Below are 48,652 nucleotides of genomic sequence, written 5' to 3'. Positions count from 1 at the left end.
CAATGGATGGGGGCTGGGCCGATGCCCATCCGAGGGCACCGAATGCCCAAAGTCCGATGCAAGCGCGCAGGGGCGCGGAGGGCGAAATTCGCCTCAAGAAGGTCATGGAAATCTCCTGAAAACACAAACCAGCGCCCGCAGCGCGCCCTCATGGGGCGGTGGCGGACGCACCTCGGGTGTGTGCGTTCAGGAAATGGGTGGCTTGATGCCCTGGTGCGGCTCGGCGCTGGCGAAGCGCTCGGCCGAGGGCGTGAGCCTGCCGGGCGTTGGCATCAGGCTGGGCAGGGCGGGCACGGCGAAGGGCATGGCGGGGCCGTTGCAGACCTCACAGCTCTTGTGCGTGTGCTCGCCGCCACCGCTTGGCATGGCGTTGTCGTGCATGTCGCCCTGTTGCGGCTCGGCCATGGCCTCGTGCTGGGCATGGTCCGCGTGAGGGGATGGCTCGGCGTTTGCAACGTGCGCCATGCCGTGCGCCGGGGTCGGCAGCATCGCCACCGCCATGGCGTCGCCCATCCAGCTGCGGATGGGCAGCAGGGCGATCATGAGGGCGAGGATCCAATGGCGCATGGCGCTGGAATGATACGGGGTGCGGCCGAATAGTTCCCGCACCTGCGATCGAAGCGGTCCGGGTCACTCCGGCGCAACGCCGAATTGCGGCACCTGTGGCGCGGGGGCGGGGGCCGCGGCCTTGGCGACGGGCGCGGCCACTTGCGGCGGCAGGCCCATGCCGCGGCGCTGCATCACCGTGCGCAGTTGATCCGGGCGGTCGGTGATGATGCCGTCCACGCCCCAGTCGATCAGGCGCGCCATGTCCTGCATGTCGTTCACGGTCCAGGGGATCACGCGCAGGCCGAGCGCGCGCGCATGTTGCAGCACGCGCTGGTCGAGGTCGCTGAAGTGGGGCGACCAGAGCTTGCCGCCGGCGGCGGCCACCATGGCCGGTGCGTCCTCGAAGTCGGTCAGGCGCAGGCCGTTGGTCCATTCGCCGCCGCGCAGCGTGTTGAAGTTCGGCTGCTGGGCCGACAGGTAGGACAGCGGCAGGTCGGGCGCGAGCTGGCTCGCTGCCTTCTGGATGCGCCAGTCGAAACTCTGCAGGCTCACGCGCGTGGCCATGCCGTGGGACTGGATGACGTCGAGCACGGCGCGCACGAAGGCGTCGGGCGAGGGCGAATCGTCGGGCCGCCTGGGGTGGATCTTGAGTTCGATGTTGAACCGCACATGCTGCGCGCGGAGCTGGCGCACCTGGTCGAACAGGGCAGCGAGCGTGGGGATGTGCTGGCCGTCGCTGGCGACCTGTTCGCTGAAGGTGCGCGCGTAGCCGCTGGCCGGGTTGATGCGGCCCACGTCCCAGGCGGCGATTTCGGGCAGCGTGAGGCGGTTGAAGGGTTTGCCACGCGTCTGCAGCCAGCGCCCGCTGGCGTCGCGCGTGATGTCGGGGTTGGGTGCGAAGTCGTGCGAGATCACCGGCACGCCCTCGGCGCTGAGCACCACGTCGAGTTCGAGCGTGGTGACACCGATGGCCAGCGCGCGTTCGAAGCCCGCCAGCGTGTTTTCCGGCGCCAGGCCGCGCGCGCCGCGGTGGCCTTGCACATCGAACGCGAGCGCTGCGCCCGCGCACCACAGCGAGAGGCCCAGGGCGGTGGTGCAGCTCCAGCGGATCCAGGTCAGGCGTTGCACGCCTTGCGAGGTGTGTTCGGTCATGGGGCGCAGTCTGACAGCGTCGAATGACCGGATCAAGTCAACCCTACGGGGTGGTCGGGCGCTTTACAAGCCGCGTCTCACGTGCGACAAACTGGCTGCGACAGAAATCGCGCCGACCCGTATGCTTGTTTGCAAATAGCCAAGCATGGAGACAAGCGATGAGCAGCCTCACCGAGGGCGGGCGCATGCCCGACCCGCACGCGCATTTCCGCTTCTGGCCCGCGCGCCTGCCCCGGCGCATCACGCCGCCGGCCACGTCGCTGTGGCGCAACCTGGAGGTGAGCGCGCTGCGCTACCCCGACAAGCCCGCGCTGGTGTTCTTCGACCAGGTGCTCACCTACCGCGAGTTGCTGGCGCAGGCCGAGCGCCTCGCGGCGCACCTGCGCGAGCAGGGCGTGCAGGATGGCGACCGCGTGATCCTGCTGATGCAGAACTGCCCGCAATGGGTGGTGGCGCACTTTGCCATCCTGCGTGCCAATGCGGTGGTGGTGCCGGTCAACCCCATGAACCGGGCCGAGGAACTCAAACATTACATCGTCGACCCGGACGCGCGCGTGGCGATCGCCGCGGCCGATCTGGCGGGCGAGCTGCTCAAGGCCAATGCCACGGTGCGCGAGGGCGATCGGCTGCGCCATCTCGTGGTGTCGCACTACAGCGACCAGATGGGTCCGCAGGCCGAGGTGCCGCCCGCCTGGGCCGGGTGGCTGGGCGCGCGCCACGCCACGCCCGAACTGCCCGGTGGCACGGTGAGCGACTGGGCCGACGCGCTGGCCTGCGGCAGCACCGCGCCCGCGCACAACCGCGGCCCGGACGACCTGGCCGTGCTGCCCTACACCAGCGGCACCACCGGCCTGCCCAAGGGCTGCATGCACCCGCACCGCACGCTCATGCACAACGCGGTGGCGGCGGCCCTGTGGATCCACAGCACGTCGGAGAACGTGGGTTTGCTGGTGGTGCCCATGTTCCACATCACCGGCATGGTGGCCGGCATGCACGCGGCGGTGTACCTGGGCGCGACCATGGTCGTCATGCCGCGCTGGGACCGCGAACTCGCGGGCCGGCTTATTTCGCGCTGGCGCGTCACGCACTGGACCAACATCCCGACCATGGTGATCGACCTGTTGAGCAGCCCGCTCTTCGACCAGTACGACCTCTCCAGCCTGGAGCACATCGGCGGTGGTGGCGCGGCCATGCCGCAGGCGGTGGCGCAGCGGCTGTTCGAGTTGTATGGCCTGCGTTATTCGGAGGGCTATGGCCTCACCGAAACCGCCGCGCCTTCGCACAACAATCCGTGCGAGCACCCCAAGCAGCAGTGCCTGGGCATTCCCTTCATGGGGACGGAGGCGCGCGTGGTGGACCCGATCACGTTGCAGGAAATGCCGCAGGGCGAGGCCGGTGAAATCATCGTCCACGGCCCCGAGGTGTTCGACGGCTACTGGAAGCGCCCGGAGGCCACCGAAGCCGCCTTCATCACGTTCGAGGGCCAGCGCTTCTTCCGCTCCGGCGACCTGGGTCGGGTGGACGAGGACGGCTACTACTTCATCACCGATCGCCTCAAACGCATGATCAACGCCAGCGGCTTCAAGGTCTGGCCGGCGGAGGTGGAGGCGCTGATGTTCAAGCACCCCGCGATCGCCGAGGCCTGCGTGATCGCCACGCAGGACGCGTACCGCGGTGAAAGCGTCAAGGCCGTGGTGGTGCTGCGCGAGTCGGCGCGCGGCAGCACGAGCGAGCAGGACATCATCGACTGGTGCCGCGACACCATGGCCGCCTACAAGTGCCCGCGCGAGGTGGCGTTCGTCACCAGCTTGCCCAAGAGCGGCAGCGGCAAGGTGATGTGGCGCTTGCTGCAGGAGCAGGAAGCGAAGGGCTGATCGCAGCCCACGGTGGGATATCCTCCGCACCGCATGCAGGAGGCATTGAACATGCGGATATTGCTCGCCGAAGACGATGCCGATCTGGGCAACTGGCTCACCAAGGCGTTGGGGCAGAACGACTTTCAGGTCGATTGGGTGAACGACGGGCGCATGGTCCGGCGCAGCTTGAAGACCACCCGATACGACGCGCTCATCCTCGATCTCGGACTGCCGGGCGTCGAGGGCCACGACGTGCTGGCCGACCTGCGGGAGGCCGATCAGCGCCTTCCCGTGCTGATCCTCACGGCCCGCGATTCGCTGATGGAGCGGGTGAGTTGTCTGCATGGCGGCGCCGACGATTTTCTTGCCAAGCCCTTTGAGCTGGCGGAACTCGAAGCCCGCCTGACCGCGCTGATCCGGCGTTCGCACGGAGTGGATCATGCCCGTTTCGCATGTGGTCCCTTGAGCTACGACAGCGCCAGCCGGCAATTCAAGTTGCAGCAGGAACTGCTGACGTTCACACCCCGCGAGCACGCGGTGATGCGGGCGCTGATTCAGCACAGCGGCGAGCCGCTGTCCAAGCGGGAGCTGGTGGAACGGGTGTTCTCCGACGAGAGCGATGTGCACCCCGAAGCCATTGAAGTGTTGGTGCATCGGCTGCGCAAGCGGCTGGAAGCCTCGCCGGTGCGCATCACCACCTTGCGTGGCATGGGCTACCTGCTGGAATGCCCACCATGACCCCCCTGCGCTGGTTGCGCTCGAGCATCCGGCGCGCGCTGCTCGCCGTGCTGATCCCGGGCATGCTGCTGGTGTTCTCGGCCGAGCTCTGGCTGGCCTGGCGCACCGCCAGCGACGCTGCCGATGCGGCCTACGACCGTTCCTTGCTGGGCGCCGTCAAGTCGATCGACTCGAGCATTTCGACCGCCAGTGGCGGGCTGGGGGTGGAGCTGCCCTACCGCATGCTGGAGTTCTTCGAGCTCACGGCCAACGGCAAGGTCTATTACCGGGTCGCCACGGAAGATGGTCTGGTGGAAATCGGCAGCCCGGGGCTGCCTTTGCCGCCCGAGTCCCTGAAGACCGGTGTGCCGCAGTTCTACGATGGAGCGTACTTCGGCGAGGCCGTGCGCGTGGGCAGTTATGCGCGCGAGCTGTCCCCGCCACTGGCCGGCGCTCCAGGCTCGCAGCGCGTGGTGATCCAGGTGGCCGAAACGCTGGAAGCGCGCAACGACTTTCGACAAAGCCTGGTGCTGCAATCGGGCGCGCGCGACTTCTTCCTGGTGGTGGTCGCGAGCGCGTTGTTCGGCCTGACCATTGCCTGGGCGATGCGGCCGCTGGCGAGGCTGCGGCAGGATGTGGAGTCGCGTTCGCCGCAAGACCTCACACCGATTGCGAGCGACGATGTGCCCGCCGAACTGCTGCCGCTGGTGGGGGCGATCAACCACCACGTAGCGCGCAATCGGGCGCAAAGCGAACAGCAGCGGCGTTTTGTCGACGACGCGTCGCACCAGTTGCGCACGCCGCTGACCACGTTGGCGACGCAGGTCGCCTATGCGCTGCGCGAGGACGATCCGACCGCGCTGCGCACGGTGATGGAAGACATTCGTTATCAACTGGACGAGACCATTCGCCAGACCAACCAGATGCTGGCCATGGCCAAGGCCGACAGCGCGCCGCCGACACCCGAGGCGCTGGACGCTGTGGTGATGGCGGAAGGTCTGATGCGCCGCTGGTGGCCCGTCGCACGGCAGCAGGGTGTGGATCTGGGACTGCATGCGCCCATGGCCCGGCTGCCGTTCCATGGCGAGTCCGCGCTGTTGAACGAGGCCTTGTCCAACCTGCTGCACAACGCCATTCACCATGGTGGAAAGGGCGGCCACGTCACACTGGCCCTCGCTAGCGGGGGCGGGCACGTGCGCTTCAGCGTGACAGACGGTGGGCCGGGTATGCCGCTGGAGGAATTGCAACGGGCAGGCGAGCGTTTTTTTCGCGGCAGCGCAAGGCAGGTGCCCGGCTCCGGGCTCGGCCTGTCGATTGCGCGTTCCGTGGCACTGCGGCATGGCGGCAGCTTGCGGGTGGACACCGGACCGCAGGGCCGGGGCCTGGTCGTCGTGATGGATCTGTCTGCCGGTGTTGAGGGTTAACCCGCGCATATTCCCCGCCGCGTTGAAAGCGTTTTGACAGTGCGCTTTTTCTACAGTGGCCTGCCACGCCGAACCTGCGCGGGCATTCCGCAGCCACAAAGAGGAGACACCGTCATGAAATTCGTACCCGGCCTTCTGGCCATCGTGTTGTCCACCGGCGCACTCGCGGTGCACGCCGCCGGCCCCCTGGAAAAAACCGAATGCATCGCGCCCGCCAAACCCGGCGGCGGCTTTGACCTCACCTGCAAGCTGGTGCAAAGCGCCCTGACAGACGGCAAGTTCATCGCCGACCCCATGCGCGTGACCTACATGCCCGGCGGTATTGGCGCCGTGGCCTACAACACGGTGATTGCGCAACGCCCTGACAGTGCCAACGCCATCATTGCGTTCTCCGGCGGCTCGCTGCTGAACCTGGCCCAGGGCAAGTTCGGCCGCTACACCGAGAACGACGTGCGCTGGCTCTCCGCCATCGGCACCGACTACGGCGCGGTGGTGGTGGCCGAGAACTCGCCTTTCAAATCCCTCAAGGATGTCATGGCCGCCATGAAGGCCGATCCCACCAAGGTGGTGCTGGGCGCGGGTGGCACGGTGGGGAGCCAGGACTGGATGAAAGCCGCGTTGACCGCGCGCGCCGGTGGCGTCAACCCCAAGTCCATGCGTTACGTTGCATTCGAAGGCGGCGGTGAAGCACTCACCGCGCTGCAAGGCGGGCACATCCACGTGTTCACCGGTGACGCGGCCGAGGCCCAGCAGCAGATCAAGGCCGGCGCCAAGGTGCGCCTGCTCGCCGTGATGCACAGCAAGCGCCTGACGGGCGACATGGCCGGCATTCCCACCGCGGCCGAGCAAGGCTTCGATGTGGAGTGGCCGATCATCCGCGGCTTCTACCTCGGCCCAAAGGTCAGCGAGGCGGACTACAAGGTCTGGGCCGACACCTTTAACAGGATGATGGCCACGCCCGCCTTCAACGCGCTGCGCACCGAGCGTGGCCTGTTCCCGCTCGCCATGACAGGCGCCGAACTGGACGCTTACGTGAAGAAGCAGGTGGCTGGCTACCGCAAGCTCGCCGACGAGTTCGGGCTGGCCACCACGCCCGCCAAGTAAGGCCCCGCCGCCTTTCCTTCGCCCCACGACCGCTACGCGCTGGTGGTCCCCTTTTTTTGTCTGGAGCCTGCCATGAGCGACCGCGCACTCGGCGCGGCGTGTGTGGTTGCGTCCGTTGCCATGGCGGCAGTGGCGCGCAACTACACCGCCGCCTTTTCCTACGAACCCCTGGGCCCACGCGCCTTCCCCTTGTTGCTGGCCGTGGGGCTGGGCTTGTCGGGCTTGTGGTTGGTGTTGCGCCCCACACTGGGTGCGCAGACGTTCAATGGCGTGCCCTGGATGCCCACCTTGTGGTGCGCGGGCGCGATCATGGCCTACGCCGCGCTTTTTCAGGCGGTGGGTTTCGTGCTGGCCACGGCGCTGATGACCGTGCCCGTGGGCATGGCGTTTGGCGGCACTTGGCGCAAGACCTTGGCGGGCGGTGCGGCGCTGGGGCTGGTGCTGTTCCTGTTGTTCGACAAGGTGCTCGACGTGGTGCTGCCCGTCGGGCCGCTGGCCGCATGGCTCGGAGGCTTTTGACATGGACGTTCTCAAACACCTGATGGACGGGTTCGGCGTTGCGCTCAGCCCGGTCAACCTGGTCATCGCCGCGCTGGGCTCGTTCATTGGAACCATCGTCGGGCTCTTGCCCGGCCTCGGGCCCATCAACGGTGTGGCCATCCTCATGCCATTGGCGTTTGCCATGAAGCTGCCGCCAGAGACCTCGCTGATCCTGCTGGCTGCGGTCTACATCGGCTGCGAATACGGTGGGCGCATTTCGTCGATCCTGCTCAACGTGCCGGGTGACGCTGGCGCCATCATGACGGCGCTCGACGGCTACCCGATGGCGCGCCAGGGCATGGGTGGCGTGGCCTTGTCGATCTCGGCCTGGAGTTCGTTCGTGGGCTCGCTGGTCGCCACGCTGGGCATCGTCCTGCTGGCGCCGCTGCTGGCCCGATGGGCGCTGTCGTTCGGCCCCGCCGAGTACTTCGCGCTGATGTGTTTTGCATTTGCCTGCATCGCCGGCCTGATGGGGGATGCGCCGGTCAAGGCCGGTGTGGCCGCCATGATCGGTCTGGCCATGTCCTGCGTCGGGCTCGATTCGAATTCCGGCGTGTACCGCTTCACGGGGGGGGACATCCACCTGTCCGACGGCGTTCAGTTTGTCGTCGTCGTGATCGGTGTGTTCTCCATCAGCGAGATCCTGCTCATGCTGCAGGAGTACCACAGCAACACCGGCGCCATCACCCGGACTGGCCGCATGCTGTTCAACGTGCGCGAGATGGCCGCCACCTGGTGGGGCACGTTGCGCTCGAGCGTGCTGGGCTTCGTGGTGGGCGTGCTGCCGGGTGCCGGTGCCACCATCGCGAGCGCCATGGCCTACTCGATGGAGAAGCGCCTGACCGACAGGGACGGCACCTTCGGCAAGGGCGACATTCGTGGCGTGGCGGCGCCCGAGGCGGCCAACAATTCGGCGGCCACGGGCTCTTTCGTGCCCATGCTCACGCTCGGCATTCCGGGATCGGGCACCACGGCGGTGATGGTGGGCGCGCTCTCGCTCTACAACATCACACCAGGCCCGGCGCTGTTCACCCAGCAGCCCACGCTGGTGTGGGGGCTGATCGCCTCGCTGTTTCTGGCCAACGCCATGCTGCTCGTGATGAACATCCCTATGGTCGGACTCTTCACGCGCATCCTTCGCGTGCCCAACTGGTTCCTCGTGCCGGCCATCCTCGCGGTCAGCGCCGTGGGGGTGTACGCGGTGCATGCCACCACGTTCGACCTGATGCTCATGGTCGCGCTCGGCTTTGCGGCCTACCTGCTGCGCAAGCAGGGTGTGCCGATGGCGCCGCTGATCCTTGGCTTTGTCCTCGGCGATTTGATGGAGCAGAACCTGCGGCGGGCACTGTCGATCAGCAACGGCGACGCGGGCATTCTGGTCGGCAGTCCCATATCGATCGGGCTCTGGCTCAGCGCCGGGTTGATGCTGTTCCTGCCGGTTCTCATGCGCTTGATGTCGCGGCGCAAAGACAGCGCCCGCATCGCGCCGGCACAATAGCGAGATGTATTCCTTCACCGAGGTTTTTCGCCGCCTGTGGCAGCCACGCCGCAGCCTGTTCTGGCTCATGGTCGCGCTGCAGCTGCTCTCATCGGGCATCGTGCTGTTCATGCAGATCACCGATCCGCCCGGTGGCCTGCGGCTTGTGTTGAGCCTGATGGCGCTCGTTGATTCGCTGCTCGCCTGGTGGCTCACGGTGCGCTTGTGGCGCGAATCGGCGCCGCCAACACCCGGCTGACCTGGCTGGTTTTTCCTGGCCCTGGCGTTCCGTAGGCCCGATGCGCGCCGCTACACTGACCGCCCATGACCAGCGAATTCCAGCCCCCCTACGTACCGCTGTCCGCCGTGAACAGCACCCTGCAATCCCAAGGCTTTGCCCTGCTGAGCGCGGCCTCCGTGGCCGAGTGGCTGGCCGCATCGCCGGCCGAACTGGCCGCCCTGCACGCAGGCTGGAACCAGTTGCCCGCGGACGGTTACCTCAAGGACGGCGGGCGCTACCGCAGCCGGCGCCACAGCTGCTTTGTCGTGGACGGACCAAAGGTGGAGCAGGTGCCGCACCGCGCGCACTGGCAGCCGCTCGAATACAACGCACTGCACGGCGGCATGCAGCGCTGGTTCGAACCTATGGAGCCCGAGGTGGTGGCGCAGCCGGCCTGGGGCCGCCTGCTCGCGCGCCTGGGTGACGCGGCCAGCGCCCTGCGGGGCGCGCAGCCCTGGTTCGTGGAAGCGCACCCGTTTCGCATCGACACCACCGACGGCATTGGCCGGCCCACGCCCGAAGGCGCACACCGCGACGGTGTGGACCTCGTGGCCGTGTTCATGGTGGCGCGCCATGCCATCAAGGGCGGAGAGAGCCGTGTGTTCGAAGCCAATGGCCCCAGTGGTCAGCGCTTCACCTTGCGCGAACCGTGGTCGTTGCTGCTGCTCGATGACGCGCGCGTGATCCACGAGAGCACACCGATCCAGCCGATGGTCGCCGATGCCCTGGGTTGGCGCGACACGCTGGTGGTGACGTACCGCAAGGGCGGCTTTCAGGGCGGCTAGATCCGTGAAGGACGAGCGCCTGCTGCTGGTGTGCGTGATGGCCGATGGGCAGGCCCTGCAACTGGTCCGCCATGCCAGCAAGCTCCGACGCATCGACCAGCGCCCGTGGCGGGTGCTGCACCTGGACACCGTGTCGGCGCGCTACGCCAGCCAGGCGGTGCGGGACGATCTTGAACAGGCGCTGAAGCTGGCCAGCGGCGAGGGCGCGGAAATCGTGCATGCCAGCCTGAACATCCACGTGGGCGGCCACCTGATGACGCTGATCGCGCAACAGGCGCAAAACGGCGTGGTGGGCGATGTGGTGCTGGGCGATCAGGCCACCAGCCGGGTCTATTGGCCGGGCTTTGGCGAACAACTGAGCGATTTCACCGAGGTGCTGAGCGCCAGCGTGCCCAATGTGCAAGTGCACATCCTGGTGGCGCAACGCCAGCGGCGCAGCGCACAGGTGTCGGTCAGCGCGCTGGCCGCACAGCATCCGCCGCGCTGGTCGTGGCGCCACTGGCGCCTGCCGCTGGGTGTGCTGCTGGCTTGCACCCTGTTGTGCATGCTGATCGTGAGCTACCTGCATCCGTTCAACCTGATCCTGATCTACCTCGTGGGCGTGCTGTACGTGGCGCTCAAACGCGATCTGGTGGCTTCGGTGGTCACAGTGCTGGGAGCCATCCTGATCTTTGACTGGGCTTTCATCGCGCCGCGCTGGTCGCTCAAACCCGCCAACCCGGAGTACTTCTTCACCTTCGTCGTCACCTTGTGCGTGGGCCTGGCGGTGAGCCGCCTGGCGCTGCGCGCGCGCACCGCGGCGCTCAAGGCGCTGTCGCTGGCGGACCGTGCCCAGTCGTTGGGCTTGTTGGCGCAAAGTTTGTTGAACGCGCGCGCGCCGGAAGAAATCGGGCGTCTGCTGGTGCTGGCGGTGGAGCGTGGCGTGGGCGCGCAGGGACAGATCCGGCTGGGTGACACGCTGGCACCGGATGCACCCGTGCATCCCGTGGTGCCATCGCCCGACGGGGTGTACCGCTTTGGTTTGAGCACGGCCAACGGGCCGATGGGCGTGCTGGAGGTGTTCGAGCTGCCCACCGCGCGCCAGACCGGTGAAGACATGCACCTGCTGCAGGCCTTGGCCAACCAGGCGGCGCTGGCGCTGGACCGTTACCACGCCGATCTGCGCAGCCAGCAAACGGCGGTGCAGGCCGAAGCCGAGCGCGTGCGCAACACCTTGCTGACGGGCATCTCGCACGATTTCCGAACCCCCCTCACCGCCATCATCGGTGCGGCCACCACCGTGCTCACACAGGGACAACAGATCACGGCCGAGCAGCACGACGCCCTGTTGTTCAACCTGCTGGACCAGGCGCGCCGCTTGCAATCCCTCACCAGCGATCTGCTGGACCTGGCGCGCATGCAGGACGGCGCGGTGCGGCCGGAACACGAATGGTGCCCGGTGGGCGAGTTGGTGCGCGATGCGCTGGCCGTGACCCGAGGCGTCATCGGTGCGCGCCCGGTGGAACTGCAAGCCCTGGAGGACGACATCGTGTGGTGCGATGCGCGTCTGGTCACCCAGGCGATGACGAACCTGCTGCTCAACGCCGCGCAGCATTCGCCACCCGATGGGACCATCATGGTCGCTGTGCGGCTGGACCCCCAAGGCTGGACGCTGTCGGTGCGCGACCAGGGGCCCGGGCTCACGCCCCGACAGACCACCGAGGTGTTCAACAAGTTCTACCGCGACCCCGCCGTTGGCGCGCCGGCCGGCACCGGCCTGGGCCTGGCCATCTGCGAGGTGGTGGCGCGGCTGCACGGTGGCAGCATCAGCGCGCGCAGCGACGGCGGCGCCGTGTTCGAGATGCGCTTTCCCTGGTCGAACGCCACGACATCACGCCCTCTGGAGTTGCCCGAATGAGTTCGCCCGCCCCATTGCAGGTGTTGATCGTCGACGACGAACCCGCCATTCGCGACCTGCTGCGCACCACGCTCACCGCGGAAGGCTATGGCGTGATCGAGGCCGCCAGCGCGCGCGACGGTGCGACCCTGGCGGGCAACCGCCGCGTCGACCTGTTCCTGATCGACCTGAGCCTGCCCGACGGCGATGGCGTGGCGCTCATCCGCGAGATTCGCGGCTGGACCCAGCGGCCCATCCTGGTGCTCTCGGCCCGTACCCAGGAAACGCAGAAAGTGGAAGCGCTCGATGCCGGGGCCGATGACTTCGTGAGCAAACCCTTCGGTGTGGCGGAACTGCATGCGCGCATGCGTGTGGCCTTGCGCAATGCGTCCCGGTCGCAGGCCAGCGGCTCTGTCATTCAACTGGGTGAGGTCTGCATCCACTTGCTGGACCGCAGCGTCACGCGGGCCGGACAACCCGTTCATCTGACGGCGACCCAGTGGCGGCTGCTGGAGGTCCTGGCCCGCCACCAGGGGCGCGTGGTGAGCGGCGCGCAACTGCTGCGCGAGGTATGGGGACCGGGTCATTCGGAGCAAGGCCACTACCTGCGCATCTACGTACGCCAGCTGCGTCAAAAACTGGAAGCCGACCCGACAGAGCCCCGTTTTTTGCTGACCGAGATGGGCGTCGGTTACCGACTGCTGCCGACCAGCGGGATGGTCTGACATCGGGCTGACGCCTCCCCCGACGGCAGCCCCCATTTTTACGCGGCGTTTACAAGCCCGGCCGTACGCTGCGCAGCGTTGCGGCGGGCCCCTGGTCAAGCTCCGTTGGAATGCATCGCCGCGCGCCACACCCTACGAGGAGACATCTGAATGAAAAGCCTGCTGGCACTTGCCCGGCTGATCGACGCGCTCACCGACCGCTTTGCGGTGGTGGCGCGCTGGGCCATCCTGATCGCGTGCGCGATCAGCACCTCCAATGCGGTGGTGCGCTATTCCATGGACTACAGCTCCAACGCCTTTCTGGAAATCCAGTGGTACCTGTTCGCGATCTGCGTCATGTTCGGCGCGTCGCAGGTGTTGCGCATCAACGAACACGTGCGCGTGGACATCTTCTACAGCATGTACCCCACGCGCACCAAGGTCGTGATCGACCTGCTCGGCCTGATCTTCTTCCTGCTGCCCCTGACGCTGTTCATCGCCTACCTGTCGATGCCGATCTTCATCAAGATGTACGTCAGCGGCGAAATGTCGAGCAACTCCGGTGGACTCATCCGCTGGCCCGCGATGCTCACCATTCCCCTGGGCATGTTCCTGGTGGCGTTGCAAGGCGTCTCCGAAATCATCAAGCGCGTGGGCTGGTTGATGCATGTCCATGAAATGGACACCCACTACGAGAGGCCTCTGCAATGATCACCATGGAGACCTTTGCCCCGATGATGTTCGGGGGGCTGATCCTTGTCATGCTGATCGGGTTTCCGGTGGCGTTCTCGCTGGGTGCCCTGGGCCTGGCCTGCGGCTTCTTCGCCATCCACATGGGGTGGTTCCCGGCCTCGTTCATGGGCAATCTGCCGCTGAACCTGTTCGGCATCCTGTCGAACGACTTGCTGCTGGCGATTCCCTTCTTCACCTTGATGGGTGCCATTCTCGAGAAGTGCGGCCTGGCCGAGGACCTGCTGGAATCGATGAGCCAGCTGTTCGGCCCGAAGCGCGGCGGCCTGGGCTACTCGGTCATCGTGGTGGGCTTCATCCTGGGCGCCATCACCGGCACCGTGGCCGGCCAGGTGATCGCCATGTCCATGATCGCGCTGCCGATCATGATGCGCCACGGCTACGACATGCGTTATGCCACCGGCGTTCTTGCGGCCTCGGGCACCATCACGCAGCTCGTGCCGCCTTCGCTGGTGCTGGTGGTCATGGCCGACCAGCTGGGCCGCTCGGTGGGCGACATGTACAAGGGCGCGTGGGGCCCGTCGGTGCTGCAGGTGCTGATCTTCCTGGTCTACACCTTCATCCTGACCCGCCTGCGTCCCAACGCGCTGCCCGGCATCCCGCTGGAAGCGCGCACCGCCAGTGGCTGGGCGCTGTGGAAGCAGTGCCTGCGCGGCATCATCCCCTCGGCCATCCTGATCTTCGCGGTGCTGGGCAGCATGGGCGGTTTGCCCGGCATCACCACGGCGATCTGCACGCCCACCGAAGCCGGCGCGATGGGCGCGGCGGGCGCGTTCATCCTGGCGGCCATCCACCGCCGCCTGACCTGGCCGCTGGTGCGCGAAGCCATCACCGGCACCATGCGCATCACCGCCATGGTGGTGTTCATCCTGATCGGCGCGCGCGTGTTCTCGCTCGTGTTCCAGGGTGTGGACGGTGGCATCTGGATCGAGCACATGCTGAGCAGCCTGCCCGGTGGCCAGACCGGCTTCCTGCTGGTGGTCAATGCCTTCATCTTCTTCCTGGCGTTCTTCCTCGACTTCTTCGAGATCGCCTTCATCATCCTGCCGCTGCTGGGCCCGGTGGCCGACAAGATGGGCATCGACCTGATCTGGTTCGGCGTGCTGCTGTGCGTGAACATGCAGACCAGCTTCATGCACCCCCCGTTCGGCTTCGCGCTGTTCTACCTGCGCGGCATCTCGGATTCTCTGTTCAAGAACGGTGCCTTGCCGGCCAAGGTGCAGTCGCGCGACATCTACATGGGCGCGATCCCGTTCGTGATCCTGCAGATCCTGCTGGTGCTGGTGGTGATCTTCGTGCCGCAGACGGTCACGGTGTTCCTCGACGAAAAGATCGTCTACGACCTGGACAAGGTCGAGATGCCTGCGGTGGAAGAGTCGAGCGACGCGGAAGGCAGCGACATGGAACACCTGCTGGAGGGCATGGAGCCGAAAGCAGCCGAGCCCGCCAAGCAATGATCCAGGCCGAGCTGACGCCGGTGGAAGGGCGGTCTTTCCCGCGGGCCATTCAGGTGCTGGCCACGCTGGCCATCCTGGGCCTGCTGGCGAGCGCCTGGAAGGCGCGCGTCGCGCTGGCCAGCATGACGCTGCCGTCCGAACTCCTGCTGCTCGCGGGACTGGCCGCGGTGGTGGTGCTCTGGAGCTACCTCAACATCCTCTTCAGCACCACCCGTGTGTCCAACGAGGCCATTTCTCAAGGGTGGTTGTGGCGCACCAGCGTGCAACTGCGCGACATCGCCCAGGTGAAGCTGCTGCGCTTCAAGCCCCTGGACTTCCTGGTGGCGCCGCGCCTGGTGGTGCGTGCCGGCGCGCTGGGCAACACCACGTTCCACGTGGCCGACCCGGCCGTGCTGGCGGTGGTGGATCTGCTGGTGCACGGGCAGGTCGAACCGGCCGAAGCCGCTTCGACCTGATGCATCGCCGTTCGGGCAGGGCCGGAACGGATGCCGCTCTTTACACCCGTTCGAAAATCGCGGCGATGCCCTGGCCGCCGCCGATGCACATCGTCACCAGCGCGTAGCGGCCCTGGATGCGCTGCAGCTCGTGCAGGGCCTTCACGGTGATCAGCGCGCCGGTCGCGCCGATGGGGTGACCGAGCGAAATGCCCGAGCCGTTGGGGTTCACCTTGGCCGGGTCCAGACCCAGGTCGCGCGTGACCGCGCAGGCCTGGGCGGCGAAGGCCTCGTTGGCCTCGATCACGTCCAGGTCGTTCACCGTCAAGCCGGCCTTTTTCAAGGCCGCCTGCGTCGCGGGCACCGGGCCGATGCCCATGTACTTCGGGTCCACGCCGGCGTGCGCGTAGGCCACCAGGCGCGCCAGCGGCTTGGCGCCACGCGCCTTGACCGCGTCGCCATCCATCAGCACCACGGCGGCGGCGGCATCGTTGATGCCCGAGGCGTTGCCCGCGGTCACCGTGCCGTTTTCCTTCAGGAACACCGGCTTGAGCTTGGCCATGTCGTCCAGCGTGGCGTTGGTGCGGAAGTGCTCGTCGGTGGCGTAGACCACATCGCCCTTCTTGCTCTTGAGCGTCACCGGCACGATCTGGTCCTTGAAGTAGCCGGCCTCGGTCGCGCGTTGTGCGCGGTTGTGGCTTTCCACGGCCAGCTTGTCCTGGTCTTCACGCGTGATGCCCCACTTGGCGGCGATGTTCTCGGCCGTCACACCCATGTGGATGGTGTGGAAGGGGTCGTGCAATGCGCCCATCATCATGTCCACCATTTTGGTGTCGCCCATGCGCGCGCCCCAGCGCATGTTGAGGCTGGCAAACGGTGCGCGGCTCATGACTTCGGCGCCAGCGCCGATGGCCACGTCGGTGTCGCCCAGCAGGATGCCCTGCGCGGCCGAGACGATGGCCTGCAGGCCCGAGCCGCAGAGGCGGTTGACGTTGAACGCGGGCGTGCCTTCGGCGCAGCCGCCGTTGATGGCGGCGACACGCGAGAGGTACATGTCCTTGGGTTCGGTGTTGACCACGTGGCCGAACACGACGTGGCCCACGTCCTTGCCGTCCACGCCAGCGCGTGCGAGCGATTCGCGCACGACGAGCGCGCCGAGTTCGGTGGGCGGTTGATCTTTGAGGCTGCCACCAAAAGTGCCAATGGCGGTGCGAACGGCGCTGACAACGAAAACTTCTTTGTTACTCACAAGATTCTCCTGATGACGGGGGTTAGCGCTCAATCGTAGCCCGCTCGGCGCGGGCTTGTCACGCCGCTCGAAAAGTCTGGCGCGCGACGATTTGCAGCGGGGTGCTGCTGCCTTCCCTGGCCGGGCGCGTCAGCAGGATGTCGCCCATGGCGGGGCTCACACCGGTGAGCGCCTTGATGTTCATGTCGTGCGTCACCAGCGCCAGGTTGCGCGGCGCTTGCACGCCTTGCGCGGTCTCCAGCACGTCTTGCGTCTGCATGTCCTGTTCGTCCGCACCAAAGAAAGCATTGAGCGCAGGCCATACGGTGTTCTGCTTGAAGGCCAGCAGGGCGGTGTCCTGGCAGCGGCACCAGGCGCTGGAACGCACCTGGTGGACCTTGATGTGCTCGCGCAGGAAGGCCGCGCCCATGCGCCGCGCCTGCTCGCGTCCGGCTTCGCTCAGGTTGCGCTGGGTGCGGCAGTCTCCGAGCGCGAAGCCGGGCGGGTCGCCGGCGCCGGGCTCGGTTTGCGCGTGCCGCATCAGCAGCACGCAGCCGCCTTCGCGCAGCAGGGTCCAGAACCCGGGTGTTTGCGGCAGGGCCAGGGCTGGAAAGCCCATCAACCCCAGGGCGGTGGTCTGGGCAAAGCGACGGCGGTTCAACAACGGTGCGCGCATCGATGCTCCCGGCGGTTCAGTCGCGGACATCGGCCACCGGTTTCGTGCCGAAGTCGGGGCGCTCCAGGTAGGCCAGGACGCGCGCGGCGGCGTCGGCGGGCGAGGTGAGCTGGCCTTGGCGCTTGAGTCCCACGAAGCGCTCCAGATCCGGGAAGGCGGCGGGGTCGCCCGCGCGCAATTGCACCTGCATGTCGGTGTCGATCACGCCGGGTGCCAGCGACACCAGACGCGCGCCGTGTTCGCGCGACGTTTCGTCGAGCGCACTGCAGCGCGTGAAGTGGTCCATGCCGGCCTTGGCGGCGCAATAGGGCGCTTGTGCGGCCATGGCGTTGCGGCCCATGCCCGACGAGATGTTGAGCACCTTGCGTGGGCCACGCCAGCCCGCGTTCACCCACGCGCCGGTGGCGCGCAGGAAGGCGGCGGTGAGTTGCATCGGCGCTTCCAGGCCCACGCGCAGCGCGTTGGCGAGCTGGTCGGGCGGGCAATCGTCGAGCGGGCCGATCCGAGGGACCACGCCAGCGTTGTTGATCAGCGTGGCGCTGGCGAATTCGCTGGCCTTGAGATCGCCCAGCCAGCCTTGCAACCGGTTGGCCGCGCCGGTGGTGTCGGCCAGGTCCTGCGCCCATTGCGTGAGGGGTGCTTCCACCCGTTGTGCGGCTTCGGCCAGTTCGGTGTTGATGTGACGCGAGATGCACAGAAGGTGGCGCTCGGCGCTGAGCAACTGCATGGCCATGGCCAGGCCCATGCCGCGCGAGGCGCCGGTGAGGATGGTGAGGTGGTGCTGTGGCATGCGGTTCTTTCAAAAAGGGCAGGGGCTGTGAAAGCGCATCGTCGCACCGTGCAAGGGATGCGGCAATTGCAAGGCGTGCGCGTGCAGCAGCAGCCGGGGCGCGAGCGCTTGTTGTTGGGGCGAGGCGTAGAGTGCATCGCCCAGGATGGGGTGGCCAATGGCTTGCAGGTGCACGCGCAACTGGTGCGTGCGCCCGGTCACGGGTTCGAGTTCGAGCCGTGTCGTGTCGTTCTCGGGTGGCGCGGCGTGTCGCCAGCGCGTGACGCTGGGTTTGCCGAGTTCGGCGCTCACGATGCTGCGCGGGCGGTTGGGCCAGTCGATGGTGAGCGGCAGGTCGATGGTGTTCCAGCCGTTGTCGGGCAAAGGGTTGATGAGCGTGCCGGCCACCACGGCGGTGTAGCGCTTGTGCACCTCGCGTTGTTCGAAGGCGCGGCTGAGCGCGCGCTGCGCGTCCAGGCCGCGTGCCATCACCACGATGCCGGAGGTGGACATGTCGAGCCGGTGCACCACGAGGGCGTCGGGCCAGCGGGCTTGGGCGCGGGCGCTCAGACAGTCCTGCTTGTCGGGGCCGCGTCCCGGGACGGCGAGCAGGCCTGCGGGTTTGTCGAGGACGATCATGTGGTCGTCTTCGTGGATCACCTTGAGTTCGCTCATCGGGTTTTCGTGCGCTGCACGTCGCGGGCGCGTGGACGGGTGGCGCTCTGCTCCGCGGGTGTCCCCCGACGGCTGGTGCCGGCTCCTCCTTTACCCCGCTGCGCAGAACGCCACCCGCCTACGCGCCAGAGGCAGCAGTGGCGCACCCACTGCGCGAGCCCCAACGAGGTCATCGGTGGCCATGGGGTGCGGCGCAGCGGCGTCAAGGAGGAGAGGCGGCGAAGCCGCCTCGGGGGACAGCCGCGGAGCCGCGCCCCGTGGTCGCCGATGACCGCCGCAACCGGAGAAAGAAAGCCAGACATAACCGCCGATTGTCCCGGCAAAGGACAATACCCCCATGCTGTTGCTCGCCCCCATGGAAGGTCTGTTGGACGCCACCCTGCGCGATGTCCTCACACGCACAGGTGGCATTGACCGCTGCGTGAGCGAATTCATCCGCGTCACCAACACGGTGTTGCCCGAGCGCGCCTTCTATCGCGTGGTGCCCGAGCTGCGCAACGGCGGCTACACCCGCGCGGGCGTGCCGGTGCGCGCGCAATTGCTCGGCTCCGACCCGATCCTGCTCGCGGAAAACGCCGAGCGCCTCGCTGGCCTGGGGCCGCACGGCATCGACCTGAATTTCGGCTGCCCGGCCAAGACCGTGAACCAGAGCCGCGGTGGCGCGGTGTTGCTCGACGAACCCGAACTGATTGGCCGCATCGTGGCGGCGGTGCGCCGCGCCGTGCCGGCCCACATGCCGGTGTCGGCCAAGATGCGGCTGGGTTTCAACGACGACGATCGTGCCGAAGAATGCGCCCACGCGATCGCGGAGGCGGGCGCGGACGAACTTGTCATCCACGCCCGCACCAAGGCCCACGGCTACCGGCCGCCCGCGTACTGGGACAGGCTGGCCGAGGTGCGCGCCTCCTTGCCGGCGCACCTGCGCCTGCCGGTGATCGCCAACGGCGAAATCTGGACGGTCGCCGACGCCATGCGCTGCCGTGAGGTGACCGGTTGCGAACACCTCATGATCGGCCGCGGCATGGTGACCGACCCCGGGCTGGCGCTGGCCATCAAAGGGCAGGGCGGCGTGCCCTGGCACGTGCTGCCGCCCCTGCTCGACGCCTTCTGGCAGCAGGTGAGCGTGCGCGTGGAACGCCGCCACCGCGCCGGGCGGCTCAAGCAATGGCTCAACTACCTGCGCAAGCGCTACCCCGAAGCGCAGACCGCGTTCGACGAGCTGCGCCTGCTGCACGAACCCGCCGACATCGAGGCCTGGTTGCGGCAGGCCCAGACCCCTGAAATTCCTACCACAGCGGCGATCTTCTGGCCGGCAGCAGAAATAGCCCCGGCGTGTTAACTTCCGGCCCCGGACCCGAATCACGACGCCTGTATGACATCTCCAGAACAACGGTTGGCTGCCCTGCAGGGGGACCGCCTGCGCGGCATGCGGCGCGGCATTGAAAAAGAAAGCCTGCGCGCGCAACCCGATGGCAGGCTGGCCGCCACACCGCACCCGGCCGCGCTGGGCAGCGCGCTCACGCACCCGCACATCACCACCGACTACAGCGAGTCGCAACTCGAACTCATCACCGGCGTGCACGACAGCGTCGAAGGCTGTCTGGCCGAGCTGACCGAGGTTCACCAGTACACCGTCAACAGCCTGCGCGCGAAGGGCGATGAAATGATGTGGGCATCGAGCATGCCCTGTGGCCTGCCGCCCGACGAAACCATTCCCATCGGTCGCTACGGCTCGTCCAACGTCGGGCGCGCCAAGAGCGTGTACCGCATGGGCCTGGCCCACCGCTATGGCCGCCGCATGCAGACGATCTCGGGCATTCACTACAACTGGTCGCTGCCCGGCGTCGACAACGAAGGCTACTTCGCGCTCATCCGCAATTTCCGCCGCCACGCCTTCCTGCTGCTCACGCTGTTCGGCGCGTCGCCCGCGCTGTGTTCCACCTTCGTCGAAGGCCGCCAGCACGAGCTGCAGAAACTCGGCGACACCGGCACGCTGTACATGCCGCACGGCACCTCGCTGCGCATGGGCCGCCTGGGCTACCAGAGCGAAGCCCAGGCCACGCTGGCGGTGAGCTACAACGACCTCGAAGGGTATGCCGCTTCGCTGCACGACGCGCTCACGCGGCCCTGGCCGGCGTACGAGGCGGTCGGCATTCGCAACCCCGGTGGCGACTACAACCAGCTCGCCACCACGTTGCTGCAGATCGAGAACGAGTTCTACGGCACCATCCGCCCCAAGCGCGTGATCAAGCCCGGCGAACGCCCACTGCATGCCCTGCGCGAACGCGGCGTCGAGTACATCGAAGTGCGCCTGATGGACCTCAACCCCTTCGAGACCATCGGCATCAGCGCGTCCACGCTGCGCTTTCTGGACGTGTTCCTGATGCACTGCCTGTTGTCGGACAGCCCGCCCGACACGCCGGCCGAAATCCGCGAGCTCGCACACAACCAGCACCTCACCGCCGCGCGCGGCCGCGAGCCCGGCCTGAACCTGCTGCGCAACGGCGAGAGCGTGCCGCTGATGCAATGGGGTGCCGAACTCATCGAGCAACTCGTCCCGATCGCCGCGACGCTGGACGCCGCGCACGGCGGCGACGAGCACGCCCGGGCCGTGGCGCTGGCCAAGGGCCAGCTCAAAGACCCGGACACGCTGCCCTCGGCGCGCGTGCTGCAGGCCATGCACAAACACCATGGCGATTCCTTCGTCGCCTTTGCGCGCGCGCAATCGCGGTTGACACACCAGCACCTCGCGGGCCTGCCCTGGACCGGCGAGCAGCAGGCGCGTTTCGAAGCCATGGCCGCCAAGTCGGTGGAGGACCAGCGCGCCATCGAGGCGGCCGACTCCATGCCGTTCGAAATCTACCGGCAGGAATACGTCTCGCCCGCCCGGTTGGGCCGCCCGCGGGCGCAAACCACGTCGCTCGCGGCCTGAGCGCCTGTTCCTAGGGTTTGCACGAAGCGGGCCGAACCCGCCGCGGCCTATGCTGCGTTTTTTTGCCGGAGATCGCCATGGCCCGTCTGACCGCAGCCGATTTTGACCAGGAGCTGCTGATCCTGTTTGACGCTTACGTACACGGCGACATCGACCGGCGCGCCTTTCTCGATCGCGCGTCGAAGTTCGCGGTAGGCGGTGTGACCGCCGCCGGCCTGCTCGCCGCCCTCAGCCCGAACTTCGCTGCCGCTCAGGTAGTGCCGGCGAACGACACGCGCATCAAGACCGAGATGGTGAACGTGCCGTCACCCATGGGCTACGGCACCATCAAGGCGTACGTGGCCAAGCCGGTCGCCCCGCCAGCCAGTGGCCGCTTGCCGAGCGTGCTGGTGGTGCACGAGAACCGTGGCCTGAACCCGCACATCGAAGACATCGCGCGCCGCCTGGCGCTCGACGGCTACCTGGCCTTCGCCCCGGACGCGCTCACGCCACTGGGGGGTTACCCGGGCGACGAGGACAAGGCGCGCGCCCTGTTCGCCCAGCTCGACCAGGCCAAGACCAGGCAGGACTTTCTGGCCTCGGCCGCCACGCTCAAGGCCCGCCTCGACAGCAATGGCCGCGTGGGCGTGGTGGGTTTTTGTTATGGCGGTGGCGTCGCGCACACGCTGTCCACCGAAATCCCCGACCTGGCGGCGGCGGTGCCGTTTTACGGCAACCATCCACCCGTGGAAGCCGCGGCCAAGGTCAAGGCGCCCCTGCTGATCCATTTCGCGGGGGTCGACGAGCGCATCAACGCCGCCTGGCCGGCATACGAGGCCGCGCTCAAGGCCGCTGGCGTGCGCTACACCGCGCACCAGTACGCGGGCACGCAACACGGCTTCAACAACGACACCACGCCGCGCTTTGATGCCGCGGCCGCGAAGCTGTCCTGGGACCGCACGATGGCGTTTTTCAAGCAGCATTTGACCGGGTGAGAGACAGCGGGTGCGCGCACGCTGTGCACGTCACCGAATGAAAACACACAGCCCACTGGCTGGATGGCGCAGGGCGTTCTGCGCAGTGGGGTAAAGGGGGAGACGGCTCCAGCCGTCGGAGGACACCCGCGGAGCAGAGCGCCCTGCGCCATCGAGCCCGCGAGGTTGTGGCGTGAAAAAAGATGGAGCGCGACAGGAGGCCGGTCAGGCCTCGCCGCCAAAACGCTTGATCAGGTTGGCGATGTATTTTTCGACCAGCTTTTCGAACTCGCCCTCGACCACGGGCGCCACCACCATCTTCATCAAACCGGGCAGCGGCACCTCGATCTGGCCTTGAATGGCCAGCGTGAGGCCGGTGGACTTCTTGTTGTCCACGATCTTCCAGTTGCCGCCCACCTGCGCATTGCCCACCCCTTTGACGGGAGTCCACTTCACCGTGCCGCGCGCCTTGTCGCTCACATACTTGCTGGCGTACACCGTCTGGATGTTCACCTGCGCGGTGCCGACCTTCTCCATCTCCCACTGGTAGACGCCGTCGCCCAGATCGGTGAGTTTCTCGACCTTGGGGAAGTGGCCCACCGATTCGGGCACATTGGAGAGCACCTCGAATACCTCGGCGGCCTTGGCTTTGACGTCGAATTCGTAGCCGAGATCGATCTTGACGGTGATGCTCATGGAGGGCCCCTCGGTGTTGATTGTGGAGAGGATTGTAGGGACGGGCATGGCGCGGTACCCCGGGAATAACACCAAGGCACAATGCCTGTTCTCCGTTTTTCGATCGGCACTTTTTCCCATGAGCATCCAGTGGTTTCCCGGGCACATGCACCTCACGCGCAAGGCGATCACCGAGCGCGTGAAGGACATCGATGTCGTCATCGAAATGCTCGACGCGCGCCTGCCCGGCTCCAGCGCCAACCCGCTGCTGGCCGAACTCACGGCCGCCAAGCCCACGCTGAAAGTGGTGAACAAGCAGGACATGGCCGACCCCGAGCGCACCGCGCTCTGGCTCGCGCACTACAACGCTCAGCCCAACACCCGCGCCATTGCGCTGGACGCCAGCGTGACGGCGCCGGCGCGTGCCATCATCGCCTCGTGCCACGAGCTCGCGCCCAACCGCGGCGGCATGGTCAAGCCCATGCGCGTGCTCATCTGCGGCATTCCCAACGTCGGCAAGTCCACGCTCATCAACACCTTCATGGGCAAGCGCGCGGCCAAGACGGGCGACGAAGCCGGCATCACCCGCACCGAGCAGCGCATTGCCCTAGCCGACGACTTCTACCTGTTCGACACCCCGGGCATGCTCTGGCCGCGCATCGTGGTGCCCGAAAGCGGCTTCAACCTCGCGGCCAGCGGGGCCGTGGGCCGCAACGCCTACGACGATCAGGAGGTGGCGCTTGAGCTGCTGGCCAAACTGAAGCTCGCGTACGGGTCCCTGCTGGAGGCGCGCTACAGGCTCGGCCTGTCACCCGAGGCCATTGCCGCGCTGCCTGACGAAGAACTGCTGGAAGCGATTGGCCGCAAGCGGGGTGCGTTGGCCGGTGGCGGTGCGGTGAACTGGCAGAAGGCGGCCGAACTGGTGATCGCCGATTTCCGCAGCGGCATTCTGGGCCGCATCACGCTGGAGACGCCCGAGCAGTTCACGCAGTGGTTGCGCGCCGGGCAGAAGGCCGATGCCGATCGGCAGGGCCGCAAGAAAGAGCGCACCGCCAAGGCGCGCAAGCCCGACCGGCGCTGAGCCGGTGCTGGCCGATCAGGCCTCGGGCGAGGCGAAGACCTGCACGCCTTTCCAGAACGCCACGCGGCCCTTGATCATCTCGGCCTCAGGCTTGGGGTCCGGGTAGTACCAGGCGGCGTCGGTGTTGAGCTCACCATTGACCAGCAGCGAGTAGTAACTCGCCTGGCCTTTCCACGGGCAACTGGTGCGGTGGTTGCTGAAGGTGACGTAGTCGCGGTTGAGTGCGCTTTCCGGGAAGTAGTGGTTGCCTTCCACCACCACGGTGTCGTCGCTCTCGGCGACGGTCACACCGTTCCACACCGCCTTCATCCGGCGGGGCTCACTGCTCACTTGTTCTTCTCTTTGCCGCGTGGCATCACCGAGGTCACGGGGGGGGTGGGACGGTCCGAAGTGGCCGGGCCCTTGGGGGCGGACGTGTCCTTCTTCGGTTTTTTGCTCATCTTCTCGTTGCGTTGTTCTTTGCCCATGGTGTTCTCCATTGATCGCCGCGACGCGCGGCCCGATGCGCAGATGGTAAGCGACAAAATGCGCGTTCCACGCCTCTGGGCGAGGCCTTGAACTTACTGCCCCATGCCCAGGAAGTTCGCCAGCGCTTCGACGCTCATGGCGCCGTTCTGCGTGACCACCGCGCCGGTGCGCTGGTGCTTGGCGACGACGAAGGGCACCGACGTGGCGCCCAGGCGTTCGAGCAGGTCGGTGTTGGTCTTGATGGTCTGCATCACCTCGGGCGGGATATCGGCGGAGGCCGACATGCCACCCTGGCCGCCGAGCAATTGCTGCTCGTGCGCGTTCATGGTTTCGACCGGGTTCGCGGCGGTCATGATGGCCGCGCCCTGTGGTGCGCTCTTGGCGTTCATGATGGCCACCGGCAGCCAGACGAACTTCACCTTGCTCTGCAGCGCCAAGGACGACTGCCACAGATGGCCGCAGTGCGGGCACTGCGGATCGAACAGCACGTAGACGGTGTTGGCACTCATCAACGCGCCGGCCGTGAAGCCCTTGCCCTGCGCGGCGAGCACGTCGAACGCCTGTGCCGGTGCGATCGGGCTTTTGTCGGCAGCGGCCTGGGTGGTGCTGCCGGGCGCGCCGCTGGCTTCTTCTTTCGAGCAGGCGGCCAGTGCCAGGGACAGGGCTGCGACCAGGGGGAGGGCGATGTGTCGGATGTTCATGGAACGGTATTTTGACGCGTTTTTTTGCGCCTGCCGTGCGCCCAAAAACAAACGCCGCGCAACCGGGTGGCGGCTGCGCGGCGCTGCGGGATCCAGCCCGTCAGTTGTTGAAGATCAGGTTGGCGATCAGGCCGGTGGCGATGGCGACCAGCACATAGTCGCTGCCCACCTGCACCCACTGGTGCCCACGCGGGGGCGCATACAGGCGGTGCTGGTGCGGGTTCACGACCACGTACTGGCGGTTGCGGTATTCGTAGGGAATGTAGCCACCGCGGCGGAATTGAGGGCCGCGGGCGTTGTAGTAGTAGTGGTGGTCGTACCGTACCACGGGGCCATGGCGGAAATCGCGGCGGTCGTTGCGGAAATCCCGGCGGTCGTCGCGCCGGTCTTGGCGGTAGTCGCGCCGGTCGTCACGGCGGTCGTCGCGGTAGTCCCGACGGTCATCGCGCCGATCGTCCACGCGCTGCATGTAGCCCGGTTCGAAGCGCGCACCTTGCGCGAAAGACAGCGAGCTCACGCCCAGCGAGGCGGCGGCAAGGGCATACACAACAAGGTTTCGGGTTTTCATGGAGCTTTCTCCTTGGGTTGGTGAGACTCCATGGTGCGGGGCGCATGTGAACGCCCGGTAAATGCAAGGCGCAGCCCGCGCAAAGTTCTGTACCGGCGTGTGTGGGCCGTGGCTCAGCCTTTGCGTGCGGCCTGGGCGTGCAGCTTGGCCGCGATGTACTCGCCGTGCGTCACGTGCAGCAGCCCGGCCACCTTGCTGATCACGTGGTGTTCGTTGGCGTCCAGGTGGTGGTCGGCGAAGGCAATGTCCCACATGGCTTCGACCACGGCGATCTTCTGCGCCTGCGTGAAACGCTCGTTCATCAGACCCGTGAAGCGCTGGTAGTCGTAGGCGGTGCGGGCGGTCTCGTGCGCCAGTTCCAGCAGGCGCTGCAACTCGTCGTCGCTGAGGGCGAACTTGCGGCGCAGCGCGCTCAGCACCGCGTCGCGCTCGCTGTCCTGCAAGGTGGGTTCGGCCCGCATGACTTCCACCAGCAGCACGGCGGTGGACAGCTGCAAGGTGTGTTGCAGTTCGGCCGGCGTCTGTGCGTCGCCGGGCGCGGTCAGGCTGGCGGTGAGGCTGTCGAACAGGTCTTTGAGGTTTTTGAGCATGGGGTGAACGCGTCGGCGCTGGGGTGCAGGGATGGAGCCTCGGCGCCGACTCAAGGTTCCCGCGCCCAGACCAGCAACAGGTTGTTGGCCGGCATGGCGTGGCGCTCGTGCAGCACGAAGCCGGCGCGCCGGGCTTCCTGCTCCACGTCTTCGCGGCGGCGAATGCCCCACGCCGCGTTCTCGCGGCGCAGGCTGTCGTCAAACGCGAGGTTGCCCGGCGAGGTGGGCACGCCGTCTTCGAGGTAAGGCCCGTAGGTGATGAGCAGACCGCGCGGCGCAAGGTGGCGCGCGGCCCCCTGCATGAGCGCGCCGCAGGTGGCCCAGGGTGCGATGTGCAGCATGTTGGCGCAGTAGATCGCATCGAGGGCGCTGTCCACGGGCCAGGTCGGTGCCAGCACGTCGAGCTGCAGGGGCGGGAGTACGTTGTCCGCGCCGGTCTCGGCCACCCAGGCCCGGATGGCGGGCAGCGCGTCGGCCTGGAAGTCCGTGGGCTGCCAGCGCCAGCCGGGCATGGCAGCGGCAAACCAGGCCGCGTGCTGCCCCGTGCCGGCCGCGATTTCGAGCACACGGCCGTGCGCGGGCAAGACCCGGCGCAGCACTTCGAGAATGGGTCCCTTGTTGCGTTCGGCGGCGGGGCTCAGGCGCAGGATGTTGGCGGTCATGCGCCATTGTGCGGTGAACAGCCCCTACCATCGCCCGCATGAGCTCCCAATACGAATGCCTTCGCCCCGACACCCTGTACCGAGACGCTTTTGACGTCGACCCGCCCGGCGCCACCGCCGTTGGCCGTGACGTGTGGCCACGCCGGCCAGGGCTGTTCATCCGCAACCGGTCCGCGCTGCCGGCGGTGGAGGAGGCCACGGATACCGGCCCGGTCGAGCGCGAGCTGGTGGAGGGGCAGTTCGGGCTGGTTCCGCCGTGGGTGAAATCCGCCAGTGACGCCAAGCTGCGGTCGACCAAGCTGGTGAATGCGCGCTCGGAAACCGCGAGCACGTCCAACAACTTTCGCGGCGCCTGGCTCGGTGGGCAGCGCTGCATCGTGCCGATGTCGGCATTTCGCGAAGACGATTTCCGCAGCGGCAAAGCGGTGCCCACGCGCATCGCGCGGGTGGATGGCAAGCCCATGGGCGTGGCGGGTCTGTGGGAACGCTGGGTCGGCGCCGATGGTGAGGTCATCGTGAGTTTCTGCTTGCTGACCGTGAACGCCAACAGCCACGCGCTGATGCACCGCTACCAGCAACCCGGCAGCGAAAAACGCATGCTGGCGATCTTGAACGAAGGCTCGTACGGTGCCTGGCTGAATGCGGCCCATCCGGAGAAAGCGCGCGAATTCATGCGGGCCTACCCGGCCCAGGCGCTCACGGCCAACCCGATCGAGAAGAAACCGTCGCAGGCGTGATCAGCCCAGCGGCGCTGGCGCGGTCTCGATGCCGTGCTCGCCGTCGTTCGCCGGCGTGTCCTGCACCACCATGGCCAGGGCGCGGCGCTCGGCCTCGTGGATCGCCTGCATGGGCGTGGTGCTGGACGGATCGATCGTCACCACGCCCAGCCCCACGCGCGGGCGAAAGGGCTTGCGCTCGCGCTGATCGTCAAACACCACCATCGGGTGCGAGACCGACAAGGCCATGCGCGCGGCCGTGGTATTCAGCGGCGCCGCGCGCGCGTCGAGCGACATGACGACCACGAAGCAGCGCGGGTGGTACAGGCCTACCGTGCAGCGAAAACCCGCCGTGCGGCGGATGCGCGCGGCCATCGTCACGAGGATCTGGTGCTCCACGCCCGGCCCGACCGTTTCGGCCAGTTCGTAGAGGTTGCTCACGTAGAGACAGACCACGGAGCATTCGCTGTGCAGACGGGCCGCGCGCCAGAAGGCATGCTCCACATCGGCCAGCAGCACCGAGCCGCTGGGCAGGCCGGTGGCGGGGTCCGAGCCGTGTTCCACGCGCGACAAGCGCGCCAGCTCGCGCAGGTGCCGGTTGCGCAGCAGGCCCAGCACGGAGGACATCAGGAAGAACAACACGGTGGCCGTTGCCGTGAGCAACTGCGTGCCCAGGCCCAGTCCGGGCACGTGGAGGCCGTTCAGGTAGTGGCCCGTGGTGGTGATGGCCAGGCACACGATGGCCAGTGCCATCCAGCGCGCCAAGGGATCACCCAGGCGCGCCGCGCGCACCGAAGCCACCAGGGCCAGCAGCACCGGCACCATGTTCACCGCAGCGGCTGCCAGCAACAGCGAATGGAAATGCGCTGGATCAATCTGGCTGGCAATCGCGACGAGCACCACCGCCACCGAGACCAGCACAATGCCGCCGAACGCGGTCAGTCGGTGAACGCGGTTGTCTTCGCGCGCGCCGCCGAGCCAGGTGCCCACGAAATACAGGCCCATTGCACCCGCGAGCGGACCGAGGCCGGCTTTGAGCACCACCATCAGGCGCACCGGCAACTCGGGGAAAAAGATTTCGGGGAGGCCTGTCATCACCACGCAGCTGGCGCCGGTGATCAGCACGAACGCCAGGTTTCGCACGGAGCCCAGATTGCGGCCATCCATCACGTCGGCGAGTGCGAGCGCCGAGAGCGTCAAGAGACTGCCCAACATGGCAGACCAGACAGCGATTTCGGTGATGGGCATCGCTGGATTATCTGAGCGGGGTGTGGGACATCAGGTCGGTCACTGTCAGATCTGCCAGTGCCACGCCATGCACAAAGTCACGGATTACCGTGCCGTGCTCGAAGAGCGTGGCCGCGCGGAAAAGCGCGCCTTGTCCGAGGTCTTGTGTTTCGTGGTCAGCCGAGGCATGGGCTCCAGGAACGTGGAGTGTTGCCGCAGCAGCATTTCGGCCTCGACCTTGGCGCGGTGTTTGGCCACGACGTGGGTCACCAGCAGGCCCACGCCCAGGATCAAGCCCATCCAGGCCGGCGCGAGCAGCGCTTTGGCCGCGTAGGCGGTGCTGTCCTCGGCACCCATGACCAGCGACCCCACCCACAGCGCCGCGCCAGCAACCATCGAGCCTATGCCATTGAACAAAAGCGGTTGACTTCGCTTCTTTCGGATCGCGCGGCGGCTGCGCGAAGACTTGGGTGTGCGCTGGGCTTTCTGTGGTGTCATATGGGAATCTCGACGTGCATCATGTGTCTGGCCAAACACCCAAAGGCCGAACGCGGCGACGAACGGGACCATTTCCGGCTGACCGTGAAAACCGCCACATGGCCTGCTCGAAGAAGTAAGAAGAATCTCTCCGTGCCGTGTGCCACCATCGTTTTTCATGACATCTGTTTTCGTTTTGCCACCGGCATCCGACCCTGGCCACGCTGTTTCCCGCTTGCGCACGGCACGCCTGGCCGCCAGCGCCAAACCCTTCGTGGCGCGGGGCTCGGGCGGCGGGCGCTGCGCCACGTGCCGCGTGGTCCACAGCCATTGCGTGTGCGAGTTGCAACCGCGGGTGCCCACGCACGCTGGCGTGTGCCTGGTCATGGGCGACATCGAAGCGCTCAAGCCCAGCAACACGGGCTGGCTCGTGGCCGATGTGGTGAGCGACACCTGGGCCTTTGGTTGGTCACGCACGGCGGTGGACCCGGACTTGCTCGCGCTGCTGGCCGATCCGCAGTGGCAACCGTACGTGGTCTTTCCGGGTGAGTTCGTGCCGCCTGAGCGGGTGGTGACCGAGCTGCCCTTGTCCCTGTCGACGCCGGGTGGGCGCAGGCCCTTGTTCGTCGTGCTGGATGGCACCTGGTCCGAGGCGCGCAAGATGTTCCGCAAGAGCCCGTACCTGGACCACCTTCCCGTGCTCAGCCTGCAGCCTGAGCACGTGTCCAACTACCGTTTGCGGCGCTCCTCGCGCGAGAGCCATTTCTGTACATCGGAAGTGGCAGCGCTGTGCCTGGCGCTGGCCGGTGAAATGCGCGCCGCCGACACCTTGGCCGCATGGCTCGACGTGTTCACGCTGCACTACCTCAGCGCCAAGCGTGGCGTGCCGCTCGACCGCGCGAGCGAAGCGCACCAGCGCCTGCAGGCGCTGGGCGGAAAAGCGTGATGTTGACGAAGTGCGTTGCGGTGAATCACCGCCTGGACATCAATCGAGCTTGATGCCGCGCTCCGTGATGAGCTTCGTCCACATGGCGGACTCGCGCGCCAGGTGGGTGGCGAGGGCCTCGGGGGTGGAGCCCACCGGCTCGGCGCCGATCGTGCTCAGGCGCTCGGCCACGTCGGGTTGCTTCATGGCATCGAGCAAGGCCTTGTTGATGCGCGCGACGACAGGTTTGGGCGTGCCCGCGGGGGCGAACACCGCGAACCAGGGCGACACGTCGTAGCCCGCGACACCGGCTTCGGCCATCGTCGGCACGTTGGGCAAAGCCTTGGAGCGCTTGGCCGTGGTCACGGCCAGCGCGCGCAACTTGCCCGACTCCAGCTGCGCGCGCGCGGAGGTGATGCTGTCGAACATGTAGTTGACTTGACCGCCCAGCAGGTCGCTGACGGCGGGACCGCTGCCCTTGTAGGGCACGTGCAGCATCTGCACGCCGGTGAGCGAGGTGAACATCTCGCCGGCCAGGTGGATGGAGGTGCCATTGCCGGCCGACGCATAGGAGAGCGTGCCCGGCGCCTTGCGCGCGGCGGCGATGACATCGGCCACGGTTTTCACGTTGGGCTGCGTGTGGTTGGTCACCAGCACATTGGGCACCACGGCCAGCAGGCTCACGGGCGCGAAGTCTTTCACCGGGTCGTAGCGCAGGTTGCCGTACAGCGGCTTGTTGGTGGCCATGCCGATCGACGTGATCATGATGGTGTAGCCATCGGCCGGCGCTTTGGCCACGAGTTCCGCGCCGATGTTGCCGCCTGCGCCAGGTTTGTTCTCGACCACGAAGGGCTGGCCCAATGCGGTGCTGGCCTTTTCACCCAGGGTGCGGGCGATGGCGTCCATTGCACCGCCCGGTGGGAACGGAACGATCCAGCGCACGGGCTTCGAGGGCCAGTCCGTGGCTTGTGCGTGCGCGGCAGGCGCGAATAGGGCAAGGGGCGCGCTGCCGCAAAGCAGAGCGGCAATCAGGTGTCGGCGGGTGGGGGAGGACATCATGGTCGTGGGGCGAAAAAAAGAGGTGTGAATCAGGCGATGGCCGAGGGGTGCTGCGCCAGCGGCGTCACCGAAATCTTCATGTACGGAAAGAGCGGCAATTGGGACAGCAGCGTGTGCAGCTCGTCGTGCGAGGCCGCATCGAACACGCTGTAGTTGGCGTACTCGCCGACCACGCGCCACAGGTGGCGCCAGCGGCCGTCGCGTTGAAGGTCTTGCGAATAGGCCATCTCCCGCGCCTTGATCTCGGCGGCGGTCTCCGCGGGCATGCCCACGGGGATGTTCACATCCATACGGACGAGGTAAAGCATGCGGCTTCCTTTCAAGCGGTGAGGGTGCGTCGGCCGAGGTCGACGTGGGTGGCGGTCAGGCCTTGGCGGGCGCGGTCGAAGCGCTCCAGGCGTTCGGGGTCGATCTCGACGCCGAAGCCTGGTCCGTCCGGCAACTGCAGTTCGAAATCCACGATGGGCATGCGCTCGGTCACGATGTCATCGACCAGCAGTTGCGGGCCGAACAGTTCGCAACCCTGGTGTTGCGTGCCCAGCGTGCTGAAGACATGGGCCGAAGCGGCGCTGCCCAAGGAGGTCTCCAGCATGGTGCCGCCGTACCAGCCGATGTCGGCGGCTTCGGCGATCTCGGCGACCGCGCGCGTGCGCAGGAGCCCGCCGTGTTTGGCGACCTTGAGCGAGAACACGTGGCAGGCCTTCTCGCGCGCCAGCAGCATCGCGTCCTGCGGCGTGCACACGGTCTCGTCCGCCATGATGCTGGCGCGGTCACCGAGCGACGCGGTCAAGGTCTTGAGCGCTTCGACGTTCCACTTCGCCACCGGCTGCTCGATCAGGGTGACGCCGGCGTCGATCATGCGCGGCAGGAAGCGCCGCGCGGTGTTGCCGTCCCAGGCCTGGTTCACGTCGACGGTGAGGGTGGCGTGTCCTTCCAGGCCGCGCGCGATCTGGCTGACGTGGGCCAGATCGGCTTCGGGCGAGCGCGCGCCAATCTTCATCTTGAAGATGCGGTGGCGTTTCTGCTCCAGGCGCAGATGCGCTTCTTCCAGGTCGCGCTGCACGTCGCCGCTGGCCAGGGTCCAGGCCAGGGGCAGGCTCTGGTGGCGCTTGCCGCCGAGCAGTTGCCAGGCAGGCACGCCCAGGGTGCGGGCCAGTGCGTCGATCAAGGCCATTTCCACGGCGCTCTTGGCGAAGGCATTGCCGCGGCAGCGGGTGTCCATGAGCGCGAGCGCCTGACCCAGGCGGGTGCCGTCGGTGCCCAGCAGCGCGGGCGCCAGGTGCTCGTTGACCGCGTGCAGGATGCTTTCGGGCGATTCTTCGTTCCACGAAGGGCCGCCGATGGTGGCCGCCTCGCCAAAGCCGCTGGCACCGTTGGAGAGCCACAGCTGCACGATGACAGGGCTTTGCTGGCTGATCGCGCCGAACGACAGCTTGTGCGGCCGGATCGTCGCGATGTCGAGGATGCGTGCCTCGATGCGTTCAATGAAATGCGTGGCGGCCATGGGCTGAAGTCGGCGAAGGGGGTGAAAGTGGTGGCAGGTTAGTGTCCGCGGCGTCTTTGATCAAATGAATAATTCGAGATATAACGTTCGACATCTTCGAACGGTAGAAAGCGCCTCATGGAAATCCGGCAACTGCGCTACTTCCTCGACATTGCACGCACGGAACACCTCACGCTGTCCGCGAGCAATCTCTTCGTTACCCAGTCCACGCTCTCGCACGGGATTCGGCAACTGGAGCAGGAACTGGGCGTGTCCTTGTTCGACCGCGTGGGGCGCGGGCTGCGGCTCTCGCAGGCCGGCATGGCGTTTCGCGACCATGCGGCGCGCTCCATCAAGGAACTTGAAGCGGGGCGCATGGCGCTCTCGGAGCTCAGTGGCTTGCAGACCGGGCGCCTGACGATCGGGGTGTTTCCGACCTTTCTCAACACCTTGATGCCGGCCACGGTCGCGGCCTTTTCCGAGGCCTATCCGGGCGTGTCGGTGGAGGTGCGTGACTTGCGCGCGGGTGCGATCGAGGAACAACTGCTCAATGGCGAGCTGGACTTCGGCATTGCCTTCCATCCGGCCGCGCACGAAGGCATTGAGGCCGAGCACCTGTTCGAGGAGCGCCTGATGCTCGTCGTCGCACCCCAGCACCCGCTGGCGAATCGGCGCAGCATCGATTTCAAGCAGCTGGCCGCGCTCCCCTTGGCGCTCTTGCCCCGCAACTTCGCGACGAGACGGTTGATCGACGAGCACCTGCACGCAGCCGGCGTGAAGCCGCTGGTGAAAGTGGAGATCGAGTCGGTCGATGCGTTGATCGGAGTGTGCCGCTGGAGCTTGCTGGCCAGCATCGTGCCCGAGCGGGCGGCGCTTCAGGCACCGGATCTGAAAGCCTTGGCGCTGCGCTCGCCGCAGATCGTGCGGCAGGCCGGCATTCTGTGGCGCCGCGGCTCTTCACGCAGCGCCGCCGCGCGTGAGTTCGCAGCGCTGCTGCAGCCCACCGCGCCCAAAGTCAGCAGGAAGCCCAGAAGGCCGTGAGCAGGGCGGCGAAGGCCTCGGGCTGCTCCACCGCGCTCAGGTGGGCGGCACTCAGTTGCTGGAGCCGTGCGCCCGGGATGGATTGCACCATCGCGTCGGACATGGCCGGCGGTGTGGCTTCGTCCAGCGTGCCCGCGATCACCAACGTGGGGCAGGTAATGCGCGCATTGCCCGCCGCCAGATCGATGGCCGCGACGGCCTGACAGGCCGCGGCGTAGGCTGCGGCATCGCTGCGCACGAGCACGTCACGCAACTGCGCCACCAAGGCCTGGCCTTGGGCGGCGTCTTCGCGAAAGGCCGGAGTGAACCAGCGTTGCAGCGCGCCTTCGGCAATGGCCGGAACCCCTTGCGCCAGCACGGTGTCGACGCGGGTTTGCCACATGGCCCGCGCCTCTGGCGGGTAGTGCATGGCCGAGTTGGCGATGGCCAGGCTGCGCACCAGGTCGGGACGGCGCGCGCCCAGGGCTTGCGCGGTCATGCCGCCCATGGACAGGCCGACGAAATGCACCGGGCCTTGGCACTCGGCTTCGATCAGCCGGGCCGCGTCATCGGCCAGGTCGTCCATGGTGAAGGCGCCACCGGATGCGGGTGAGCGACCATGGCCACGGTGGTCGTAGCGCAGCACGGTGAAGTGCTCGCGCAGGGCCGCGGCGACGCCGTCCCACATGCTCAGGTCGCAACCGAGTGCGTGGCTGAGAACGACGGTGGGGCCTTGGCCTTCCTGGAGAAAATGAATGTGGGGCATGTGGAAAAGTGGTGGGTGTGCGTTCGGGCGGTATTGTGCACATCGGGAAAAAACCATGCCCAGAGAGTGTTCGTCGCTCTGCCACACAACTGTCATCCTGGTGTTCGACAATCACCCCGCACCCGCTGGTCCTGACGGGTGGAAAGTATCGGGGCGCCATATACCGAGGGTCCGCGATGCGCGGGCTCTCAGACACCGCAGGTGCTCAGGCCTGCCACACACCGAAGCCGGCCGAGCGCAGGTCGATGCCGACCTCGATCTCTTTCTCCACGGCGTCTGCGTATTTCATCGGGTTGAACGCCTCGTAGAGATCCGGCAACAAACGCAGGCCGTACTTGAACACGTAGGCATTGGCCTGAATGCCCGCCTTGTGCTTGTCGAAGCGCACGTCCGGATCGAGCCCCGTCATGCCGACGTAGACGCAAGGCTTGCCCTCGACATAGCCGGGGTTGTTCTTCCTGAACTTGCCTTCATGCAGCACGTCTTTTGACAGCTCGATCACGTAGACGTGGTGGTGGGCGCGGCGGCGGGGCATGTCCTTGGCTTCCGATGGGGCCGCTGAGTTTCTCAGGTGCTTGGGTCTTTGGTGGGCATTTTGCCGATCGGTCGTACCCAAATTGGGTCCTACAGGACCCGATTTGGGGGGTGAAGAGCGTTCGAAACGAAGGCTGCGGCGCGCATTGAGCGTTGCATAGGCCACGGTTCAATCTCGTCAATCAATCTTCACCGCGCATTGCCATTCGCGATCGGCAGCGTGGATAGCTCGCACAACCCCAGAACGCCGAACCGCCTTTGGACGGCTTGCGTTCCACCATCTTCATGCCACAACCCGCGCATGTGGGCCGCGCATAGTCACCTTCAAACGCCACTGCCAGCAAGGCCTGCTGTTGTTCTGGCGTGCGTTGTGCGATCAGCTTGAGCAACCCCGCGCCATCCAGCAAGTGAATGCCGTTGCGCTTCGCGAAATCCGTCGCATCGGCCGTGAAGGTGGACGTGGTGGCGTAGGTGCCGCGCTTCAATTGGTGCGACGCCATCACGCCGAAGAACTCGCGCACTTCCTTTACACCCACGGGCCTGGATGGCCAGTGTTTGCACTGCACCACCAATGCCGGGCCCTGCGCGTGCTTCGAATGCAGCCACACGTCCACGCCACCATCGGGCCCGTGTGATTGCGTGCGTGCTTCAAACCCGGCCTGGGCGAACAAAGCCTCGCAGACTGCTTCGAAGCGTCGCCATTCGATGGCCTTGAAAACGGCCGGGCTCCAGGTGGTGAGCGCAGATGCGGTGGTGGTATTGGCCTTTGGAGCCCCTGATGTCGGCGAGCGCCAGATCGCGTTGTCTTCGCGCTGGGTCACTGGTGTAGTGGTGCGCGGCACTGGCGCGAATCGTGGTAGCGGCTTCTCGGGAGCATCACCGGCCTTGTCCTTCAGCACATAGTGAATGCCCAGCAACAGCACCCCCACACCAATGGCAAACCAGGCCGGCGTTTGCACGGCGCGGCCAGCGGCACCCAGCAAGGGATGGCTCGACAACACGAACGCCATCAGCAGAAAACCGGCGCCCAATCCCAAGGCCATCAAGCCTTTTTCCAGTAGCGGGTGCTGGCTCTTTCGTTGGCGTGACTTGCGACGTGACGACCTTCCCATAGGAGAAACCCCTTGTTCGTTTCGAATGTTGGTGCAGGCATGATGCCGCAGATCAACAGACGGGGAGGGCTGAATGAAAACGAGCGGTTGAAGCACTCGGTTCAGCTAACCTTTTTCGAAAGCGGCTAGCTCCATCGATGCAAAAGGGATGCGAATGTCAAAAGATGCAGAACAAGGGGAGGCGATCATGGCTCAGACGCGATCTTCGCAGGAGGATGAAAAACCAATCCAGCCGATGGATCTACTCAAGCGACTTCTTCGGTATATGGGGGCGATCCCATGGGTGACATTGGGTGCGATCGGCACAGGCTGCGGCGTGGCGCTGCTGTACTTCTACTTCAGATCGATCGACTTCGTTCCTGCAGATATCTCTGCGATCTTGAGTGCCAGTCTGTTCGTGGCGTTGTTGGCCACGGCCTTTTACCTGTACACGGTCGTGTCATTGCTCTTGCCACTCTGGGCATATCGTGAAGCGGGGCTGGACGATCAAAACGAGGTTCTTCGACCATCTTCGTTGTGGGCATTGCAGGTGGCGGGCACGGGCGCGTTCCTTCTGTTTGTCGGGTACCAGATGTGGCGCGACTGCAAGCCCTCGGCGGAGTATCTTGTGATCCCCGGAACCATTCTTTTGCTGGTGGGTGGTGCGGGATGGCTGTGGTATGACCGCAAGAGAGCAGGGCATCAACATCCATGGTGGAGACGGCAGCTGTCGGCCCTGAACGTCTGCTTCTTCGGCACTTTTCCGTTCCTGGCTTTGTTCTCTTTTTTGTATCCCACGCAAGGTGCGGATTGGGGGCACTTGGGTGTCTTTGTCGCCGTGTGGCTGCTGGTGGTTCTCGGCAGCTCGACGCTGTTTCACAAGATGCCACTGTGGGGATGTGTGTTGCTGGTGATGGTCGTGACGCCGCTTTTCATGGTGTCGATACCAGGCGTGCTGGGGCGCGCCAGCCACTTGCCCGCATTCGTCGCTGAAATGGCAGGCATTCGTGCGACGCAGGTCAACGAATTGCGTGTGCCTGCAAACACTTGCGAATTGATCCAGGGCGCACTGGGCACAGCAATGTCCGTGACGCCGGTGACATGCAACGAAGGCGGTGGTTGGGGGACAGTCCATGCGCTGGTGCTCTCCAACCTCGGCGACCGCTGGCTGATCGAGTTGCCCCTCGCAGGTTCCCAGCCTCAAGGTCGCAATGGCGCCATTCGGATCACGATTCCCGATGAGGGTGTTCATACCGTGCGCCAGATCGCCGCACCTCCGGCAGAGGAGAAGGCGGCGGGTTGCCGCACCTGATGAAGCACTAACAGCCGCGGCCGCCCGCGTTCACGCGGCTACGTGCATCAACGCAGAAGCTCAGCCTTGGCCGCCGTCAATTCCTGCTGAGCCTCAGCCAGCTTGCGGCGCGCCTTGGCAATGTCTTTCGACTTTCCTTCTCGCTCTTCTTCCTTGAGTTCCGCTTCGCGTTCGCTCACCTTGTCGGTAGCACTGCGCACCTTCTTCTCGCGGTCGGCAAGCAAGACGCTGTCATCACATTTCTCTGCGGCACGCAAAGCGTCTTCCAAGCCTCTGACTTTGCGTGTCTGCCCTTTCGAGTTGGCAATGGCCAGTTCCCTCTGGATGTTCGCAACCTTGGCCGCGCACCCCTTGAGCGGTGTTGCGGGCTCATTGGCGATGGCCAGTTGTGCGCACAGGGCTGCGCCAACGGTGAGAAGGAAAAAACGCTTCATATCTATGGCTCCCTGAAAAGAAGAATGCGTCTAAGGACGCCCCGGCCGCATCAAAGCCAGACCGATCCGGGGGCCGGACTGGTGTCGATCGTGAACTCCGGCGATCCACCCAGCAGGAATGCGCCGAGCACAAAGCTCAACACTGCCATGAACAGGCTGGCCCAGAACGCGGTCCAGAAACCATTGATCTTGAAGCCGTTCACCAGCTTGGCCACCAGCAACAGCATCAGCGCGTTGATGACCAGCAGGAAAAGCCCGAAGGTGAGCACCGTCAAGGGCAGGGTCAGGAACACCAGCAAAGGCCGCACGATGGCATTGGCCAGGCCCAGCAGCAAAGCCGACACCACCAACGCCCCCGTGCTGCTGAGCTGGATGCCCTTGAAGACATGGCTCGCCACCCAGAGCGCAAAGGCGGTGATGGCCCAGTGGAGGAGGAAGGGGGTCAGGTTGGCGAGCATGCGTGGCTTTCGTTGATCACTTGCCCCAGGAGTCCTTCAACCCCGTCGCCCGGTTGAACACCGGTTTCCCCACCACGTGATCCACCCGATCCGCCACGAAGTACCCGTGCCGCTCGAACTGGAACTTCTCGTCCGGCTTCGCATTCGCCAGTGAAGGCTCCACGTAAGCCGTCACCACCTTCAGGCTGTTCGGGTTCAGCGCCTCGATGAAATCCTTGCCGCCCGCGTCGGGCTGGGCATCCAGGAACAGGCGGTCGTACAGCCGCACTTCGGCTTGCACGCCGCTGGCGACGCTCACCCAGGTGATGGCTGCTTTGGCTTTCACGCTGTCGGCGCCCGGCGTGCCGCTCTTGGTGTTGGGGATCACTTTGGCGTGCACTTCGGTCACGGCGCCATTCGCATCCCGGGCGCAACCGGTGCACTCGATCACATACCCTCCCTTCAAGCGCACCACGTTCCCAGGGAACAGGCGCTTGTAGCCCTTGGGCGGCACTTCCTCGAAGTCCTCGCGCTCGATCCACACGTCCTTGCCGATCTTGAACACGCGGTCGGGCGGCGGCGTCTGGCCTTCCGCGATCGCGCTGTGCGGCAGGGCCGGCTGGGTGCAGTCTTCGGTGTAGCCGTCAGAGCCGAACACCTCGCCCCAGTTGGTGAGCACCAGCTTGACGGGGTCCAGCACCGCCATGCCGCGGTGCGCCTTGTTCTCCAGGTCTTCGCGCAGGCAGCCTTCGAGCGTGCTGTAGTCGATCCACGAATCGCTCTTGGTCACGCCGATGCGTTCGGCGAACAGCTGGATGCTCTCGGGTGTGTAGCCGCGTCGGCGCAGGCCGACGATGGTGGGCATGCGCGGGTCGTCCCAGCCGCTCACCTTGTGGTCGTACACCAGTTGCGCGAGCTTGCGCTTGCTGGTGATGACGTAGGTGAGGTTCAGGCGCGCAAATTCGTACTGGCGTGGCGGCGGGCTTTTCAGCAGGCCGCCTTCGCACAGGCGTTCGAGCAGCCAGTCGTAGAACGGGCGCTGGTCTTCGAATTCGAGCGTGCAGATGCTGTGGGTGATCTGCTCCAGCGCGTCTTCGATCGGGTGCGCGTAGGTGTACATCGGGTAGATGCACCACTTGTCCCCGGTGTTGTGGTGCGTGGCGCGGCGGATGCGGTAGATCGCCGGGTCGCGCAGGTTGATGTTGGGGCTGGCCATGTCGATCTTGGCGCGCAGCACCATGCTGCCGTCTTCGTGCTGGCCGTCGCGCATTTCGCGCAAGCGCTTCAGGTTCTCGGCCGGCGTGCGGCTACGGAAGGGGCTGTTCACGCCGGGCTTGCCGAAGTCGCCGCGGCTCAGGCGCATCTGTTCGGCGGTCTGTTCGTCGACGTAGGCGTGGCCGTGCTCCACCAGGTATTCGGCCGCGCGGTACATGAAGTCGAAGTAGTCGCTGGCCTGGAAGAGGTGGTCGGTGCCGTTGGCTTCCCAGTCGAAGCCGAGCCACTTCACGGCGTCGATGATGCTGTTGACGTACTCGGTGTCTTCCTTTTCCGGGTTGGTGTCGTCAAAGCGCAGGTGGCAGATGCCGCCGTAGTCGCGCGCCAGGCCGAAGTTCAGGCAGATGCTTTTGGCGTGGCCGATGTGCAGGTAGCCGTTGGGCTCGGGCGGGAAGCGGGTGCGGATCTTGGCCGGGTCGGGCTGGCCGCTGGCCTGGTGCGCGGCATCGCCGGGGCTGCCGGCCCAGAGGCGGCTTTGGTACGTGCCTTTGTCCAGATCGTTTTCGATGATCTGGCGCAGGAAATTGCTGACTTTGTGTTCGCCTTCTGCGGCGGGGGTGGTGGAGCTCATGACGCATTCTATTGATGTGGCCGGGCGGGGCCCGGGCCCCGCCAGCCCGAATGGAGGGCGTGGGTTTTCCGGTATCGTGACCGCTCCCGGACGAGGAACCAAGGAAGAGGAAGCCCGAGATGAACAACGAGAATCCCGACACCATGCCCAGCGACGAGCCCACGCGCTGGGAAATCACCCAGACCGAGGACGTCTTTCTGCCCTCGGTGCGCGTGCAGATTGGCTGGAGCGATGTGGAGGCCGCCGTGGCGCGCGGCGCCATCGCGCAGGGCGAGGCGCATGCGCTGTGGGCGTCATGGGCCACGCCGGGCAGCCCGCTGCGCGTGGCGCTGGGAGGCGCTTCCGCGGTGCCCACGGCGGCCCAACTCGCGCACGAGGACACTGTCGCCGCAGCCAACACCCTGCGGACGATGCCCGGGCACGCACCGCTGGACCGTGGGCCCGCCTTCAGTTTCACCAACACGCTCTATTACTTCGGCGGCATGCTGGCCATTGGCGCCATGACGCTGTTCATGTCGCTGGGCTGGGAGTTGTTTGGCGCCTGGGGCGTGTTCGCCCTGGCGATGGGCTATTTCACGGGCGCGCTGCTGGTGGCGGGCAACCTGCTGCAAAAGGGCTTGCGCACCCCGGCGGGCATTCTGGCCACGCTGGCCGTTTGCCTGGTGCCCCTGGCGGTGTGGGCGTTCCAGGTCGGCGTTGGCCTGTGGCCCGACGGTGGCTCGGACAGCTACCGCGATTACCACCGCATCGTCGACTGGCGCTGGCTCACGTTGGAGTTCGCCACTCTGGCCGCGGCCGTGGTGCTGCTGTACCGCTACAAGCTGCCGTTCATGGTGATGCCGGTGGCCGTCACCATCTGGTACCTCTGCATGGACTTCTCGCACATGGCGATGCAGAAGGAAGGCTTCGACTGGGCGTTCGCGCGCGACATGTCGCTGGTGTTCGGCCTGGCCACCTGCGCGATCGCCGTGTGGGTGGACTTGCGCACCCGCACCGCGGAGAACGCCGAAGACCGGCAGGACTTCGCGTTCTGGCTGTACCTGTTCGGCGCGATCATGTTCTGGGCGGGCCTGAGCCTGCGCGAGAGCGAATCCGAATTCAACAAACTGTTGTATGCATTGTTGAATGTGTTGTTGGTGTTCCTGGGCGCCGCCATTGGAAGGCGTGTGTTCACGGTGTTGGGGGCTTTGGGCGTGGCGAGCTACCTGGGCTACCTGGCGTACCGGGTGTTTTCCGACAGCTTGTTGTTCCCGTTTGCCCTGACGCTGTTGGGGCTGGGCGTGGTGGCGCTGGGCATCTGGTGGCAGCGGAACGAAGCTCACATCCATGGGCGGCTGGTGGGCTGGTTGCCAGCGGCGCTGCGGCCGCTGGCTTCGGGCTGAAGTCGGTCAGTACTTCAGGTTGATCTGCATCACGGCTGTGGTGCCACTCACCTCGTTGCCCACCACCAGCAGTGGCTTGCCGTTGGGCGAGCGCGCGGCCGGGATGAACACCAGGCCTTCGGGACCGAGGTCGCCCGCCGTGGCGAGCACGGTGGACGGGTCGGCCGTGGCCCAGTCGTCTCGCGTGTTGAGGTAGTCCACGCGCTTGGGCGCCGTGGGGACGGTGATGTCGTACACCAGCACGCCGCCCATGCGCTCCAGGCCGATGAAGGCGAAGGTCTTGTTGCCGATCTGGCCGAGTGCGATGCCTTCGGGCTCGGGGCCTTTGGCGTCGCTGCGGCTGTCGAGCGCGTTGCCTTCGTCGTGGCCCGAGTTGAACCAGGTGGCGCACGGGATGCTGCGGGTGGTGCCGAGTTTGCAGTCGGCGCTGGCGAGGAACTTCTCGATCTCCGCGCCCGAGTCCCACACCAACGCGCCGTTCGCATCCCAGATGCTGAACGAGCGGCCGCCGTAGCTGTAGAGCTTGTCGTACATGAGGCGGTTGCCGGCCGGGTCTTGCACGCCCGCCGCGTTGAACATCACCGGCGCACCCAAGGCGTCCATGCGGTAGCCCATGGTCCAGCTGATGTTGAGGCGGCCGAGTTGGTTGTCGGCACGGCAGCCCACCGGGTCGCCGTTGATGGCGCCGCAGTAGCCGAAGACGGCGGGGTTGAGCAGGCCGCCAGCGGCCATCGCGTTGAGTTGCGGTGGCAGGTCGTCGCCCGCGCGTCCGGCCCAGCCGTTCTTGTTCACCAGGTGCTTCACGCGGAACTCTTCCACGAAACCTTTGCTGGCGTCGCCGCCCCAGTAGGCCGCGTCGCCTTCGCCCCAGGCGCGCGCGTCGCCTTCGTTGGCAGTGACGAGGTAGGTGTTCCCACCCACGGTGTACGAGGCCATGGCGTCGGGCAGGTACATGCCGTGCACGCCGGGCCAGGTCTTGATGTTGATCGCGCCGCCTTCGGTGTCCGACGCGTCGAGTTCGTTGCCCGCCACGCCGTGGTCTTTGAAGCCGAGCGGCAGGATGTCGGTGACCGTGGCGGTGGCGATGTTCACCTTGGCCATGGCGTTGTTCTCTTGCAGCGTCACCCACGCGGTGGTGCCGTCGGCCGAGATGGCGATGTACTCGGGCTCGAGGTCTTGCGCGACGGTGGCGCCGGGGCCGGAGATGCGCACGCCCGCCGTGCGCAGCGCGGCGGCCTGGGCGTTGAAAGCGGTGAAGTCGGCGGTGCGCACCACCGGCGCGGCGAGGTTGCGCACGTGGATGACGCTGATGCTGCCTTCGGGGTCGATCTGGTAGTCGTCGCTGGGCTCGCCTTCGTTGGCCACCAGCACGGTGTTGCCGTCGGGCGTGAAGGTGAGCATGTCGGGCAGGGCGCCGATGGTGACGGCGCTGATCAGGGTGAGGTCGCTCGCGCGGTACAGCGCCATGCGGCCGTTGTCGGTTTTGACCGGGGCCTGGATGGCCACGGCGACGACGCCGTTGTGCACGGCCACGCTGTTGATGCTGGCGCCGGGCAGCACGGTGGTGGCGTCGATCGCGCCGATCTTCACCGGGTGGGTCGGGTCCGCGAGGTTGAGCACGTCGACCGCGCCGAGCTGGGCGTTGACCACGAACAGGCGTTTGCTGGCAGCATCGAACGCGGGGATTTCAGCCGCGCTTACGCCGAACTGGCCGGTGCTGTAACCGCCGATTTTTTCCAGTGTGAGCCCGGTGGGCGTGGCGTCAGCGCCGGGGCCGGGCGCAGGCGCATTGCTGCCACCGCCACCACCACAGGCGGCGAGCACGGCCGTCATCATCAGGGAAGCGGCGAACAGGCGAGAGGGGGTGGCGAAGGCAGGAAGCAGGGGGCGCATCGGTGGTCTCATGGGTTTTGTGAGAAACCCCGGTTGTAGAGACCGGCCGTGTAGCGACCGTGACGAACGGATGTCTTTTCGATGACGGTTTCACGGGCCGGCGCGTGGGCCGTCCTCCACGCGCCGGCCGCGCTTCACGCGGCCCGCTGGCGACGGGGTCCCAGCGGGCTGGTCGGTGTCGCGACCTATTCGGTGGTGATGTTGGCTGCCTTGATCACGGGCCTCCAGCGCTGCGTCTCGGCCTGCAGATAGGCGCGGTAGGCCTCGCCGGACTTGAGCGTCGGAATGCCGAAGCCCTTGTCCATTTTGTCGGCTGCGTCGGCCGTGGCCATGGTTTTGAGCAAGGCCCGTTCGATGGCGCTCGACACCGCCGCTGGCAAGCCGGCGGGGCCGACCAGGCCGTACTCGCCGCTCAGAAGCACCTGCGGCACGCCGGCCTGCGCCGCGGTCGGGACCTCGGGCAGCCACTTGAGACGCTGCGTGGTGGCGGTGAGCAGCACCCGCAGCTTGCCCGCCTTGATCTGCGGCAGCAGTGCCGGAATTTCGCCGAAGAACACATCGACCTGGCCGCCGAGCATGTCCTGCATGACCTGGGTCGACCCTTGGTAAGGGACGTGGAGCAGCTGGGTGCCTGTGGCCTGCTGGAAGAGTTCCGCGATCACGTGCGTGCCGCCGCCTACGCCGGTGGACGCCACGGTCAAGGCACCGGGTCTGCGCTTGGCTTCCCCAACGAATTCCGCCACCGTTTTCGCCTTGACGCCCGAACCCACCACCATGACCACGGGCGTGGCCACCACCTGCCCCAGCAGCGTCAGGTCTTTCATCGGATCGAACATGGGCTTGGGCGAGGTCAGCGGCATCAGCAGCATGGTGCCGATGCCCGCCAGGCCCAGGGTGTAGCCATCCGGCGCCGAGCGCACCACGGTCTGGATGCCGAGCCCGCCCGAGGCGCCCGGCTTGTTCTGCACCACCACCGGTTGGCGGAGTTCTTCCGACAGGCCGGCCGCGACGATGCGCGCATAGGCATCGGCCGATCCACCCGCCGGGAACGGCGCCACGAGGGTGACAGGCCGCTCGGCATAGGCGGCGAGCGCGCTGCCCTGGGACAGGACGGTGGGACCGGCGACGGACAGGGCGGCCGCGCGTTTGAGCCATTCTCTTCTGATCATTTTTCTTCAATCCTTTCGATGCCCTGGAGCGGGCCGCTGATGGAGGCCACCTGGAACAGGCAGTCGCCGACTTCGGTGAGGGCGGGCACGCGTTGGCAGACCACGGTGCCCGCCGCCTCAAAATGCACAAGTTCGGGTTCGCGGTGGGGCGCTGAAGGGTCGTGGATTCGAGCCGCTGTCTGCCCGGCCTGGACGGTGTCGCCCAACCCGACCAGGGGTTCGAAGAGGCCGGCGGAACGTGCGAAGACGTTGCAGCTGTCGGCGCCGAACGCCAGGTCGACCCAATGGCCCGCGCTCGCGGGTGCCGCCGGCTCGCCATGCAACACGCCACTGGCAATCAAGGTTCGGCGCACGCCGTGCCAGGACTCTTCGAGATCGGGCCGCGACACCTGCCCGCCGCCACCGATTTCCAGCACCAGGCCCATGCAGTTCTGGCGCCGCGCCGCACCGAGGATCGTGCGGGGATTCAGCTGCTTCAGCAGGCAGGTATAGCGAGCGCCCAACGCGCGCAGCAAGGGGCGAAGACGCGCATCCTCTTCCTCGTCGCTTGCGGCACCGGCCATCGCCAGGCTGCCGTGGTAGACCAGCGAGCTGCCGCCCGAATGCAGGTCCAGCAGCAGGTCGGCACGCGTCAGCAGCGCTTGCTCGATGTAACTGCCCAGGACTTCGGTGATGCTGCCGGCGGGGTTGCCGGGAAACAGGCGATTGAGGTTCCCGCCGTCGATGGGCGAGGTGCGCAGCCCGGCTTTCGCGGCCGGAAGGTTGGCCATCGGCAGCAGGATGAGCTGACCCTGCACGCGAGAAGGATCGATCTCGCGGATCAGCCGCGAGACGATGAGCTGGCCTTCGTACTCGTCGCCGTGGTTGCCGCCCATCACCAGCACCACCGGGCCTGGGCCGTTGCGGATGGAGGCGACCGGCACCGGTATCCATCCGTAAGCCGACCGATGGACCGAGTGCGGCAGCCGCAAGTAGCCGCACTGCTTGCCCTCGGCATCGAAGTCGACCTCGCTGGTCATGCCCTGGCCGGCGGTGGAAAAGAGTTGTGCCATTCGGTGCTGCCTTGCCGTTCAATTTCAAGAGCCGCGCACATGCGCTGCGCCCATTGAACTCCACGCCGTCACCGGTGAAAAATTAGTCTCGCTAATGCATTTATTAGGCCGGCTATCGGGCCAGCTCACGGCCGCCCGGCGCGCTCGACGACCTCAGCGCGTGCCGAGCAACTGGCCCCAGCGTTCGTGCTCGCGCCGAACGTAGGCCATGTACTCGTTCCCGGTCCGCAGATCCGGCGTTCCGCCCTGGCCGATAAAACTCTCGGTGACCGCCGGTGAGCGCAAGGCTGCGTGGATCTGCCCCTGCAGCTCCAGCCGTGCCTCGGCAGACAGGGACGCCGGTGCGACCACGCAGTAGCCGCCGTCGGCGATCACATCCGGCAGGCCGCAATCGAGCGCGGTCGGCACCTCGGGCAGCCAGCTCGTGCGCTGATGGCCCGCGATCATCAGCGGGCGCACGGCATGGTTGCGGATGGCATCCATGGCGTTGCCACCCATCTCGGCAAACAGCACGTCCAGTTTGCCGCGCGTCAGGTCGAGGACGGCGGGCACCAGGCCGTCGTAGTGGCGCGACAGCATCCGGGTCGAGGTGCGCTTCTGGAACAGCTGCGACAAAACGCTGAGGGGTCCCCGGGCGACCGAGGCCGTGGTGAACTTGTCGGGTCGCAGACGCACCTGAGCGATCAGTTCCTGGAGGTTGGTCGCGGCAATGTGTTTCCCCACCAGCAGCACATTGGGCAACTGGACCAGACCGCTCAGACAGGTGATGTCGTGGAAGACGTCGAACAGGCCATCCTGGTTCAGCAGATGGTCGAACACCGTGGCACCGGTGCCGGCCAGCCCGATGGTGCAACCGTCGGCCACCGAGCGCGTGACCCGGTGCACCCCCAGCACGCCGCCGAGCCCGACCACGTTCTCCACGTCGACGGTCTGACCCAGGACGTCGCCCAGGGCCATTGCGAACTGACGGCCGAACCGGTCGGCGGGGCCGCCCGACTGAAAGGGCACGACCACCGTCGTCTTCTTCCGGTGGACGGTCCCGGCGCTGCCGCGGGGTGTGACCAGTGAATCCACAACCCGCTCGACGAGCGCCGTCGACGCCGCGTTGCGCCGCGTGACGAGGGAGATCGTTCGCTTGAAGTCGGGCGTCAGCGCGATGGCCTTGACCGCTGGATCTCCCGCCCGGGTTTGCTCCGCATGGCCACCGCCGGGCAGCACGGCCACACCCATCTGCTCGGCCGCGAGCGCAATGGCCATCGCGAACTGGGACACCTCCTGGACATCGGCCGTCGCGATATCGTGCGCGTGCAGAAAGCGGTCCAGCTGAAACCGTCCGCCGGCCGCATCGTCAAGAAGAATCAGCTTCTCATAGCGAAGCGCGTCGGCATTGACGTACTGCCGCCGCGCAAAAGGATGCTGCGCACTGCAGTACACGTGGTACGACTCGCTGGCCAGCGGAGCCGCGCTGAATTCGGCCGGCAATCCGTCGCTGGCGACGATGCCGATCTCGGCGGCACCGCGCAGCACGCTCTCCAGCACCTCGGCATGGGCGAGCTCGCGCAGCTGCAGCTGGATGTCTGGCCAGGCGCGCTGAACCTCGGCCATGCGGGCGGGCAACAAGCTGCTGCCCACCGAGGGGCTGCAGGCCAGCCGCACAAAGCCGCGGGTGGCCGACGCCTCGGCCTTGGCGCGCGACAGCACGGTTTCGAGGCTGTCGAGTGCCTCTCGCAGAGGACCGACCAACCGGCGTCCCGCATCGCTCAGCGCCACCTGGCGGGTGGTGCGGTCCACGAGCGACACCTGCAAGGCCTCTTCGAGTGTGCGCAACGACTGGCTGACTGCGGACTGCGTCAGTCCGATGGTGCTGGCCGTCGCGCTGAAACTGCCCGTTTCGCCCACCGACAGAAGCACACGCAGCTGGCGCAGGGAGACGTGTTGAGAGACTGGATACATGGTGATTTTTTCTAATAAGTCGCCAAGCAAAACTTGTTTTGCGAAACCACAGCTTGCCCGTCCAATGAAAGGCTGGCAGATCCGAAGAATAGAGCAGCCCACCGTGGGCACTTGCCGGATCGATTTCCTCACAACGAAACGCTTTGCACATATGGTTGAACCTGTAGAAATTGACGGCCGAAGTCTGACGGCGCACCAACTCACGCGCATCGCGCGCGGCGGGGCCAAGGTCCGCCTGGCGGACGCCGCACTGGACGAGATGGCGGCCTCGCGCGCGCTGGTCGAGACCATCGTCGCGCGCGGTGAACTGGTCTATGGCGTGACCACCAGCGTCGGCGCCAAAACCGGTGTACCGCTGGACCCCTCTCGATTCGGCGAATTCAACCGCCGGTTGCTCGAGACGCACGACATGGGGCTGGGGCCGCTGGCCTCGTCGGAGATGGTGCGCGCCATGCTGGTGGTGATGCTGAACAACATGGCATCGGGCCGCCAAGGCGTGCGGCCCGTGTTGGCCCTCATGCTGGTCGATGCGCTGAACACAGGGCGCGATTTCAAGGTTCATCTGTGGGGCTCCACCGGCGAGAGTGACATGTCGGCCGTGGCCAACATCGCACTGGACCTCTACCGCGACATCGAGCTTGCCGCCGGTGAAACCATCGCGCTCATCAATTCCAGTCCGCTGTCCATCGGGCTGGGTGCACTCGCGTTCGATACGCTGGAAAACCTGCTCGAATCGTGGCCGTTGGTGGCCGCGCTGAGCATGGAGGGGTATGGCGCCAACCCGTCCATCGTG

The 48,652-nt window shown here is 66.4% G+C and carries 51 protein-coding genes (1 of these 51 running past the window's edge); 23 read left to right on the top strand and 28 right to left on the bottom strand.

Annotated elements, in window-relative coordinates:
* Positions 1 to 186: 186 nt before the first annotated feature.
* Both FFS09_RS13260 and FFS09_RS13255 read right to left on the bottom strand, forming a co-directional pair.
* Positions 187 to 567: a hypothetical protein gene (locus FFS09_RS13260; protein ID WP_212745098.1), complete on the bottom strand. Its 381-nt coding sequence runs from the start codon at positions 565 to 567 to the stop codon at positions 187 to 189.
* Positions 568 to 630: 63 nt separating this feature from the next.
* Entirely contained in the window at positions 631 to 1,701 is a 1,071-nt protein-coding gene (locus FFS09_RS13255; protein ID WP_137919346.1) for a glycerophosphodiester phosphodiesterase, read from the bottom strand.
* Between the two features lie 158 nt (positions 1,702 to 1,859).
* On the opposite strand from FFS09_RS13255, the gene FFS09_RS13250 reads away from it, so the two are divergent.
* The 13 genes from FFS09_RS13250 (at position 1,860) to FFS09_RS13190 (ending at position 15,126) form a co-directional block, all read left to right on the top strand.
* Positions 1,860 to 3,575: a long-chain fatty acid--CoA ligase gene (locus FFS09_RS13250; protein ID WP_502703731.1), complete on the top strand. Its 1,716-nt coding sequence runs from the start codon at positions 1,860 to 1,862 to the stop codon at positions 3,573 to 3,575.
* 51 nt (positions 3,576 to 3,626) lie between these two features.
* On the top strand, positions 3,627 to 4,295 hold the full coding sequence (locus FFS09_RS13245) for a response regulator (protein WP_137919345.1): 669 nt from the start codon (positions 3,627 to 3,629) through the stop codon (positions 4,293 to 4,295).
* Positions 4,292 to 5,698, top strand: a complete 1,407-nt coding sequence (locus FFS09_RS13240) for a sensor histidine kinase (RefSeq protein WP_171020005.1) — start codon at positions 4,292 to 4,294, stop codon at positions 5,696 to 5,698. Before FFS09_RS13245 ends, FFS09_RS13240 begins: the two co-directional genes overlap by 4 nt.
* 114 nt (positions 5,699 to 5,812) lie before the next feature.
* Complete coding sequence (locus FFS09_RS13235) at positions 5,813 to 6,802, top strand: Bug family tripartite tricarboxylate transporter substrate binding protein (protein ID WP_137919343.1); 990 nt, start codon at positions 5,813 to 5,815, stop codon at positions 6,800 to 6,802.
* Between the two features lie 72 nt (positions 6,803 to 6,874).
* The gene (locus tag FFS09_RS13230) at positions 6,875 to 7,321 is read left to right on the top strand and encodes a tripartite tricarboxylate transporter TctB family protein (RefSeq protein WP_137919342.1); all 447 of its coding nucleotides are present in this window, start codon (positions 6,875 to 6,877) and stop codon (positions 7,319 to 7,321) included.
* 1 nt (position 7,322) lies between these two features.
* Positions 7,323 to 8,840 (top strand): tripartite tricarboxylate transporter permease, encoded by a 1,518-nt coding sequence (locus FFS09_RS13225; protein WP_137919341.1) that lies wholly within the window; start codon positions 7,323 to 7,325, stop codon positions 8,838 to 8,840.
* Positions 8,841 to 8,844: 4 nt separating this feature from the next.
* Positions 8,845 to 9,078, top strand: a complete 234-nt coding sequence (locus tag FFS09_RS13220) for a hypothetical protein (protein ID WP_137919340.1) — start codon at positions 8,845 to 8,847, stop codon at positions 9,076 to 9,078.
* Positions 9,079 to 9,143: 65 nt separating this feature from the next.
* Positions 9,144 to 9,884 carry a 2OG-Fe dioxygenase family protein gene (locus tag FFS09_RS13215; protein ID WP_137919339.1) on the top strand — a complete coding sequence of 247 codons (741 nt, stop codon included), beginning with the start codon at positions 9,144 to 9,146 and terminating at the stop codon, positions 9,882 to 9,884.
* A gap of 4 nt (positions 9,885 to 9,888) precedes the next feature.
* The gene (locus tag FFS09_RS13210) at positions 9,889 to 11,781 is read left to right on the top strand and encodes an ATP-binding protein (RefSeq protein ID WP_137919338.1); all 1,893 of its coding nucleotides are present in this window, start codon (positions 9,889 to 9,891) and stop codon (positions 11,779 to 11,781) included.
* Entirely contained in the window at positions 11,778 to 12,485 is a 708-nt protein-coding gene (locus FFS09_RS13205) for a response regulator (protein WP_137919337.1), read from the top strand. Before FFS09_RS13210 ends, FFS09_RS13205 begins: the two co-directional genes overlap by 4 nt.
* Positions 12,486 to 12,635: 150 nt before the next feature.
* On the top strand, positions 12,636 to 13,175 hold the full coding sequence (locus FFS09_RS13200) for a TRAP transporter small permease subunit (protein ID WP_137919336.1): 540 nt from the start codon (positions 12,636 to 12,638) through the stop codon (positions 13,173 to 13,175).
* A complete protein-coding gene (locus FFS09_RS13195) occupies positions 13,175 to 14,671 on the top strand; it encodes a TRAP transporter large permease (protein ID WP_137919360.1) in 1,497 nt (498 codons plus the stop codon). The genes FFS09_RS13200 and FFS09_RS13195 overlap by 1 nt, the downstream gene beginning before the upstream one ends.
* Positions 14,668 to 15,126 carry a hypothetical protein gene (locus tag FFS09_RS13190; protein ID WP_137919335.1) on the top strand — a complete coding sequence of 153 codons (459 nt, stop codon included), beginning with the start codon at positions 14,668 to 14,670 and terminating at the stop codon, positions 15,124 to 15,126. Before FFS09_RS13195 ends, FFS09_RS13190 begins: the two co-directional genes overlap by 4 nt.
* 40 nt (positions 15,127 to 15,166) lie before the next feature.
* Here the strand turns inward: FFS09_RS13190 and bktB are convergent, their stop codons facing one another.
* The 4 genes from bktB to FFS09_RS13170 are packed head-to-tail and all read right to left on the bottom strand — an operon-like array spanning position 15,167 to position 18,453.
* Positions 15,167 to 16,354: a beta-ketothiolase BktB gene (gene bktB / locus FFS09_RS13185; protein ID WP_137919334.1), complete on the bottom strand. Its 1,188-nt coding sequence runs from the start codon at positions 16,352 to 16,354 to the stop codon at positions 15,167 to 15,169.
* Between the two features lie 58 nt (positions 16,355 to 16,412).
* Positions 16,413 to 17,009 carry a histidine phosphatase family protein gene (locus FFS09_RS13180; RefSeq protein WP_252374358.1) on the bottom strand — a complete coding sequence of 199 codons (597 nt, stop codon included), beginning with the start codon at positions 17,007 to 17,009 and terminating at the stop codon, positions 16,413 to 16,415.
* A gap of 16 nt (positions 17,010 to 17,025) precedes the next feature.
* Positions 17,026 to 17,799 (bottom strand): SDR family NAD(P)-dependent oxidoreductase, encoded by a 774-nt coding sequence (locus tag FFS09_RS13175; protein ID WP_137919333.1) that lies wholly within the window; start codon positions 17,797 to 17,799, stop codon positions 17,026 to 17,028.
* 9 nt (positions 17,800 to 17,808) lie between these two features.
* Positions 17,809 to 18,453 (bottom strand): pseudouridine synthase, encoded by a 645-nt coding sequence (locus tag FFS09_RS13170; RefSeq protein WP_137919332.1) that lies wholly within the window; start codon positions 18,451 to 18,453, stop codon positions 17,809 to 17,811.
* A 337-nt stretch (positions 18,454 to 18,790) separates the two neighbouring features.
* Here FFS09_RS13170 and FFS09_RS13165 point away from each other — a divergent pair, with 337 nt between their 5' ends.
* The 3 genes from FFS09_RS13165 to FFS09_RS13155 all read left to right on the top strand — a co-directional run bounded on the left by FFS09_RS13165 (position 18,791) and on the right by FFS09_RS13155 (position 22,359).
* Complete coding sequence (locus FFS09_RS13165; RefSeq protein WP_137919331.1) at positions 18,791 to 19,792, top strand: tRNA-dihydrouridine synthase; 1,002 nt, start codon at positions 18,791 to 18,793, stop codon at positions 19,790 to 19,792.
* Between the two features lie 33 nt (positions 19,793 to 19,825).
* Entirely contained in the window at positions 19,826 to 21,385 is a 1,560-nt protein-coding gene (gene gshA, locus FFS09_RS13160; RefSeq protein WP_137919330.1) for a glutamate--cysteine ligase, read from the top strand.
* 77 nt (positions 21,386 to 21,462) lie between these two features.
* Positions 21,463 to 22,359, top strand: coding sequence for a dienelactone hydrolase family protein (locus FFS09_RS13155; protein ID WP_137919329.1), 897 nt, complete (start codon positions 21,463 to 21,465; stop codon positions 22,357 to 22,359).
* Between the two features lie 204 nt (positions 22,360 to 22,563).
* Here the strand turns inward: FFS09_RS13155 and FFS09_RS13150 are convergent, their stop codons facing one another.
* Positions 22,564 to 23,034: an SRPBCC family protein gene (locus tag FFS09_RS13150; protein ID WP_137919328.1), complete on the bottom strand. Its 471-nt coding sequence runs from the start codon at positions 23,032 to 23,034 to the stop codon at positions 22,564 to 22,566.
* Between the two features lie 118 nt (positions 23,035 to 23,152).
* On the opposite strand from FFS09_RS13150, the gene ylqF reads away from it, so the two are divergent.
* The gene (ylqF, locus tag FFS09_RS13145) at positions 23,153 to 24,094 is read left to right on the top strand and encodes a ribosome biogenesis GTPase YlqF (RefSeq protein WP_137919327.1); all 942 of its coding nucleotides are present in this window, start codon (positions 23,153 to 23,155) and stop codon (positions 24,092 to 24,094) included.
* 15 nt (positions 24,095 to 24,109) lie between these two features.
* Here ylqF and FFS09_RS13140 read toward each other — a convergent pair whose 3' ends face one another.
* From FFS09_RS13140 to FFS09_RS13120, 6 genes are all read right to left on the bottom strand, one after another.
* Positions 24,110 to 24,424, bottom strand: coding sequence for a DUF427 domain-containing protein (locus FFS09_RS13140; protein WP_502703730.1), 315 nt, complete (start codon positions 24,422 to 24,424; stop codon positions 24,110 to 24,112).
* Positions 24,421 to 24,561 carry a hypothetical protein gene (locus FFS09_RS30645; protein WP_171020004.1) on the bottom strand — a complete coding sequence of 47 codons (141 nt, stop codon included), beginning with the start codon at positions 24,559 to 24,561 and terminating at the stop codon, positions 24,421 to 24,423. Before FFS09_RS30645 ends, FFS09_RS13140 begins: the two co-directional genes overlap by 4 nt.
* Before the next feature lie 93 nt (positions 24,562 to 24,654).
* The gene (locus tag FFS09_RS13135) at positions 24,655 to 25,263 is read right to left on the bottom strand and encodes a thioredoxin fold domain-containing protein (RefSeq protein ID WP_137919326.1); all 609 of its coding nucleotides are present in this window, start codon (positions 25,261 to 25,263) and stop codon (positions 24,655 to 24,657) included.
* A gap of 100 nt (positions 25,264 to 25,363) precedes the next feature.
* On the bottom strand, positions 25,364 to 25,831 hold the full coding sequence (locus FFS09_RS13130) for an RcnB family protein (RefSeq protein ID WP_171020003.1): 468 nt from the start codon (positions 25,829 to 25,831) through the stop codon (positions 25,364 to 25,366).
* 113 nt (positions 25,832 to 25,944) lie between these two features.
* On the bottom strand, positions 25,945 to 26,421 hold the full coding sequence (locus FFS09_RS13125; protein WP_137919325.1) for a tellurite resistance TerB family protein: 477 nt from the start codon (positions 26,419 to 26,421) through the stop codon (positions 25,945 to 25,947).
* Between the two features lie 50 nt (positions 26,422 to 26,471).
* On the bottom strand, positions 26,472 to 27,083 hold the full coding sequence (locus FFS09_RS13120; protein WP_137919324.1) for a DUF938 domain-containing protein: 612 nt from the start codon (positions 27,081 to 27,083) through the stop codon (positions 26,472 to 26,474).
* Positions 27,084 to 27,121: 38 nt separating this feature from the next.
* Here FFS09_RS13120 and FFS09_RS13115 point away from each other — a divergent pair, with 38 nt between their 5' ends.
* Positions 27,122 to 27,820, top strand: coding sequence for an SOS response-associated peptidase (locus FFS09_RS13115; RefSeq protein WP_137919323.1), 699 nt, complete (start codon positions 27,122 to 27,124; stop codon positions 27,818 to 27,820).
* On the opposite strand, the gene FFS09_RS13110 is transcribed toward FFS09_RS13115, so the two are convergent.
* Both FFS09_RS13110 and FFS09_RS13105 read right to left on the bottom strand, forming a co-directional pair.
* Positions 27,821 to 29,047, bottom strand: a complete 1,227-nt coding sequence (locus FFS09_RS13110; RefSeq protein WP_137919322.1) for a nucleotidyl cyclase domain-containing protein — start codon at positions 29,045 to 29,047, stop codon at positions 27,821 to 27,823. It lies immediately after the preceding gene.
* A gap of 84 nt (positions 29,048 to 29,131) precedes the next feature.
* The gene (locus FFS09_RS13105) at positions 29,132 to 29,524 is read right to left on the bottom strand and encodes a hypothetical protein (protein WP_137919321.1); all 393 of its coding nucleotides are present in this window, start codon (positions 29,522 to 29,524) and stop codon (positions 29,132 to 29,134) included.
* A 157-nt stretch (positions 29,525 to 29,681) separates the two neighbouring features.
* On the opposite strand from FFS09_RS13105, the gene FFS09_RS13100 reads away from it, so the two are divergent.
* The gene (locus tag FFS09_RS13100) at positions 29,682 to 30,449 is read left to right on the top strand and encodes a tRNA-uridine aminocarboxypropyltransferase (RefSeq protein ID WP_137919320.1); all 768 of its coding nucleotides are present in this window, start codon (positions 29,682 to 29,684) and stop codon (positions 30,447 to 30,449) included.
* Positions 30,450 to 30,488: 39 nt separating this feature from the next.
* On the opposite strand, the gene FFS09_RS13095 is transcribed toward FFS09_RS13100, so the two are convergent.
* The 3 genes from FFS09_RS13095 to FFS09_RS13085 are packed head-to-tail and all read right to left on the bottom strand — an operon-like array spanning position 30,489 to position 32,991.
* On the bottom strand, positions 30,489 to 31,484 hold the full coding sequence (locus FFS09_RS13095; protein ID WP_137919356.1) for a tripartite tricarboxylate transporter substrate binding protein: 996 nt from the start codon (positions 31,482 to 31,484) through the stop codon (positions 30,489 to 30,491).
* Positions 31,485 to 31,516: 32 nt separating this feature from the next.
* Positions 31,517 to 31,795 (bottom strand): muconolactone Delta-isomerase, encoded by a 279-nt coding sequence (gene catC / locus FFS09_RS13090; RefSeq protein WP_137919319.1) that lies wholly within the window; start codon positions 31,793 to 31,795, stop codon positions 31,517 to 31,519.
* A gap of 11 nt (positions 31,796 to 31,806) precedes the next feature.
* Complete coding sequence (locus tag FFS09_RS13085) at positions 31,807 to 32,991, bottom strand: muconate cycloisomerase family protein (protein WP_137919318.1); 1,185 nt, start codon at positions 32,989 to 32,991, stop codon at positions 31,807 to 31,809.
* Between the two features lie 117 nt (positions 32,992 to 33,108).
* Between FFS09_RS13085 and cynR the strand changes: the two genes are divergently transcribed.
* Positions 33,109 to 34,011 carry a transcriptional regulator CynR gene (gene cynR, locus FFS09_RS13080; protein ID WP_137919317.1) on the top strand — a complete coding sequence of 301 codons (903 nt, stop codon included), beginning with the start codon at positions 33,109 to 33,111 and terminating at the stop codon, positions 34,009 to 34,011.
* On the opposite strand, the gene pcaD is transcribed toward cynR, so the two are convergent.
* From pcaD to FFS09_RS13065, 3 genes are all read right to left on the bottom strand, one after another.
* Complete coding sequence (gene pcaD / locus FFS09_RS13075; protein WP_137919316.1) at positions 33,986 to 34,756, bottom strand: 3-oxoadipate enol-lactonase; 771 nt, start codon at positions 34,754 to 34,756, stop codon at positions 33,986 to 33,988. The two genes, cynR and pcaD, sit on opposite strands and share 26 nt — an antisense overlap.
* Positions 34,757 to 34,961: 205 nt before the next feature.
* A complete protein-coding gene (locus FFS09_RS13070) occupies positions 34,962 to 35,291 on the bottom strand; it encodes a hypothetical protein (protein ID WP_137919315.1) in 330 nt (109 codons plus the stop codon).
* A gap of 181 nt (positions 35,292 to 35,472) precedes the next feature.
* Positions 35,473 to 36,498 carry a restriction endonuclease gene (locus FFS09_RS13065; RefSeq protein WP_252374356.1) on the bottom strand — a complete coding sequence of 342 codons (1,026 nt, stop codon included), beginning with the start codon at positions 36,496 to 36,498 and terminating at the stop codon, positions 35,473 to 35,475.
* A 58-nt stretch (positions 36,499 to 36,556) separates the two neighbouring features.
* Between FFS09_RS13065 and FFS09_RS13060 the strand changes: the two genes are divergently transcribed.
* Complete coding sequence (locus tag FFS09_RS13060) at positions 36,557 to 37,693, top strand: YfhO family protein (RefSeq protein WP_137919314.1); 1,137 nt, start codon at positions 36,557 to 36,559, stop codon at positions 37,691 to 37,693.
* A 47-nt stretch (positions 37,694 to 37,740) separates the two neighbouring features.
* On the opposite strand, the gene FFS09_RS13055 is transcribed toward FFS09_RS13060, so the two are convergent.
* Genes FFS09_RS13055 through FFS09_RS13045 form a run of 3 tightly spaced genes read right to left on the bottom strand, consistent with a single transcriptional unit; the run spans position 37,741 to position 40,410 of the window.
* Positions 37,741 to 38,127 (bottom strand): DUF1090 domain-containing protein, encoded by a 387-nt coding sequence (locus FFS09_RS13055; RefSeq protein ID WP_137919313.1) that lies wholly within the window; start codon positions 38,125 to 38,127, stop codon positions 37,741 to 37,743.
* A 50-nt stretch (positions 38,128 to 38,177) separates the two neighbouring features.
* The gene (locus tag FFS09_RS13050; protein WP_137919312.1) at positions 38,178 to 38,585 is read right to left on the bottom strand and encodes a phage holin family protein; all 408 of its coding nucleotides are present in this window, start codon (positions 38,583 to 38,585) and stop codon (positions 38,178 to 38,180) included.
* A 16-nt stretch (positions 38,586 to 38,601) separates the two neighbouring features.
* Complete coding sequence (locus FFS09_RS13045) at positions 38,602 to 40,410, bottom strand: glutamine--tRNA ligase/YqeY domain fusion protein (protein WP_137919311.1); 1,809 nt, start codon at positions 40,408 to 40,410, stop codon at positions 38,602 to 38,604.
* A gap of 119 nt (positions 40,411 to 40,529) precedes the next feature.
* On the opposite strand from FFS09_RS13045, the gene FFS09_RS13040 reads away from it, so the two are divergent.
* Positions 40,530 to 41,792 carry a DUF2157 domain-containing protein gene (locus FFS09_RS13040; protein ID WP_212745097.1) on the top strand — a complete coding sequence of 421 codons (1,263 nt, stop codon included), beginning with the start codon at positions 40,530 to 40,532 and terminating at the stop codon, positions 41,790 to 41,792.
* Positions 41,793 to 41,798: 6 nt separating this feature from the next.
* On the opposite strand, the gene FFS09_RS13035 is transcribed toward FFS09_RS13040, so the two are convergent.
* The 4 genes from FFS09_RS13035 to FFS09_RS13020 form a co-directional block, all read right to left on the bottom strand.
* Positions 41,799 to 43,685 carry a choice-of-anchor I family protein gene (locus FFS09_RS13035; RefSeq protein WP_137919310.1) on the bottom strand — a complete coding sequence of 629 codons (1,887 nt, stop codon included), beginning with the start codon at positions 43,683 to 43,685 and terminating at the stop codon, positions 41,799 to 41,801.
* 185 nt (positions 43,686 to 43,870) lie between these two features.
* Positions 43,871 to 44,854, bottom strand: coding sequence for a Bug family tripartite tricarboxylate transporter substrate binding protein (locus FFS09_RS13030; RefSeq protein WP_137919309.1), 984 nt, complete (start codon positions 44,852 to 44,854; stop codon positions 43,871 to 43,873).
* Positions 44,851 to 45,906: a succinylglutamate desuccinylase/aspartoacylase family protein gene (locus FFS09_RS13025; protein ID WP_137919308.1), complete on the bottom strand. Its 1,056-nt coding sequence runs from the start codon at positions 45,904 to 45,906 to the stop codon at positions 44,851 to 44,853. Before FFS09_RS13025 ends, FFS09_RS13030 begins: the two co-directional genes overlap by 4 nt.
* A 153-nt stretch (positions 45,907 to 46,059) precedes the next feature.
* A complete protein-coding gene (locus FFS09_RS13020) occupies positions 46,060 to 47,859 on the bottom strand; it encodes a tripartite tricarboxylate transporter substrate-binding protein (protein ID WP_171020001.1) in 1,800 nt (599 codons plus the stop codon).
* Between the two features lie 151 nt (positions 47,860 to 48,010).
* Here FFS09_RS13020 and FFS09_RS13015 point away from each other — a divergent pair, with 151 nt between their 5' ends.
* Positions 48,011 to 48,652 carry the beginning of an aromatic amino acid ammonia-lyase gene (locus tag FFS09_RS13015; protein ID WP_171020000.1) on the top strand. It continues 804 nt past the right edge of the window, so 642 of the gene's 1,446 nt are visible here — the first part of the coding sequence; its start codon is at positions 48,011 to 48,013; its stop codon lies beyond the right edge, outside the window.

It is taken from the genome of Hydrogenophaga sp. 2FB (assembly GCF_005503365.1).
GTDB lineage: Bacteria > Pseudomonadota > Gammaproteobacteria > Burkholderiales > Burkholderiaceae_C > Hydrogenophaga.
Note: the sequence above shows the minus strand (reverse complement) of the source record. Positions and strands in the feature narration are given on the sequence as shown.

Coding starts and splice junctions, on each gene's coding strand:
- FFS09_RS13260 (WP_212745098.1), bottom strand. CDS start 567: ATGCGCCATTGGATCCTCGCCCTCATGATCGCCCTGCTGCCCATCCGC.
- FFS09_RS13255 (WP_137919346.1), bottom strand. CDS start 1,701: ATGACCGAACACACCTCGCAAGGCGTGCAACGCCTGACCTGGATCCGC.
- FFS09_RS13250 (WP_502703731.1), top strand. CDS start 1,860: ATGAGCAGCCTCACCGAGGGCGGGCGCATGCCCGACCCGCACGCGCAT.
- FFS09_RS13245 (WP_137919345.1), top strand. CDS start 3,627: ATGCGGATATTGCTCGCCGAAGACGATGCCGATCTGGGCAACTGGCTC.
- FFS09_RS13240 (WP_171020005.1), top strand. CDS start 4,292: ATGACCCCCCTGCGCTGGTTGCGCTCGAGCATCCGGCGCGCGCTGCTC.
- FFS09_RS13235 (WP_137919343.1), top strand. CDS start 5,813: ATGAAATTCGTACCCGGCCTTCTGGCCATCGTGTTGTCCACCGGCGCA.
- FFS09_RS13230 (WP_137919342.1), top strand. CDS start 6,875: ATGAGCGACCGCGCACTCGGCGCGGCGTGTGTGGTTGCGTCCGTTGCC.
- FFS09_RS13225 (WP_137919341.1), top strand. CDS start 7,323: ATGGACGTTCTCAAACACCTGATGGACGGGTTCGGCGTTGCGCTCAGC.
- FFS09_RS13220 (WP_137919340.1), top strand. CDS start 8,845: ATGTATTCCTTCACCGAGGTTTTTCGCCGCCTGTGGCAGCCACGCCGC.
- FFS09_RS13215 (WP_137919339.1), top strand. CDS start 9,144: ATGACCAGCGAATTCCAGCCCCCCTACGTACCGCTGTCCGCCGTGAAC.
- FFS09_RS13205 (WP_137919337.1), top strand. CDS start 11,778: ATGAGTTCGCCCGCCCCATTGCAGGTGTTGATCGTCGACGACGAACCC.
- FFS09_RS13200 (WP_137919336.1), top strand. CDS start 12,636: ATGAAAAGCCTGCTGGCACTTGCCCGGCTGATCGACGCGCTCACCGAC.
- FFS09_RS13190 (WP_137919335.1), top strand. CDS start 14,668: ATGATCCAGGCCGAGCTGACGCCGGTGGAAGGGCGGTCTTTCCCGCGG.
- FFS09_RS13180 (WP_252374358.1), bottom strand. CDS start 17,009: ATGCGCGCACCGTTGTTGAACCGCCGTCGCTTTGCCCAGACCACCGCC.
- FFS09_RS13175 (WP_137919333.1), bottom strand. CDS start 17,799: ATGCCACAGCACCACCTCACCATCCTCACCGGCGCCTCGCGCGGCATG.
- FFS09_RS13170 (WP_137919332.1), bottom strand. CDS start 18,453: ATGAGCGAACTCAAGGTGATCCACGAAGACGACCACATGATCGTCCTC.
- FFS09_RS13165 (WP_137919331.1), top strand. CDS start 18,791: ATGCTGTTGCTCGCCCCCATGGAAGGTCTGTTGGACGCCACCCTGCGC.
- gshA (WP_137919330.1), top strand. CDS start 19,826: ATGACATCTCCAGAACAACGGTTGGCTGCCCTGCAGGGGGACCGCCTG.
- FFS09_RS13155 (WP_137919329.1), top strand. CDS start 21,463: ATGGCCCGTCTGACCGCAGCCGATTTTGACCAGGAGCTGCTGATCCTG.
- FFS09_RS13150 (WP_137919328.1), bottom strand. CDS start 23,034: ATGAGCATCACCGTCAAGATCGATCTCGGCTACGAATTCGACGTCAAA.
- ylqF (WP_137919327.1), top strand. CDS start 23,153: ATGAGCATCCAGTGGTTTCCCGGGCACATGCACCTCACGCGCAAGGCG.
- FFS09_RS30645 (WP_171020004.1), bottom strand. CDS start 24,561: ATGGGCAAAGAACAACGCAACGAGAAGATGAGCAAAAAACCGAAGAAG.
- FFS09_RS13135 (WP_137919326.1), bottom strand. CDS start 25,263: ATGAACATCCGACACATCGCCCTCCCCCTGGTCGCAGCCCTGTCCCTG.
- FFS09_RS13130 (WP_171020003.1), bottom strand. CDS start 25,831: ATGAAAACCCGAAACCTTGTTGTGTATGCCCTTGCCGCCGCCTCGCTG.
- FFS09_RS13125 (WP_137919325.1), bottom strand. CDS start 26,421: ATGCTCAAAAACCTCAAAGACCTGTTCGACAGCCTCACCGCCAGCCTG.
- FFS09_RS13120 (WP_137919324.1), bottom strand. CDS start 27,083: ATGACCGCCAACATCCTGCGCCTGAGCCCCGCCGCCGAACGCAACAAG.
- FFS09_RS13115 (WP_137919323.1), top strand. CDS start 27,122: ATGAGCTCCCAATACGAATGCCTTCGCCCCGACACCCTGTACCGAGAC.
- FFS09_RS13110 (WP_137919322.1), bottom strand. CDS start 29,047: ATGCCCATCACCGAAATCGCTGTCTGGTCTGCCATGTTGGGCAGTCTC.
- FFS09_RS13105 (WP_137919321.1), bottom strand. CDS start 29,524: ATGACACCACAGAAAGCCCAGCGCACACCCAAGTCTTCGCGCAGCCGC.
- FFS09_RS13100 (WP_137919320.1), top strand. CDS start 29,682: ATGACATCTGTTTTCGTTTTGCCACCGGCATCCGACCCTGGCCACGCT.
- FFS09_RS13095 (WP_137919356.1), bottom strand. CDS start 31,484: ATGTCCTCCCCCACCCGCCGACACCTGATTGCCGCTCTGCTTTGCGGC.
- catC (WP_137919319.1), bottom strand. CDS start 31,795: ATGCTTTACCTCGTCCGTATGGATGTGAACATCCCCGTGGGCATGCCC.
- FFS09_RS13085 (WP_137919318.1), bottom strand. CDS start 32,991: ATGGCCGCCACGCATTTCATTGAACGCATCGAGGCACGCATCCTCGAC.
- cynR (WP_137919317.1), top strand. CDS start 33,109: ATGGAAATCCGGCAACTGCGCTACTTCCTCGACATTGCACGCACGGAA.
- pcaD (WP_137919316.1), bottom strand. CDS start 34,756: ATGCCCCACATTCATTTTCTCCAGGAAGGCCAAGGCCCCACCGTCGTT.
- FFS09_RS13070 (WP_137919315.1), bottom strand. CDS start 35,291: ATGCCCCGCCGCCGCGCCCACCACCACGTCTACGTGATCGAGCTGTCA.
- FFS09_RS13060 (WP_137919314.1), top strand. CDS start 36,557: ATGTCAAAAGATGCAGAACAAGGGGAGGCGATCATGGCTCAGACGCGA.
- FFS09_RS13055 (WP_137919313.1), bottom strand. CDS start 38,127: ATGAAGCGTTTTTTCCTTCTCACCGTTGGCGCAGCCCTGTGCGCACAA.
- FFS09_RS13050 (WP_137919312.1), bottom strand. CDS start 38,585: ATGCTCGCCAACCTGACCCCCTTCCTCCTCCACTGGGCCATCACCGCC.
- FFS09_RS13045 (WP_137919311.1), bottom strand. CDS start 40,410: ATGAGCTCCACCACCCCCGCCGCAGAAGGCGAACACAAAGTCAGCAAT.
- FFS09_RS13040 (WP_212745097.1), top strand. CDS start 40,530: ATGAACAACGAGAATCCCGACACCATGCCCAGCGACGAGCCCACGCGC.
- FFS09_RS13035 (WP_137919310.1), bottom strand. CDS start 43,685: ATGCGCCCCCTGCTTCCTGCCTTCGCCACCCCCTCTCGCCTGTTCGCC.
- FFS09_RS13030 (WP_137919309.1), bottom strand. CDS start 44,854: ATGATCAGAAGAGAATGGCTCAAACGCGCGGCCGCCCTGTCCGTCGCC.
- FFS09_RS13025 (WP_137919308.1), bottom strand. CDS start 45,906: ATGGCACAACTCTTTTCCACCGCCGGCCAGGGCATGACCAGCGAGGTC.
- FFS09_RS13020 (WP_171020001.1), bottom strand. CDS start 47,859: ATGTATCCAGTCTCTCAACACGTCTCCCTGCGCCAGCTGCGTGTGCTT.